This window comes from Alteromonas sp. BL110 (genome assembly GCF_003443615.1).
Lineage (GTDB): Bacteria > Pseudomonadota > Gammaproteobacteria > Enterobacterales > Alteromonadaceae > Alteromonas.
Genome location: NZ_CP031967.1, coordinates 3,575,361 through 3,633,031, shown reverse-complemented (window position 1 = coordinate 3,633,031; position 57,671 = coordinate 3,575,361). Strand labels below are relative to the sequence as shown.

Annotated in this window: 49 protein-coding genes and 1 pseudogene (2 of these 50 cut by a window edge); 23 read left to right on the top strand and 27 right to left on the bottom strand. The window is 43.7% G+C overall.

Features of this window, described 5'->3' with window-relative positions:
- From D1814_RS15695 to D1814_RS15670, 6 genes are all read left to right on the top strand, one after another.
- Nucleotides 1–35: the final stretch of a response regulator gene (locus D1814_RS15695; RefSeq protein ID WP_025255558.1), read on the top strand. 418 nt of this gene lie to the left of the window's left edge; the window shows 35 of its 453 coding nt (coding positions 419–453); its start codon lies beyond the left edge, outside the window; the stop codon is at nucleotides 33–35.
- A 12-nt stretch (nucleotides 36–47) separates the two neighbouring features.
- Complete coding sequence (locus tag D1814_RS15690; protein WP_118494069.1) at nucleotides 48–2,141, top strand: response regulator; 2,094 nt, start codon at nucleotides 48–50, stop codon at nucleotides 2,139–2,141.
- Nucleotides 2,142–2,321: 180 nt separating this feature from the next.
- A complete protein-coding gene (locus D1814_RS15685; protein WP_118494066.1) occupies nucleotides 2,322–2,651 on the top strand; it encodes a DUF883 domain-containing protein in 330 nt (109 codons plus the stop codon).
- 4 nt (nucleotides 2,652–2,655) lie between these two features.
- On the top strand, nucleotides 2,656–3,180 hold the full coding sequence (locus tag D1814_RS15680) for a hypothetical protein (RefSeq protein WP_118494063.1): 525 nt from the start codon (nucleotides 2,656–2,658) through the stop codon (nucleotides 3,178–3,180).
- Between the two features lie 69 nt (nucleotides 3,181–3,249).
- Nucleotides 3,250–3,507, top strand: a complete 258-nt coding sequence (locus D1814_RS15675) for a hypothetical protein (protein WP_118494060.1) — start codon at nucleotides 3,250–3,252, stop codon at nucleotides 3,505–3,507.
- A gap of 24 nt (nucleotides 3,508–3,531) precedes the next feature.
- On the top strand, nucleotides 3,532–4,110 hold the full coding sequence (locus D1814_RS15670; RefSeq protein ID WP_118494057.1) for a CC0125/CC1285 family lipoprotein: 579 nt from the start codon (nucleotides 3,532–3,534) through the stop codon (nucleotides 4,108–4,110).
- Nucleotides 4,111–4,145: 35 nt separating this feature from the next.
- On the opposite strand, the gene D1814_RS19815 is transcribed toward D1814_RS15670, so the two are convergent.
- Nucleotides 4,146–4,307 (bottom strand): hypothetical protein, encoded by a 162-nt coding sequence (locus D1814_RS19815; RefSeq protein ID WP_442857717.1) that lies wholly within the window; start codon nucleotides 4,305–4,307, stop codon nucleotides 4,146–4,148.
- 329 nt (nucleotides 4,308–4,636) lie between these two features.
- On the opposite strand from D1814_RS19815, the gene D1814_RS15660 reads away from it, so the two are divergent.
- Together D1814_RS15660 and D1814_RS15655 are read left to right on the top strand one after the other, a co-directional pair.
- Nucleotides 4,637–4,813, top strand: a complete 177-nt coding sequence (locus tag D1814_RS15660; RefSeq protein ID WP_118494051.1) for a DUF1328 domain-containing protein — start codon at nucleotides 4,637–4,639, stop codon at nucleotides 4,811–4,813.
- A 31-nt stretch (nucleotides 4,814–4,844) separates the two neighbouring features.
- Nucleotides 4,845–5,039: a hypothetical protein gene (locus D1814_RS15655; protein ID WP_118494048.1), complete on the top strand. Its 195-nt coding sequence runs from the start codon at nucleotides 4,845–4,847 to the stop codon at nucleotides 5,037–5,039.
- Nucleotides 5,040–5,123: 84 nt separating this feature from the next.
- On the opposite strand, the gene D1814_RS15650 is transcribed toward D1814_RS15655, so the two are convergent.
- From D1814_RS15650 to D1814_RS15635, 4 genes are read right to left on the bottom strand one after another with little or no spacing between them, the layout of a single operon-like run.
- Nucleotides 5,124–5,342, bottom strand: a complete 219-nt coding sequence (locus tag D1814_RS15650) for a hypothetical protein (protein WP_118494045.1) — start codon at nucleotides 5,340–5,342, stop codon at nucleotides 5,124–5,126.
- 12 nt (nucleotides 5,343–5,354) lie between these two features.
- Nucleotides 5,355–8,225 carry a DUF349 domain-containing protein gene (locus D1814_RS15645; protein WP_232368902.1) on the bottom strand — a complete coding sequence of 957 codons (2,871 nt, stop codon included), beginning with the start codon at nucleotides 8,223–8,225 and terminating at the stop codon, nucleotides 5,355–5,357.
- Nucleotides 8,226–8,271: 46 nt separating this feature from the next.
- Nucleotides 8,272–8,565, bottom strand: coding sequence for a YeaC family protein (locus tag D1814_RS15640; protein ID WP_118494038.1), 294 nt, complete (start codon nucleotides 8,563–8,565; stop codon nucleotides 8,272–8,274).
- Nucleotides 8,566–8,892, bottom strand: a complete 327-nt coding sequence (locus tag D1814_RS15635) for a zinc ribbon domain-containing protein (protein WP_118494035.1) — start codon at nucleotides 8,890–8,892, stop codon at nucleotides 8,566–8,568.
- On the opposite strand from D1814_RS15635, the gene D1814_RS19735 reads away from it, so the two are divergent.
- Nucleotides 8,886–9,017, top strand: a complete 132-nt coding sequence (locus tag D1814_RS19735) for a hypothetical protein (RefSeq protein WP_259462632.1) — start codon at nucleotides 8,886–8,888, stop codon at nucleotides 9,015–9,017. The two genes, D1814_RS15635 and D1814_RS19735, sit on opposite strands and share 7 nt — an antisense overlap.
- Nucleotides 9,018–9,156: 139 nt before the next feature.
- Here the strand turns inward: D1814_RS19735 and D1814_RS15625 are convergent, their stop codons facing one another.
- The 3 genes from D1814_RS15625 to D1814_RS15615 form a co-directional block, all read right to left on the bottom strand.
- Nucleotides 9,157–10,815, bottom strand: a complete 1,659-nt coding sequence (locus D1814_RS15625) for an alanine/glycine:cation symporter family protein (protein ID WP_118494032.1) — start codon at nucleotides 10,813–10,815, stop codon at nucleotides 9,157–9,159.
- Between the two features lie 109 nt (nucleotides 10,816–10,924).
- Nucleotides 10,925–12,064: a M14 family metallopeptidase gene (locus D1814_RS15620; RefSeq protein ID WP_118494029.1), complete on the bottom strand. Its 1,140-nt coding sequence runs from the start codon at nucleotides 12,062–12,064 to the stop codon at nucleotides 10,925–10,927.
- Between the two features lie 168 nt (nucleotides 12,065–12,232).
- The gene (locus tag D1814_RS15615; RefSeq protein ID WP_118494026.1) at nucleotides 12,233–13,678 is read right to left on the bottom strand and encodes a glyceraldehyde-3-phosphate dehydrogenase; all 1,446 of its coding nucleotides are present in this window, start codon (nucleotides 13,676–13,678) and stop codon (nucleotides 12,233–12,235) included.
- A 196-nt stretch (nucleotides 13,679–13,874) separates the two neighbouring features.
- Between D1814_RS15615 and D1814_RS15610 the strand changes: the two genes are divergently transcribed.
- Nucleotides 13,875–14,759 carry a DUF2989 domain-containing protein gene (locus D1814_RS15610; RefSeq protein ID WP_118494023.1) on the top strand — a complete coding sequence of 295 codons (885 nt, stop codon included), beginning with the start codon at nucleotides 13,875–13,877 and terminating at the stop codon, nucleotides 14,757–14,759.
- A gap of 171 nt (nucleotides 14,760–14,930) precedes the next feature.
- On the opposite strand, the gene msrB is transcribed toward D1814_RS15610, so the two are convergent.
- The 5 genes from msrB to malQ all read right to left on the bottom strand — a co-directional run bounded on the left by msrB (nucleotide 14,931) and on the right by malQ (nucleotide 24,133).
- On the bottom strand, nucleotides 14,931–15,359 hold the full coding sequence (msrB, locus tag D1814_RS15605) for a peptide-methionine (R)-S-oxide reductase MsrB (RefSeq protein WP_118494019.1): 429 nt from the start codon (nucleotides 15,357–15,359) through the stop codon (nucleotides 14,931–14,933).
- A gap of 97 nt (nucleotides 15,360–15,456) precedes the next feature.
- Nucleotides 15,457–17,010: an NADP-dependent phosphogluconate dehydrogenase gene (gene gndA, locus D1814_RS15600; protein WP_118494016.1), complete on the bottom strand. Its 1,554-nt coding sequence runs from the start codon at nucleotides 17,008–17,010 to the stop codon at nucleotides 15,457–15,459.
- A gap of 434 nt (nucleotides 17,011–17,444) precedes the next feature.
- Nucleotides 17,445–19,544: a glycogen debranching protein GlgX gene (gene glgX, locus D1814_RS15595; protein WP_118494013.1), complete on the bottom strand. Its 2,100-nt coding sequence runs from the start codon at nucleotides 19,542–19,544 to the stop codon at nucleotides 17,445–17,447.
- A 48-nt stretch (nucleotides 19,545–19,592) separates the two neighbouring features.
- A complete protein-coding gene (gene glgB / locus D1814_RS15590; RefSeq protein ID WP_118494010.1) occupies nucleotides 19,593–21,776 on the bottom strand; it encodes a 1,4-alpha-glucan branching protein GlgB in 2,184 nt (727 codons plus the stop codon).
- A 158-nt stretch (nucleotides 21,777–21,934) separates the two neighbouring features.
- Nucleotides 21,935–24,133: a 4-alpha-glucanotransferase gene (gene malQ, locus D1814_RS15585; RefSeq protein ID WP_118494006.1), complete on the bottom strand. Its 2,199-nt coding sequence runs from the start codon at nucleotides 24,131–24,133 to the stop codon at nucleotides 21,935–21,937.
- 236 nt (nucleotides 24,134–24,369) lie between these two features.
- Between malQ and gap the strand changes: the two genes are divergently transcribed.
- On the top strand, nucleotides 24,370–25,365 hold the full coding sequence (gene gap, locus D1814_RS15580) for a type I glyceraldehyde-3-phosphate dehydrogenase (protein ID WP_118494003.1): 996 nt from the start codon (nucleotides 24,370–24,372) through the stop codon (nucleotides 25,363–25,365).
- A gap of 176 nt (nucleotides 25,366–25,541) precedes the next feature.
- Nucleotides 25,542–26,393: a D-hexose-6-phosphate mutarotase gene (locus tag D1814_RS15575; RefSeq protein WP_118494000.1), complete on the top strand. Its 852-nt coding sequence runs from the start codon at nucleotides 25,542–25,544 to the stop codon at nucleotides 26,391–26,393.
- Between the two features lie 124 nt (nucleotides 26,394–26,517).
- Here the strand turns inward: D1814_RS15575 and D1814_RS15570 are convergent, their stop codons facing one another.
- Genes D1814_RS15570 through zwf form a run of 5 tightly spaced genes read right to left on the bottom strand, consistent with a single transcriptional unit; the run spans nucleotide 26,518 to nucleotide 32,141 of the window.
- Nucleotides 26,518–27,162 (bottom strand): bifunctional 4-hydroxy-2-oxoglutarate aldolase/2-dehydro-3-deoxy-phosphogluconate aldolase, encoded by a 645-nt coding sequence (locus D1814_RS15570; protein WP_118493997.1) that lies wholly within the window; start codon nucleotides 27,160–27,162, stop codon nucleotides 26,518–26,520.
- Nucleotides 27,163–27,165: 3 nt separating this feature from the next.
- Nucleotides 27,166–28,119, bottom strand: a complete 954-nt coding sequence (locus D1814_RS15565; RefSeq protein ID WP_118493994.1) for a glucokinase — start codon at nucleotides 28,117–28,119, stop codon at nucleotides 27,166–27,168.
- Entirely contained in the window at nucleotides 28,119–29,945 is a 1,827-nt protein-coding gene (gene edd, locus D1814_RS15560; RefSeq protein ID WP_118493991.1) for a phosphogluconate dehydratase, read from the bottom strand. Before edd ends, D1814_RS15565 begins: the two co-directional genes overlap by 1 nt.
- An 8-nt stretch (nucleotides 29,946–29,953) precedes the next feature.
- Nucleotides 29,954–30,646, bottom strand: coding sequence for a 6-phosphogluconolactonase (pgl, locus tag D1814_RS15555; protein ID WP_118493988.1), 693 nt, complete (start codon nucleotides 30,644–30,646; stop codon nucleotides 29,954–29,956).
- Between the two features lies 1 nt (nucleotide 30,647).
- Nucleotides 30,648–32,141: a glucose-6-phosphate dehydrogenase gene (gene zwf / locus D1814_RS15550; protein WP_118493985.1), complete on the bottom strand. Its 1,494-nt coding sequence runs from the start codon at nucleotides 32,139–32,141 to the stop codon at nucleotides 30,648–30,650.
- A gap of 284 nt (nucleotides 32,142–32,425) precedes the next feature.
- Between zwf and D1814_RS15545 the strand changes: the two genes are divergently transcribed.
- Nucleotides 32,426–33,277, top strand: a complete 852-nt coding sequence (locus tag D1814_RS15545) for a MurR/RpiR family transcriptional regulator (protein WP_025255586.1) — start codon at nucleotides 32,426–32,428, stop codon at nucleotides 33,275–33,277.
- A 238-nt stretch (nucleotides 33,278–33,515) separates the two neighbouring features.
- A complete protein-coding gene (gene pyk / locus D1814_RS15540) occupies nucleotides 33,516–34,952 on the top strand; it encodes a pyruvate kinase (RefSeq protein WP_118493982.1) in 1,437 nt (478 codons plus the stop codon).
- A gap of 130 nt (nucleotides 34,953–35,082) precedes the next feature.
- Here the strand turns inward: pyk and D1814_RS15535 are convergent, their stop codons facing one another.
- Complete coding sequence (locus D1814_RS15535) at nucleotides 35,083–35,460, bottom strand: hypothetical protein (protein ID WP_118493979.1); 378 nt, start codon at nucleotides 35,458–35,460, stop codon at nucleotides 35,083–35,085.
- A gap of 668 nt (nucleotides 35,461–36,128) precedes the next feature.
- On the opposite strand from D1814_RS15535, the pseudogene D1814_RS15530 reads away from it, so the two are divergent.
- A pseudogene (locus tag D1814_RS15530) lies at nucleotides 36,129–37,205 on the top strand (polysaccharide lyase family 7 protein); the annotation flags it as partial.
- Between the two features lie 605 nt (nucleotides 37,206–37,810).
- Here D1814_RS15530 and D1814_RS15525 read toward each other — a convergent pair.
- A complete protein-coding gene (locus D1814_RS15525; protein WP_118493973.1) occupies nucleotides 37,811–38,410 on the bottom strand; it encodes a BON domain-containing protein in 600 nt (199 codons plus the stop codon).
- Nucleotides 38,411–38,856: 446 nt separating this feature from the next.
- On the opposite strand from D1814_RS15525, the gene D1814_RS15520 reads away from it, so the two are divergent.
- Nucleotides 38,857–39,840, top strand: coding sequence for an endonuclease/exonuclease/phosphatase family protein (locus tag D1814_RS15520; RefSeq protein ID WP_118493970.1), 984 nt, complete (start codon nucleotides 38,857–38,859; stop codon nucleotides 39,838–39,840).
- Nucleotides 39,841–39,856: 16 nt separating this feature from the next.
- On the opposite strand, the gene D1814_RS15515 is transcribed toward D1814_RS15520, so the two are convergent.
- Entirely contained in the window at nucleotides 39,857–40,405 is a 549-nt protein-coding gene (locus D1814_RS15515; protein ID WP_118493967.1) for a hypothetical protein, read from the bottom strand.
- 299 nt (nucleotides 40,406–40,704) lie between these two features.
- Complete coding sequence (locus D1814_RS15510) at nucleotides 40,705–40,941, bottom strand: hypothetical protein (protein WP_118493964.1); 237 nt, start codon at nucleotides 40,939–40,941, stop codon at nucleotides 40,705–40,707.
- A 217-nt stretch (nucleotides 40,942–41,158) separates the two neighbouring features.
- On the opposite strand from D1814_RS15510, the gene D1814_RS15505 reads away from it, so the two are divergent.
- The 6 genes from D1814_RS15505 to D1814_RS15475 all read left to right on the top strand — a co-directional run bounded on the left by D1814_RS15505 (nucleotide 41,159) and on the right by D1814_RS15475 (nucleotide 47,294).
- Nucleotides 41,159–42,598: an ATP-binding protein gene (locus D1814_RS15505; RefSeq protein ID WP_118493961.1), complete on the top strand. Its 1,440-nt coding sequence runs from the start codon at nucleotides 41,159–41,161 to the stop codon at nucleotides 42,596–42,598.
- On the top strand, nucleotides 42,598–43,290 hold the full coding sequence (locus D1814_RS15500) for a response regulator (RefSeq protein WP_118493958.1): 693 nt from the start codon (nucleotides 42,598–42,600) through the stop codon (nucleotides 43,288–43,290). The genes D1814_RS15505 and D1814_RS15500 overlap by 1 nt, the downstream gene beginning before the upstream one ends.
- A 97-nt stretch (nucleotides 43,291–43,387) precedes the next feature.
- Nucleotides 43,388–44,410 carry a YHYH protein gene (locus D1814_RS15495; RefSeq protein ID WP_118493955.1) on the top strand — a complete coding sequence of 341 codons (1,023 nt, stop codon included), beginning with the start codon at nucleotides 43,388–43,390 and terminating at the stop codon, nucleotides 44,408–44,410.
- A 572-nt stretch (nucleotides 44,411–44,982) separates the two neighbouring features.
- Nucleotides 44,983–45,963, top strand: a complete 981-nt coding sequence (locus tag D1814_RS15485) for a glycosyltransferase family 2 protein (RefSeq protein WP_118493949.1) — start codon at nucleotides 44,983–44,985, stop codon at nucleotides 45,961–45,963.
- 47 nt (nucleotides 45,964–46,010) lie between these two features.
- Nucleotides 46,011–46,676, top strand: coding sequence for a guanitoxin biosynthesis heme-dependent pre-guanitoxin N-hydroxylase GntA (gene gntA, locus D1814_RS15480; RefSeq protein ID WP_118493946.1), 666 nt, complete (start codon nucleotides 46,011–46,013; stop codon nucleotides 46,674–46,676).
- Between the two features lie 24 nt (nucleotides 46,677–46,700).
- Nucleotides 46,701–47,294, top strand: coding sequence for a DUF1989 domain-containing protein (locus D1814_RS15475; protein ID WP_118493943.1), 594 nt, complete (start codon nucleotides 46,701–46,703; stop codon nucleotides 47,292–47,294).
- A 34-nt stretch (nucleotides 47,295–47,328) separates the two neighbouring features.
- Here the strand turns inward: D1814_RS15475 and D1814_RS15470 are convergent, their stop codons facing one another.
- Nucleotides 47,329–49,071, bottom strand: coding sequence for a hypothetical protein (locus D1814_RS15470; RefSeq protein WP_118493940.1), 1,743 nt, complete (start codon nucleotides 49,069–49,071; stop codon nucleotides 47,329–47,331).
- Between the two features lie 64 nt (nucleotides 49,072–49,135).
- A complete protein-coding gene (locus D1814_RS15465; protein ID WP_118493937.1) occupies nucleotides 49,136–50,992 on the bottom strand; it encodes an alkaline phosphatase PhoX in 1,857 nt (618 codons plus the stop codon).
- A 380-nt stretch (nucleotides 50,993–51,372) separates the two neighbouring features.
- Here D1814_RS15465 and D1814_RS15460 point away from each other — a divergent pair, with 380 nt between their 5' ends.
- A complete protein-coding gene (locus tag D1814_RS15460; RefSeq protein WP_118493934.1) occupies nucleotides 51,373–53,496 on the top strand; it encodes a response regulator in 2,124 nt (707 codons plus the stop codon).
- Between the two features lie 64 nt (nucleotides 53,497–53,560).
- Here the strand turns inward: D1814_RS15460 and D1814_RS15455 are convergent, their stop codons facing one another.
- From D1814_RS15455 to D1814_RS15445, 3 genes are all read right to left on the bottom strand, one after another.
- A complete protein-coding gene (locus D1814_RS15455) occupies nucleotides 53,561–54,448 on the bottom strand; it encodes a WYL domain-containing protein (RefSeq protein WP_118493931.1) in 888 nt (295 codons plus the stop codon).
- A gap of 118 nt (nucleotides 54,449–54,566) precedes the next feature.
- A complete protein-coding gene (locus tag D1814_RS15450; protein WP_118493928.1) occupies nucleotides 54,567–55,157 on the bottom strand; it encodes a PEP-CTERM sorting domain-containing protein in 591 nt (196 codons plus the stop codon).
- 16 nt (nucleotides 55,158–55,173) lie between these two features.
- A protein-coding gene (locus D1814_RS15445; protein WP_118493924.1) for an ExeM/NucH family extracellular endonuclease crosses the window boundary here: on the bottom strand, nucleotides 55,174–57,671 show its 3' portion. Its footprint extends 1,552 nt past the window's final position; the window shows 2,498 of its 4,050 coding nt (coding positions 1,553–4,050); its start codon lies off the right edge, out of view; it ends in the stop codon at nucleotides 55,174–55,176.

Genomic DNA, 57,671 nt, shown 5'->3' with positions numbered 1-57,671 from the left:
ATTGGATAGAGTTTGTAGAGTTACCACACGAATAAAAGAGGTACTAGATGTCAGAGGTTATTAAAATTCTATTGGTAGAAGATGATGAAGATGATTACTTCTTAACTTCTGACTATCTAGAACAGTGTGAGTCACCTAAATTTGAGCTAACGTGGGTGACAAACAGTCTCGACGCAATAGAGGCACTGAAAACCGAAAACTTTGATTTGTGCTTGCTTGACTACTTGTTAGGCGCTGAGAATGCCATAGACGTATTGGGCGTTCTAAAATCGAATCAATTTAGCCTGCCTGTGGTTATTTTAACGGGTCAATCAGACGTTACCGTAGATGAAATGGTAATGCGCGCGGGCGCCGCTGATTATCTGCAGAAGTCTGAGATCGAAACGCCGCGCTTTATGCGCACTATCCGCTACGCTATGGTTCGTCGCGATATAGAAAACGAGCGACTTGAACGTAACAAGGTTGAACAAAAGAATAAAGCGAAAGACAAATTCCTTGCCCACCTTGGTCATGAATTGCGCACTCCTCTCACCTCTATTTTAGGCTACACTGAGCTTCTCATTGATGACTCAAGAAATAGTCCGTTTCAACAAGAGCTATCGATAATTCATTCAAACGGAAAACATTTGTTGAGCCTCCTCAACGACTTACTCGACATGTCGCGCATAATGGCAGAGAAGCTTGAGCTAAACATTAAAGATGTGAATTTATCGGCATTTTTGACCGATATTCACTCGTTGATGCGACTGAACGCCAAAGATAAAGGGCTGAGTTTAAATGTGGTTTCTAATACCAAAATTCCTGAATTTATCCAGACAGACCCCACTCGACTTCGCCAGGTGCTCCTTAATCTTATTTCTAATGCGGTTAAGTTCACCGATAAGGGCAGTATCACACTCACTATAGCCCTTGACGATAATCCAATAGATAGTGAAAAGTCTCATTTACTTAGATTTTCCGTAGACGATACTGGCATTGGTATGCCTCCAGACAAATTGATCAATATCTTTCAGCCTTTCGAGCAAATTGAAGATGTAATGCGCGCTAATCACGGTGGCGCCGGCCTCGGTCTAGCTATTTGTAAAGAGCTTGTCACTAAGCTTGGCGGCGATATAGATGTGTCATCTCGACTTGGGGAAGGTAGTACATTCACATTTGATATTGATCCCGGCGATATATCTAAACAACCTCTCGTTGACTTAGAGCTTGGTCAGATACAAACCGTCGAAGCTAGCAGTATCGATTTGAATGTTACCGGCAGAGTACTGATTGTCGATGACTTAAGAGAAATTCGGCGCCTTACCGGACACCTAGTAAGCCAGTCTCAGGCAGATATAAGTTACGCCGAAAATGGTGTTAAAGCACTGGAAGCCGTTTTACAGGCCGATGAACACAATCAACCTTTTGACTTAGTTCTCATGGATATTCACATGCCTGTAATGAACGGTATTGAAGCATTACACGCTATCCGTCGCCATGGCAAAGATATTCCCGTTATTGCGGTTACCGCAGCCAGTCGCAAAGGACTAAGAGAGTCACTGATACGGGAAGGTTTTAACGACGTTATAGGTAAGCCAATAGATCGCTTTGCCTTAGCTCAACTTCTTTCTCAATACCTTCCTCCTGGCGATCACGTTACGTTTACCAATGTAGAAGCACAAGTTGCAGACATGCCGATACAAAAACCTTATGCACCAGAGGAAAACATGCCTTCAAACGAAGAGTTTGAATCCTATATGAGTACAGCTTCATCAGCGAAAAATACGCCTCAGCACAATAATGAAGATAGTCCCGGAAGCAAACGTATCTTGGTGATTGAGGATGATGAAGATGCTGCTGAACTACTGCAGCTATTTTTAACGCACTTAGGACATGAAGTTACTACCGAGTATTGCGGTGCTGATGCACTAAGTACCGCACAAAACGCTGACTTTGATCATGTATTAATGGATCTAACGTTACCAGATTACAATGGGTATGACCTTGCTGGTGAGCTCAAAGAAGAATTACCCGATGCACTGCTTACTATAGTCAGCGGACATGAAGCCGAACAAGAAGCAATGGACGCAATAGGAATAGATAGTGCGCTGCTTAAGCCGGTTTCAAAAGATGACCTCGCATCCGTCGTAGGTGGAAGCTAAGCTTTCGTTTTAACGACTAAGAAAATATTACAGGGGTTTGCAAGGATAACGCGTTTCTTTTGCAAACCTTTCACCCTCCCAGATAACCAACCTCTCTATCCCTTTGTAAATAAAGGATTTATTCTATTGGTACAGCCGTTGCAGTAGTTATTGTGAACCCAAAATATTAAGGAGAGTATTATGGCTACACAAGCTTCAGCAAAACCCCAAACTGTTAAAACCAATAGTACTAACAGTGTGGCTGAACCGAGTCACCCAGTAACGGACCAACTAAAAGACACCCTTCACGCATCAGTAGACAAGCTTGCAGATAGTGCGGGTGTTGCGGAAGAAAACATTCGCCGTACAGCCTCATCGTCTGCAGAAAACATGTCAGAAAGAAAGCGTTTAGCGGAGCAGAAGTGGCAAGCATCGAAGGTACGTAAATACGCAATTGAAAATCCTGTTACAACTGCAGGTATCGCTTTTGCGGCGGGTATGCTAGTAACATCGCTTCTGCGTAAGAAGTAATATTATGAGAACTCCAGATTTTCACAAAGCACGTTACAGCGCGTGCCATGAAAATCCATTTCGCCTGACGCCACCTTCGGCGCAGGCGAAGCTTTACGTAGACGCTACAGTAAAGAAAAACTCCTCGGCGTCAGCGGCTGACGAATCGTCAACCCAGCAACAATACCCCGACCCGTCATTCTCAGACGTATTCACCGCGTTCAAAGAAGCATTTTCTCAAAAGAAAGAACAGGGCTTTGCATTTCTTGAGCTCACTAATAGTGAACTCATGCTGGTTAAGAAGAGTTTTTTCGTCACTGTTTTTGCATGTCTCGCCGCGTTCGCCGTTGGTACGGTCTGCTGGCTTATTTTAAATATCGCTATTGGCGCTATTCTACATAATGCAGGCGTGCACTATGTGGTAGTACCGCTTGTGCTATTAGTATTAAATAGCCTTGCGGCATTTGGTTTCTTTAAACTTGCTCAAAATGCGTTTAACTATCTAAGTTTAGGCAGATTAATTCAGACATGGCGTAGAGTCTTTGAATAGAACGTACACTCAAGGGCATGTTGAGAACCCCTTTGTTTGAGTCCCTTTAATGTTTGTGAGGTGAGTACTATGAACATATTTTTAAAAGCAAATATACGAGATATTGCGCAAAAGGAACACGCCTATTTTTCTCAAAAACATCATGCAGATGTTGCACTTACACAAGCAAAAAGGCAATGTTCATTATTGATAGGTAAGCCAGAGACTTTACTTGGCATTGCCTCTGTTGGGGCGTACAAGGGCGCAGTAGACGCTAAACCTAAAGCAAAGCGCAATCGGGCGTTAATGGTTTTAGGTAGAACTGCATTATTCTCTTTGTTTCAGTAGTCACAGTATTAAGGAATTTGTGAGATGAACATCAAAAGAAAAATTAAAAGTAGCCGTATACTCCTTACCTCTGTAGGTGCGGCATTAAGCTTTGCGATAGTAGGGTGTTCATCAACACCAGTAGCAGCCCCTACCCCATACAAGTCAGCAAAATCTAAAGCCGCGTATGGCTATTCAAGCGAAAAAATTTCTGCAAATCAGTATCAAGTCCTATTTAAAGCGACCGATAAGACGCCTGCCGACAAGGTACAGCAGTACGCTCTATATCGCGCTGCCGAAGTCGCCCAGGAGCAGGAGTTTACCTATTTAGAAGTGGTTAAAACAAATATTGATAAAAAGCCTGTTATAGCGCGAGAAATTACAGCAGGCAAAGAGAAGCCGGCGGTTTTTCAAACAGACAGGCAATGCACAATGTCTGGTTGTGATGAAGTGGCACAGCCTATGGCCGTACCAAGCACAAACGATGTAGTGACAACTCAGATTAACGACATCTACTTTACTATTGATGTAAAGATGGCGAATGATAAAACTCGATTAGGTAAGAAAGTCTTCACTGTTTCAGAAATACTTTCGGAGCCTCTAGAGTCCAAAAACGCCAACTAACTGAACGTCATTGTATTTACCAATACATAGCAACTTCAGTTTTTTAATAGAAATGCTTTTCGGTACGTAGTTGGAGTTACTGAAAAGCATGGCTCAAATGCACGAGCAAAACCTTGATACCTTCTAAAACCAACAACTAATACAATAGTCTCTATTTCTTTTTCTTTCGTGGTTAACAGCTCGCAGACTAGCTGCATTCTATTGTTTTCTACAAATTGTGCCGGTGTCAGATTAGCCTCTTTTAAAAAGAGTCGATGACATTACCTTTCGCTCAGATTTACTAAATCAGATAACTGTTTAACAGTGATAACTCCATCAATTTTAAGCAAGCAGTAGAATAAGGACTTCTCACAATCATGTAAAAAATGCATTCGTTTGTGTAATCGTGTCCTTTATTACTAACCATTTTTCATTCTAAACTCTAAAAAAAATAGATTTAAACCATATTTTTCAATAACTTAAAAACTAGGCATAAAGCTAGCATTAGTTACTACGAAAGTAACGGAAGCAATACGAGGATTTAGTTATGCTAGGTTGGGCAATCACATTTTTTATCATCGCCATTATTGCAGCAGTTTTTGGTTTTGGAGGCATCGCAGGTGCAGCAACAGGTATCGCACAATTTCTTTTCTTTGTGTTTATCGCGTTGTTGGTAATTTCACTTATCGCTAATGCGCTACGTGGAAAATCACCAAGGGCCTAAAAATATTTTATTAGGAAAAAGGAGTAAGGATATGTTTACATTTAAAAATTTATCAAAGGTATTAGTAGCATCAGCATTTGCACTATCACTAGCGGCATGCGGTGACGGTGAAGCAGAAGACGCAGGCGAAGAATTAGACGAAATGGTTACCGATGCAGGTAACGCCGTTGAAGACGCTTGTGAAGATGTGAAAGAAGGCGCAAACGCTGAAGATAAAGACTGTTAATTTTATCTTTATGAAAGAAGGGTCAGACCGCTGTCTGGCCCTTCTTGTATGTATTGATTAAACCTATACTGTCTAACGGTCTCGTTAAGAGACTTCTTCACCACCTAATTCTCGAGCAAGATCATCCAGTGTAGATAGCGTAGAATCAAACTCCCCTATCCCATAACGATACCGTACACTTACATGATGGTCAGAACGTCCAAATTTTACTCTCAACCCTTCAGCATCAATATGCTTTACGGTATTTAAAAAACGATACGCAGACATTTCAGTTTCAAATTGAAACTCAACACTGTTTTCCATTTAGTTTTCCGATTAAGCCACTATTTCAGGGTTAGCACCAATTACTGCGACGACACGTTGAATCAGATTTTTGTCCGCCTTATCTATCGAATCATAAGATAGCCAATCAGCAAGAATGTCGGAAGCCGTAGCCGCCTCACCCTGTTCTAACTTAGATGTCATCATTTGTAGTTGTACGCTAGAGCGAATCGAAGCATCAGCGTCAGGACTAGGCACACCCGCCGCTACTTCTAGCGCTACCGTCAACCATTGCCTATCGTGTTGGCTCATTGCACTACCAGTAGACTGTCCAAGTAAACTTGACCACCGCTTGCCCATTGTTTCTGCCAATGATTGTTCATCACCACTGCCCTCACCAACGCTCAACTGAAGTAATGAGACAAGCGCTTCAGCTCGGGCTACGCGAGCTTGCGACTGTGCACTTTTCGCTAGCGTCTCTCGCTTTTTTTCAATAGATTCTAGTTTTCGTTCGATTTTACTTCTCTGCGCTTTAGGCAAGTCACTTAGCTGTGCTTGCACTGCGTCGACGGCTTGGGTAAACCCAGCATCATCACTGTTAATATCGATAGCTTCAACTTGACTCAGCAAAGAATCAACTAATGCATTTGATGCATTGTTCTGCAGTTTGCGCTGCGCTTTTAAACGTTCAAAAACCGAATCGTTTGCCGCTTTAAACTCTGCCCACAACTTACTCTCTTCGCGTTTGCCGGCGTGACCTATTTGCTTCCATTGCTTTTGCAATTGCTGGGCCTTATCGGCAGCATCTGCTATATCTTCTCCTGTGGAAAGCTGCTGAGCCTTAACAACCAAAGCGCGCTTTTGAGCTTTGTTATCACTTTGCCACTGGCTCACTTTATCTTGGATAGGCGAAGAAACCGTCTTCCACTCTTGTCTCAACTGCTCGTATACTTCACGCTCAACCTGGCCTGCGCTATGCCATTTTTTAGATGCTCTATCAAATGCCTTCACCAGCTCGGCTTCTGGCATATTAATATCCATTGCCTTAACTGTATTGATGATGGATTCGCGCTGCTCACGCGAGGCGATGCGTTGTTCGTCTAATTTGGCGTAATACGCTCTGCATGGCTCGAACGCTTTTTCAAGTGCATCATCAAACTGCTGCTGTAAACTGTTATCGCTGCTTTCGTCGTTATTTGATGAGGACGGCGTTAGCGATAACCATTGCTTACGCAGATATTTAATGGCCTCACTTCTCTGCTTAATGTCATCAGGCGCAGTATCTGCGAGTGCCTGGGCTTCTGCCACAAGAGCGGGCTTGCGTGGCGCTGCCAGGTAATCTTGCCATCCTTCTAGGCGCGACACATCGCCAGCTGTCTTTTCAAATCGTTTTTCAACACTCTTTTTCGCTGTGTTTGGCAGTGCATCATAACTTTCTTGGAGCTTTGAAAACTTCGAAATAGCAGCGCGAAACTTGCCTTGAGAAATCAAGTTATCAATAACGCTAATGTGCTTTCTAACGTGCTTCACTTGCTCATTTTCTTTAGATTTCTGAGCACGCTCTTTGGCATTCACACTGCTAGTCGCTGCGTTAAAGCGCTTAGAAAGTGCTTTAGGAACGGCACGGATTTCGCCACTTAGCGCTTTATACGCTTGACGCGCTTCGTCGAACTCCGCTTTAAGCGTCGCTTTGACTTCGTCGCCACCATTCAGTTGGCTCAAGTCCTCAGCCGAAGCGCTAGCTTCTCCGGCGCTCAAATCGCGAGTACTTTTTTCCGAAACGCTATCACTTAACGCAACGATCTTTGCGGCGATATCCTCGAGAGACTGAAGTTTTATCAGTAGCTTTTGACCGTATTGCTGCTGCATAGAGAAGCGATCAAGCTGCTCGTTTAGCTCGTCAACAGAGTGTTTAATCTGTGTAATGCGCTTATCAGTTGTAGACTCACCATCCAAGCGCGCTAGCTGTTCGAGTGTTGCTTCAACTCCGCGTACGCTTTCATTAACTGTAGCCACATCAGCAAGCGTAGCGTCACAAAGCCTGCTGTTGTAGAGCCAGGAAACCTGCTCTTTGGCGTAAGTCAGCTGCTGCTCGCACAAGGCTTTAGTATTAGCCCGTTGTGACGCTCGTTGCTTTTCTTCCCACGCAGGGCGAATACGGCTTAAGTATCGCTCGAGTTGCTCACTTATACGTGCGCGCTTTTCTTCGTAATCAGCGCGCTCGTCCTGAGTGAGTAAGTCAATTTGAGCAAACAGGCCTGTCAACCCGCTTTCAAGCTCATTACGCTTTTCATCAATGGTTTCTACATCTGACTTGTCGAGCAGAGCCTGATATTTAGAAAGCCCCAAAGTAAGTTGTTTTTTAAGCTCTACAGGGCGCTTTGCAGCCTCTTTGATAGCTTCAATACGCGCATTAATTTGCGCTGTAAGCGCATCACAAGACACTTTTCTAGCAAGCTTCTGCAAATCTGAAACGTCTGAATGGGCGTTGATTAACTGGGTTCGCAGCTGGCTACTAGCCCCCTCTAAAAAGACAAACTGAGTAAACGAAGGCTTGCCCACTTTTTCAATAAGCGCCCTAGCTAAATTGTCGTCTTCCAAGACCGTGGGCTCTTTTTTCAACATTTGCGGTATCAACTGCACCACTAAGTCGGCGTTGGCCGTTTCAGTTAAAAACGAAAAAACCTCTTGGCGGGAAAGCGTGACATCACCATCACCTAACAAAGCGGCGTTTACCTTTTTCTCAGCCACTTTTTTCACCCGGGACTGCTTGGCAATTTGCGACATTTTAAGCCACAGTACAAAGCTGTTTAGCTTTTCGAGTGCCGCTAGACTGACATTTGCATCTTCGTCATTAAATGCCAGTTCGTGAAGAATTGTTTTTTCCTGTGCCTTATCGGGAGAAAGATTCTCGATTGCCTGCATCCTTTTTTCAGGCTTTGGGCTTTGGTGCGAAGGCGCAAATATACGACTAAATATCATCCTGTTTAAACCGCGCTATTGTATTTTTATCATTCTGCTCATCGCGTAACGAGCGTTTAAAGTCGGCTTTGCTTTTATGCACAATTTCGCCGCTTTCGCCTACAGTCATGTGTTCAGAGGACTTTTCTATTTTTGCTTGATAGAGCATTACAGCCTGCATGCTGCTTGCTCTTTGTTCTTCGTTCAGAGCCGTACCGTCAGGCCATTTACCTGTTTCAACTGCCTGACGCAGACGCTCGTAAATCTCCGGCGTCATACTGGCTAATAGTGCTTCTATATTCATTTAGGAAAAACGCTTTATGTAAACAATTCGCGCGCGGTTTACTAAGTACCATACAAAGCCAACCACAGCGCCCAAAATAGCTAAATTATGTTGCAAATCGCCCGGGCGGGTTCCGCCCCAATACATGAAGCCAAAACTCGCAACAAATATCAGCATAGCAATAAGCGACTGGTTCTGGATACTCGCTAATTTTTTAAATCTTTGTAAGCTTTGTTTGCGCTCTATATCTTCTGAGGTAGCGTCTCCGATTTTAAAATCGCAGTGAGGGCACGTCTTTGCTTTATCAGACGTTTTTTTATTACATGAAGGACAGTCAACTAATGCCATATGTTGCTCCTGTTTACTGGGTGCGGATTAGAAATGCTTCAGCGCAATCAAATACGCCAACATTCTACGCGGACGGGTATCATACTGAAGTTCACCACAACAATGAAGTCGATTCTATGGATTAGCTTCTTCGTTACAAAACAAAAATGCGCAGGGTGTTAACTTTTGTACAAAGTTCACCACTGCGCATTTTTACTGGCTAGCTTTCTGTACTCTCCTTCTTCTAAATACCTGAAAAGAGCAGTACTAAAGGTAGCTTACATACTATTTTTTGTGTCGAGACCAGTAGTCGTTGACCGTTTCTTTCATTTCCTTACATAGCAGCATGATGCCAAACAAGTTCGGAAGCGTCATTACTACAATTGCCACGGCAGAAAGCGCCCAAACAAGCGTGGTATCAGAGAATGCCGCCCAAACAAAGCCTGCCACGTAAATAACGCGATACGGCATTACAGAGCGAGGACCAAACAGGTAGGTCATTGCGCGATCGCCATAATAAGACCAAGCGATAGCGGTTGAGAAAGCAAATAACATTAAGCCAATTGAGACAATATACTGCCCCGCATCGCCAAAGAAACCACGCGTAAAAGCAATAGTGGTGAGCGCTGCTGAGTGAACTAGCGACTTACCGCTCACTTCAAGATTATCTTTAACTGGTTTTCCGTCGACAATTTTTAATGTACCGGTAAACAAGTCTTCACTACCTACTGCGTACTTCACGTCTTCTGCGATAGAACGCGCGTTAAGTAGGGTAAATCCATCGCTTACGGCAGTACCATTTACTACGGTGATAGACCCTGTGTACGGCTCTACGCTGTTTCCATCAATCTCATTCAGATATCCGTAAAGTTTATCTACATCAGCTTGGTTTGAATCATCATATTGCCCGGCTACAAAGTACATGTCTGAACGGTCGAATACGTTTTCGTGTTTTTCTTTCCAAACGCCTGATGAAAGAATAACTAAACCAGTAACAGTACATATTAGAATGGTGTCGATGAAAGGCTCAAGTAGCGAGACCATACCTTCTGACGCAGGCTCTTTTGTTTTTGCTGCTGCATGCGCAATAGGCGCAGAGCCCTGGCCCGCTTCGTTTGAAAACAGACCTCGGTTAACGCCTCGGTTAAACGCATAAGCTAACGAAGACCCCAAGAAACCACCTGCTGCAGCTGAACCGGTGAACGCATCACCGATAACTGCGGCAAACGAAGGCCCGATATTTTCTAGATTAGCGAAAATAACGGCAAGTGCACCAATAAGGTAAATAACTGCCATAACCGGAACAACACGCGCTGTAAACGCTGCAATTCGTTGGATACCACCAAGAATGACCAAGGCAAGAAGAATACCCAGTACACTACCTACCAACCAAGGTTCGAAGCCAAAGGTAGCTTCAATACTTTGCGCTATACCATTACTTTGCGGAAGATTACCCGTACCAAATGAACTTACTACTGTGGCAATAGCAAAGGCTACCGCTAACCACTTCATGTTAAGGCGACGATCCATATAATACATAGGGCCACCAGCCATGGTGCCATCTTCTGTTTTTACGCGGTATTTATGTGACAGAGTTACTTCAACAAACTTCGTCGTCATACCCAAAAAGGCGGTCACCCACATCCAAAATAGTGCAGCAGGACCACCAAGGAAAATAGCGAATGCAACACCTGAGATATTACCTGTACCCACAGTGCCAGACAGTGCGGTAGTTAGTGCGCGAAAATGCGTGGTGTCGCCTGGATCGCTTTCTTTATCAAACTTACCGGTAACAACCTGCCAAGCATGTTTAAAGAAACGAATTTGCGGAAACTTAAGATAAACCGTAAAGAAAAGACCTACGCCTAACAGTACATAAGGAAACCAGAACGCGCCCCCTAAGAAACCATCGAGCATAGTTAGAAAACCATATAACCCTTCCAACGTTATTCCCCTTTTTTATTATGTTTAATTGTTGTTTTATTTTGATAATTAAAAGGCCTCTTTTTGTCGAGGCCTTTTTTGCGGAAGCTTTTACTTCCTTATTTTTATTTTATTGCTCTGATGCTTTTAGCTTTTTAACAACTGCGTTTACACCAATTAGCAAATCTTCACCTAATTGACGGCTGCGCTGTACTGACCAACCGTATATGTCGTCTGGTACATCTGCGTTGTCTTTAAATGGCATTTCTACCGTGTAGGCCATACATTTGAACTTCTCGCCCACTGCATTCGAAGCCACGGTTAAGTTAGCCTTACCTGGCTCATCTTTATCGTAGCCAAACTCATCTTGAAACTCTGGCGTTGCGTTTAAAAGCGCGCCTTTAAACGTATCTTCAAGCATTTTAATGGTGTCATTGTAGCTAGGGTTACCTTCACTTCCTGCAACAAAGTTGTACGGCAATGCCTCATCACCGTGCAAATCAAGATACATATCTACACCAATTTCGCTCATTGCGTTAAGTACGTAAAGTACTTCCGGGCTTTTTTCCTGCGTAGGTGTCGCCCACTCGCGATTAAGATTGGTACCTACAGCATTGGTGCGCAGGTGACCGCGTGCACTGCCGTCTGGGTTCATGTTTGGTACTATGTAAAAGACAGCGTTATCAAGCAACTGTCGCGCCAAACCATCTTGCCCATCAAGCAAACGGTAGATGATACCTTCTGCACACCACTCGGCCATGGTTTCACCAGGGTGTTGACGAGCCGTAATCCATACTTTTTTCTTTTCCGGCGTTTCTTCACCGATAACCAGCATAGACATATCACGGCCATCTAGGGTAAGGCCTAAGAATTTATGCTCGCACAGTAATGACATTTGCGCGTCGTGAACAAGATCGAGATGGCGTTCGTAGCTGTAAGGAATAAAATACGCAAAATAGACGCTCGGTTGTTCTAGCGTTAGCGAGAACGTAAGGTTGTCGCCGTCAAATTCACTAGGAATTCTAAACCATGTTTGACGGTCGTAAGACGCTAGAACGTTATATCCCTTCCAACCCTCTGGATACGCTGATTTTGTCAGGTTACCGATGGTCATGGTGTGCGTAACAAAAGTTTCGCCGACTAAACGGAAATGGAACCACTGTGCAAATTCAGATTGGTTGTCGTTGGGAATGGTTAGACGGATATCGTCTGGTGATTGTGCGCTAACAACTTCAATGTTACCGCTGTCGAATTGACTGGAAATATGCATAGACTGTCGTTTTCCTCATTATTTGAGCGCTAATTTAGCATAGACGTAAACAGAAATTCCACGCACACAGCGGGTTTTGTACTATCAATAGTATACAAAATGTTTACACCATCAAAAAACCGACCACTTAGGTCGGTTTTTTGTACAGTTTCTTGTAATGCGTGTTACTTACAGCGGCAACGTAGGGAAACTTAGCCCTGCCATGTCACGCACTACGCGCAATACCTGACAGCTGTAACCAAACTCATTGTCGTACCATACGTAAAGCGTTAGACGGTTGTCTGCGGCGATAGTTGCCTGAGAGTCAACCACAGACGCAGCGCGAGAGCCTACTAAGTCTGTAGATACAATCTCTTTACTTGCCGTGTAGTCAATTTGGTGTTGAAGCTTTGAGAATAACGCGGTATCGCGCAAGAACTCATTAACTGTAATGCGGTCCACTGACGTTTTAAGGTTTAGATTCAAAATCGCTAGCGATACATTAGGTGTAGGTACGCGGATAGCGTTACCGGTTAGTTTACCTGCTAATTTCGGGTAAGCTTTGGCAACTGCTTTCGCTGCGCCCGTTTCGGTAATAACCATGTTAAGTGGCGCACTACGTCCACGACGGTCACCCTTATGATAATTATCGATAAGATTTTGGTCATTAGTGTAAGAGTGAACGGTTTCAACATGACCATTCTCAATGCCGTATTCTTCGTCTAGCGCTTTAAGTACTGGCGTAATGGCGTTAGTTGTGCAGCTAGCAGCAGAAACAATAGTGTCTTCTGGCGTTACCTCTTCATCGTTCACACCGTGTACGATATTTTTGATGTCACCTTTGCCTGGTGCGGTAAGAATTGCTTTAGCCGCGCCTTTCGCCTTAAGGTGAAGACCAAGACCATCGCGGTCGCGCCAAATACCCGTGTTATCTACGATGATAGCGTTATCGATACCATACTGGGTGTAATCCACTTCATCAGGGCTATTGGCATAAATCACTTGAATGTACGAACCATTTGCTTTCAATGCATTGCGTTCGTGATCAACTGTGATACTCCCATTGAATGGGCCATGTACGGAATCGCGACGAAGTAAGCTTGCGCGTTTTTCTAAATCGCCATCACGCCCGCCACGTACCACAATGGCACGCAAGCGAAGCTTGTTGTTTTTACCTTGACGCTCTATGAGTAAGCGAGCAAGTAAACGACCTATACGGCCAAAACCATAAAGTACAACATCCTGAGGCTTCTGAGCGTCCTCTTTGTCGGCAACGTCGTTTAGTTTTTCGTTGAGGTAGGCCGTAAGGTCGCTGTTGTCGACCGCAGAACCGTAATGAAAATCAAAAGCCAATTTACCAATATCAATTTGGGCGGGAGCAAGTTTCATATTGCTCAAAGCTTCTAAAATGGGATAGCTTTCGCGTAGGCGTAGCTTAATGCCTTCATGCAGACGCACTTTGCGGTGCGCTTTAATAACATCAATAGCACTAGCGTTCAGTAGCGAGCGTCCATAAACTGAAATTTCAACTGCCTTATTGCGGTACAACTTACCAATAAGGGGCAACATCATTTCTGCGTATTCCTGACGCTCTTGCCAGCTGCTTTGTAATTCCTGCTCAAACTGTTGATTCATGCTTCTGCCTTCATCCATCGATATTAATTTAACGGTGTTGTCATTGTTAAAAGCCCGGCCAATTATTTATTGGCATAGTCGCTTTCAAACAATCCTAATTACGCGTCAGCTTTTTATTATTTTTAGGGTACACTAGGTGAGTTTTCGCCTGACGGTGACGAGCAGTATCTTAAATAAACAAGCAAGGAAGACCAAATTGTTGATAAGTTTCAAAACCTCTATGAAAACCACTACAACGACGAGTTTATTTAGTAAGTTTCCAACAAAAGGTCGCGTGGCTGCTCTTTGGCTAGCGGCAGCGTCGGCTCTCACGGGGTGTGGCGATATCTTTGAGCCTACTATCAGTGAAATATGTGAATCTCATAGTGAGATTTGCTTAGATTTGAGTTTAGACGCACGCTGTCGCGCTGAGCGTGCCGAGATCATCCGTCTTCGTTATTACAACCAAGACTCAATAGACGAGGCATATAAATACCCTCTCCTTTTACACTTCGAGGAATATCTAGTTTGCGTCGAAGAAGCGCAACATATCGAACATGTAAAACGCAAAGGTAAAGAGGCGACGAGACTTAAAGGCGTTATTACTGCTCAGCGTGAAATTAAACGCCTCAGCCGAGAGACGAAAAACTCCCTTGACCCCTACCTTTCTTACTACCATTGGACACGCTATAACGACAAAGATGCTTTTCATCGCTTCGAGCGCTATGCGGCGAGCAACCGAGTTAGCGACCCTAAATTATTGGTTGAACTCGCCTCTGTGCAAATAAAAACGGACCAGGAACGTACCGTCAATACCCTGTATCGCGCGCTGAGTTTGTACACAGATAGTGACAATATTGATGTCAGTATCTTTTACTCACTCGCTTCGATGGGAATGGACAAAGATAATTTTCGCCTCGCCTATGTATGGTATGGCGTTGCTGAATATTATGACGAACGACTTAACGAGACTCAACGCATGCAACTTGGCAAGAAATACGCATTACCGGTTGAAATATTGGACAATATAGTCGATGAAATAGTCAGTAGCTTGAACAGCGCGACTTTTGATGCCGACTCGTTAAAACTGCACAAAATTTGATTTTTTGAAATTCAATTACATAATTTCGTTAGTAAATAATTAAAAAAACCGCCGTTTATCGGCGGTTTTTTTCATCTGTGTCTTAAGGTATTTCGTTTGAGGTTAAAATTTAATCAGATGTTTACCTTAACCGATGCTCACAGAAGATAAAGCGAAATTCATCTTGGCTGTTTATCCTTTGATCTTTATATCGTCTTCACCTTTGAACGTCATAGATAGCGAGTTCACACAGTAGCGTTGTCCAGTTGGCGCGGGGCCATCTGGAAACACGTGGCCTAAATGTGAGCCACACTTCTTACAGAAAATTTCAACTCGACGCATACCATGCGTTAAATCTTCCCTATAATCTACGTTGCCGTCTTCAAGCTGTTTATAAAATGAAGGCCAGCCACAGCCCGCATCAAATTTGGTATCTGAAGGAAAAAGTGGCGCTTCGCAGCACTTACAGACGTATAAACCATCTCGCTGTTCATCTAGCAGTACCCCTGTGAAAGGTCTTTCAGTACCGGCTTCGCGACATACATAATATTCTTCGTCGCTAAGTTCAGCTTTCCAGTCATTTTCAGCCAATGATGCGTTTGGTTTTTTACCTGTCGACATAAATTACCTCTTAAACAAAAAAGGTGTATTTGAAACAAATACACCTTTTCATAGTTTACGCTCAATAATGAACGTTTGTACCACTATTTAGTTCATGCTATCTCTTGATAGCAGTTTGGGGTCGTGCCGGATCACTCCATTCGATGTGATACTTCTTGCCCACTGGTTTATCTACACGCTGGTAAGTATGCGCGCCAAAGTAATCGCGCTGCCCCTGCAACAAGTTAGCTGGCAGCACTGCAGTGCGATATGAATCGTAGTAGCTAAGCGCCGACATCATCGCAGGGCATGGAACACCTGCCAGTGTCGCCTGAGCGATAGACTCGCGCCAGTCAGCCTGATACTGCGTAATCTGCTCTGCAAAGAACGGGTCCAATAACAGGTTCGCTAAATCTTCATTATTTTCATAGGCCTGAGAAATAGACTGTAGGAATACGGCGCGAATTATACAGCCTGCACGCCATATTTTAGCTATTTCACCGAACTCTAGCGTCCAACCGTGCTCCTTGCCCGCCATCGCCATAAGCTGGAAGCCTTGTGCATAGGCGCAGATTTTAGAGCAGTAAAGCGCTTGTTCCAGCTTATTGATGATAGAAACTTTTTGATCATCGCTAAACGCGGGCGTATCTGGACCTGCAAGCACTTCACTCGCAGCGACACGTTCGTCTTTCAAACTCGAAATACTTCGGGCAAATACTGCAGATGTAATGGTTTGTGCAGGACTACCTACTTGAAGCGCACTTACTGCTGTCCAAAGACCCGTACCTTTTTGGCCCGCTCTATCTAAGATAACATCAACCAATGGCTGTTGAGTTTCAGGGTCCATTTGCTCAAGAACTTCAGCGCTGATTTCCATCAGATAGCTATTTAGCTTACCGTCGTTCCAACCACGAAATACTTGTGCAATTTCAGTAGGCGTCATTTTAAGCGCTTCGCGCATTACATGGTAGGTTTCGCAAATAAGTTGCATGTCGGCGTATTCAATACCGTTATGCACCATTTTTACATAGTGGCCCGCCCCTACGGGACCAATGTAAGTGGCACATGGTTCGCCTTCTACCACTGGCTGACCTGGCGTATGGCTTTCAAGTGGTTTACCTGTTACAGGGTCAACCTTTGCCGCAATAGCTTTAAGAACAGGCTCAATGCGTGTCCACGCATAAGGATTACCTGAAGGCATCAGTGACGGCCCGAAACGCGCGCCCACTTCACCACCCGACACAGCGGTAGAGAAGAAGATAAATTTGCCTTTATACTGTTCTTCGCGGGCCACTGAGTCGGTCCACAAACTATTACCAGTATCAACCACGATATCGTCAGCGTGTATTCCCGCGTCGATAAGGTGATTACATACGTGGTCAACGGGGGCGCCTGCCGGCACAGAGATAATGATAAGATGCGGGGCTTTTAACTTGCTTAAAAGCTCGGTGTAGGAGCTGCAGCCTTCAACGCGAGGCTCAGTATTTGTGGCTCTTTCGCTTGCGTCTTTAGCCAAAATTGACTCAACTTTGTTTTGATCTAAATCGAAACACGCAACACGATAGCCGTGGTCTACTAGGTTCATGGTTAGGTTACTACCCATTACCCCTAAACCGATAAAACCAATATCACACGCTTTGTCTTCGTGCGAATTACCACCTTTCTTTTGCATAGGAACACCCTCACATTTCAGATGGCTGCGCATGATACCACCAGAAAGAATAAAGAACAGCTTAAGCTAACAATTTAGTGCGCGCTGGTGTAAATGTCACCAGCGGTAAACATTAGCAGCTTTTCGAGGCCAGTTTGAATGATAATTTAGTATTTATTTAATGCCAGCTAACATACGCATTACGCCGCCGAACAAAATTTATACAACTGTAAAGACTCAGTGGCATGTTTCTACTGCGCGCGTTGCTCGCTATTGCGAAGCGCTGCGTTTATTTAATTGGGCTTATCTACTAGGATGTGTTCGCTGAGCGCTAATGATTTAGACTCGCGCTCGCTAATTGACGCCGCTAGTCTTGATAGGACAAGCGGCATTATCCAGCGAATCAAGACCCACAAGCTCGGTTACCACGTCTTGCCTCTCTAGGCACTCAACTTTTATTCCGAAAATTGGGAAAAACTAAACAGCGTGAGAGATTTACCGGCTTGTAAAAACACTTTTTGAATACAAATAGAGGGTTGCTCTTCTAGTGAACTATAGCGCGTGTCTAAATACATGGTCCACCCGCCTTTCGGCATCACAGTTGGCAGGTGAAAACGCACGTCGCTATCGCTAGCATTCACACACAAGAACCAGTGCTCGGGCTTTTGGTCGGGCTCTCTCTGGCTCATGACACAGCCCTTTATTTCAACACCAAACGCTTTGTTGTGATGTGCATTCCAATCTTCAGACGCTTTATCCGAACCGTCCGGTTTGTACCAATTAATCTCTTTAACGTTTCTCGATAACGTAAAAGCGTCATCATGAAGCTTTAATTCACTCAACAGCGATGATGATTGACGCAAGCGCACCACATACTGACAGAAGCTTAAAAAGTCCTGTTTACGCTTGTTTAGCTCCCAATTTATCCAGCTAATCGGATTATCCTGGCAGTAGGCATTATTGTTGCCGTTTTGGGTACGACTTAGCTCATCACCACCGAGAATATGGGGCGTGCCCTGAGAAAAAATGAGGGTTGCGAAAAGGTTGCGTTTTTGGCGCTCTCGCATAGCGAGAACTCGCTCATCATTCGTTTCCCCCTCCACACCGTAGTTTGCAGAAAGGTTATGTCCATGACCGTCCCGATTCTCTTCTAAATTGTCGAGATTGTGGCGCTCAGCGTAGGTCACCATATCATGTAGGGTAAAACCATCGTGATAAGTCACGTTATTCACTGACGTACTGATATGCCGCCGTCCTTTGTGAAAAATATCTCGTGAGCCCATTAGCCGAGTAGCAAAGTCTGCTGTTACACCACCATCTCCCCGCCAAAACGCGCGCACTGTATCGCGGTATTTGTCGTTTACCTCTAACCATGGTGACGGAAAGTTGCCCACTTGGTAACCGTTTGGACCAATATCCCAAGGCTCAGCGAGCAGCACCTTACCTTTTAAAACAGGATCGCTACTGATGGCTCTTAGTAACCCAGACTTTTTATTATATTGTTGGGGCTCTCTCCCCAAACAAACTGCCAAATCGAAGCGAAAACCATCTACACCAATAACGGACACCCAATGACGCATAGCATCTAAAATAAGCCCCATCATAAATGGCTGCGCAGTGTTTACTGTGTTACCGCAGCCAGAGTGATTAGAGTAAACCAATTCACCGTTTTTCGTTTGTTCCAACAAATAAGCTTGGTTTGGACAAAACCCTTTATAGGATAAAATAGGGCCACCGCCGCCCGCCTCTGCTGTGTGGTTAAATACCACATCAACTATCACCTCTAAGCCTGCACTATGGTAAGCGTCAATCATAGACTTAAGTTCAGCGAGCGCATCTGAAACGCCATAGCGTGGTTCAGGCGCAAAGAAGTTAACGGGGTTATACCCCCAATAGTTTGTTAAGCCCTTATCGGTGATAAAAGGCTCTGGCATAAACGAACACAAAGGCATAAATTGAACTGTTGTTACGCCTAATGCCTTAATGTGTTTGATGACGCTAGGATGAGCTGCGCCAATGAATTTACCACGGTGTGCTTTTGGCACATCAGGATGAAGCTTTGTTAAGCCTTTTACGTGTGCCTCATAAACCACTCGCTTATGTTTAGGTATAACGGGCGAACGAACATGATTAGTTGCATAGTCATTGTGATCTATCACTATGCATTTAGGGATCATAAACTGAGAGTCGTGCTTGTATTGCCTTGCATCCCACTTAATTGCCCGGCTGATTTTTTTGGCGTACGGATCAATAAGTAATTTGTCAGTAGGGACAGCATGTAAACCACCTTGCCCACGCTCTACACGGTACCCATAGTATTGACCAACCCTTACGCCGCTAAAATGACCGTGCCAAACATCGCCAGTTTTTTCTGGCAGAGGATGTTCACTTATTGCCTCTTCAGTATCGCAGTTGAAAAAGCACAATACGACCGCTTTAGCATCAGGAGCATAAACGGCAAAATTACATCCATCGTGAGTCAGTGTGGCGCCAAGTGGATGTGCATTACCCACCCCACTTTCAACAAATTGCACTATCTCTGAAATTTCGTTCACTGCGTTCTCAATCTACTTATACGCTAAGGCTATAACACCTAAGACGGATTAACCTACATTAGCAACGTAAAAAACGGTGGCTAGCGGTGGTAAAGTTATCTCTACCGAGTGGGCGCGGTTATGGAAAGGCGTGTTTTGAGTGGAAACTTCACGCACGACCTCATAGTTGCTCCCCCAATACGCGCTATCATCGGTGTTAAGTGCTAGCGATAACGTACATGCATCATCTACGCCTATTCTGAAGTTTTCTCGAGGCACGGGCGTAAAATTAGTCACCACATATACTTTCTGCTTTGCATCTTTTGACTTACGCACAAATGACACTACGCTTTGGTCTGCGTTACTGTGATCTAGCCACGCGAAGCCACTGGGTTCGTGGTCTTGCTCGTATAGCGCTGGTGTTGATGTATAAAGGTTATTGAGCGCTTTATAAAGTGTTTGGACACCTTTGTGTTTATCGTAATCGAGCAAGTACCAGTCTAGGCTGCTGTCATGGTTCCACTCACGGGCCTGTGCAAGCTCATTGCCCATAAAGTTGAGTTTTTTACCGGGGTGGCCATACATAAATCCAGCATAGCAACGAAGATTAGCGGCTTGCTGCCATTCATCGCCCGGCATTTTGTGCAGCATACTGCCTTTACCGTGCACAACTTCATCATGCGAAATTGGTAGAACAAAGTTTTCATCAAATGCGTAAACCATACTAAATGTGATATCACCATGATGATAGTTACGGTACGAAGGGTCTTTAGCAATGTAATGCAATGAGTCGTGCATCCACCCCATGTTCCACTTAAAGCCAAAGCCCAAACCACCGTCAAAAACAGGTCGAGAAACCTTAGGAAATGAGGTCGACTCTTCCGCAATGGTCATGGCGTCAGGGAAGTGTTTATAAACTTCTTCATTCATCCATTTTAGTAAGCTGATGGCTTCATAGTTTTCGTTGCCGCCATCCACGTTCGGGATCCACTCACCGTCGTTACGTGAATAATCGAGATAAAGCATGGATGCCACAGCATCGACACGCAATCCGTCCACGTGGAATTTATCTAACCAAAACAGTGCATTTGCTACCAAAAATTGACGTACAGTATCTTTGCCAAAATCATAAATGCATGAATTCCAATCTGGATGCCAACCTTTTCTCGGATCTTCATATTCATAAACACAAGAACCATCAAATCGCGCCAAGCCATGGCCGTCTTCCGGGAAATGGGCAGGTACCCAGTCGATAATTACGCCTATACCTGCTTGGTGAGCCTTATCAACAAAGTATTTAAATTCATCTGGGTTTCCAAATCTACTCGTTGGTGCGAACATTCCCACGGGCTGATAGCCCCATGACCCATCGAAAGGAAACTCGGAAATAGGCAGCAATTCAACGTGAGTGTAACCCATATCGCTGACGTAGCTTATTAAGTCATCGGCCAGCGCTTTATAAGTAAGATAGCGCGCATCAGTTTCAATACCCGGGCGCTTCCAAGAGCCAAGGTGCACTTCATAAATGCTCATTGGGCTGTTGTATTTGTTCACCTTTCGCTTTTCCATCCATGCACTATCATTCCACTCATAGTTATTGTGGTTGTAAATTTTCGAAGCATGAGAAGGATACTGCTCTGCACTGAAGCCAAGTGGGTCAGCCTTGTGCGGTAGGTCGTGGCCGTGTGAATCTTTAATGTGATACTTGTAGCGCTCTCCCTCTGCGAGTTCTGGCACAAACAGTACCCAGTATCCCATAGAGGTTTTTTCCATAGGATGCGTGCGGCCATCCCACTGATTGAAATCGCCAATGAGCGACACCGTACTCGCATTGGGCGCGAAAACGCAGAACCTGACACCTTTTATCGCATCGCCTTTTGAAGAAGTGAGTGTTAAAAGTTGCGCGCCCGCTTGCTCGTACAAATTAGCTGGCGTGCTATCGATGTAATGTACAGCATGATAAGCCTGGTCGGTAAACTGATAAGGGTCGATAAAGCCTTTTTTGTCTTCACCGCCTTTGGCGACAATGCGATAAATTTCACCCTGATAGTTTTCCGGCAGTGGTGTTTCGAACAAACCATTGTTGGAAGTAACAGTTGTGTCCTTTAGCGCAGGATTGCCCCATTTAATCGTTATCTCACTTACGTTTGGGTACCAAACACGAAGTATAGAACTTTGCTCTTTCGAAACTATACCTAAATGAGAAAACGGCTGAGAACATAATACCTGTTCGAACTGCTGCGCTAATTGCATTCGCTACTCCTAGTAAAAACCCGCATGACAGCGGGTTGAATTGAGAGCTTAAATGCGTTGTTCACATTTAAGCTCTATCAAGTACCGTCTTGGTACTTTATCTTACTCGTTAAAGTTGCCTAAGCAACTGCCTCTTGTCGATTCTTTGGCAACGGCAGTTAGTCCCGGCTTGCTTTTTTCCTAGCATGAGTAAGTTTAGACGCTAACTCATTTATATCATGTCTATCAAACATCGACTCAATATTTTCAGTCAGCTTTCTGCGCCAGTTTGGGTACTCATTGAATGTACCCGGAATGTTCACTGGCTTATCCATTTCTAGCCAGTCTTCTAACTGAAGGCTTAACAGCGCACTTGACCCCCCTGCCATATGCACCTGCATACCGTTATTTAAATCGCGATTCATGCCCGTGTGATTCACATCGCGACCAACACTCTCGTTCACTGACCCGTGTCCGTGCAAAGTATCAAGAATCGCTTGTTTATTTTCATGGCGATCTGCATAAAGCGTCTGAAGAATTTCTTCTGTTGGGTATAGCCCTATTTCTTTACCCAACTCTAAATCCAGACAGTGCCAGTAACCAATCAACGTCGGCATATCGTGAGTAGTCAAGGTTGACATCGACTGAACAGGATAATGACTAGGCGAGAAGAAACCGCCGTCTTCTGCTTGTTCGAAGAAAAATACGCGGTATGAATACACGCCATTATCAGCAAGCTTACTGCGAATTTCTTCGGGTACGGTGCCCAAGTCTTCACCTATAACCAAACTTTCATTGCGATGACTTTCTAGTGCCAGAATACCCAGCAAGTCATCGACAGGGTAATAAACATAGCCACCGTCTTTCGCGTGGTCGCCTTTTACTACCCACCACAAGCGGAGTAACGCCATAACGTGGTCGATACGCAACGAACCAGAAGACGCCATGTTAGACGCAAACAAGTCAATAATTGGCTGATAAGCTTGCTCGTACAACTTGCGAGGGTCCATTGGTGGCAATCCCCAGTTCTGACCAAGCGGGCCTAAAATATCTGGTGGAGCACCTACACTTGCTCCTGTGCAGTACAAATCCTTATTACCCCAAATCTCGGCACTGCCTTCACTTACGCCCACAGCGAGGTCGCGATAAAGACCAATAGTCATGCCAGCATCGGTTGCTTTATTACTCGCAATGTCTAGCTGCTGGGCTGCAATCCATTGAAGGAACAGGTAAAATTTAACTTCATGCTGGTTAGCATTTTTGAACTTAGCCACTGCAGGGTTGTGGTAGTCTTTGTATTCCTGCGGAAATACCGGCCAACCCCAGCTTTCTTTGCCATCGGCTTTAAGGTGTGACTGCAGTGCATCGTACACCGCTAACATGTCTAGGCTTTCTCCGCCCGCTTCAACAAAAGCGTTAAACGCTTTATTTTGTTTGGTATTATTACGAAGGTACTTAGCCTCGTAAACATCAAACACCGCTTTAAGCGCTGCTAGTTTCACATGGGCTACTGCTTCGTAGTCTACATGCTCAACGTTACGGGCATGGTCAAGGGTAGCTTTGAAGTCATCACTGTTAACTACCGTTTGCACCGATGCATCATCGAAGCCATCAATAGCGGTTACATCGATATATAAATAGTTTAGCCAGCGACGTGAACTCGGCCCATAAGGAGAGCACGCGTTAGGGTTAGCTGGGTAAAGCGCATGAATTGGGTTAAGCCCGATAAAATCAGCCCCAACGCCCGCGGCTTTTTCGATAAGTAGTGCAAGGTCTGAGAAATCACCAATACCCCAGTTCTTTTCGCTGCGAACGCAGTAAAGCTGAACACTCAGGCCCCAGATTTTTTTGCCTTCTTTAATCTCTTTCGGTGTATAGCATGCCTCTGGTGCCACAATTAAGCGAGAACGTGCGAATTCATCGTCATCTGCACTTAATGCAACATCGTGATATCCAAGTGGTAAATCCAAAGGTAGGGTTACTACGTATTCATGAAATTCAACATCGTCAATGTGGGCCATTGTCGTCATTTCTTGATCGACAGGCGTAAATTGATGGGTGTGTACGTCACCGTTTTCACACGTAACAGTAAGTGTATGGTCATCGTTAACCAACTCGATGGGTAAACGAACGGCTACATTTATTTCTTGGGTGTTTCGTACAACTTGAACAGGATTTAAAGGCGACAACCATACCGATTTAATATCTTGTGTAATTTGTGACTGAATTTTTTCATCACTGCTGGTGTCATAGCCAAGCGTGTTTAGCAATTTCGCTTTGCTTGATTCTGCGATGGTTGCTGGTTTTCCCCATGCGTCGACGTACTGGGTTTCAATTCCCCGCATTTCAACCAGTTGTTGCAGAAGTTGTTGTGTCATGGTGTGTCATTCCTGTTATTCGGTGAAAGACGCATAGGCCAAAGATGCAAAGTGCGTCTGCAAACAAATTTTTAACATTATTCTAGAAACAAGGGCTTCGCGATATGTGAATACGATTGCAATAGCACTTATTCGTAATTTTGCAACACTTTAGCTTTTTATTTTGCTAATTATGGCATTTTGATCCATACTTTACGTAATTTATTTTCATTTTATTTGAACAATCGGGGTACGTTATGACAATCCGCATCGGTATCAATGGTTTTGGCCGTATTGGTCGCCTAGTAATGCGTGCAGCAGCTGAGCGCAACGACATTGAAGTTGTAGCTATTAACGACTTGCTTGACACAGACTACATTGCTTATCTTTTGAAATACGACTCGACGCACGGTTTATTCGACGGGGAAGTTTCAGTTGATAACAACAGTCTAGTTGTAAACGGCAAAACTATCCGTATTACTTCTGAAAGAGATCCTGCAGCACTTAAGTGGGATGAAGTAGACGTAGACGTTGTTGTTGAATCAACAGGTCTATTCCTAACTAAAGAAACTGCCGCGAAGCACATTGAAGCTGGCGCGAAGAAAGTTGTTATGTCTGCGCCGTCTAAAGACGACACGCCAATGTTCGTAATGGGCGTCAACCAAGAGAGCTATGCTGGCGAAACTATCGTTTCAAATGCGTCTTGTACCACTAACTGTCTTGCTCCACTTGCCAAAGTACTTAACGACAAGTTTGGTATTGTAGACGGTCTAATGACAACAGTTCACGCAACGACTGCTACACAGAAAACCGTAGATGGTCCTTCAATGAAAGACTGGCGTGGCGGACGCGGCGCGGGTCAAAACATCATCCCATCATCAACGGGTGCTGCCAAAGCGGTAGGTAAAGTGATTCCTGAACTAAACGGTAAACTAACAGGTATGGCTTTCCGTGTACCTACACCTAACGTTTCAGTTGTTGATCTTACGGTTAACTTAGCGAAGGCTGCTAGCTACGACGAAATCTGTGCTGCAATGAAAGAAGCCTCAGAAGGCGAGCTTAAAGGTATCATGGGTTACACTGAAGATGCAGTTGTATCAAACGATTTCTTAGGTGACGCACGCACTTCTGTATTCGACGCTACTGCAGGTATCGCGCTTACTGACACATTCGTTAAGCTTGTATCTTGGTACGACAACGAATGGGGTTACTCAAATAAGGTTCTAGACCTAGTAGCTCATATTTCTAAGTAATAAACAAAATATAGAACAAATAGTTAAACTATTTGTTCTAAAGTTGAGTTAATCTAAAGGTGCAAGCATTGTGTTTGCACCTTTTTTTGTTGTCTCAAAAATAAAGACGGTTTTTCAGCGACACACATTTTTCCGTCGCCTATTTGTAAGTTTAGTATTCAGTCCAAGGGGGACGTATGCCATCTGTGTATTCAGTTACCGTTAGCGAGTCTAATGGTCTTACATTTTTAGACGTGGATAACGCTTTCGCCACAGCGCGCATAAGCTTATTTGGCGGCCATATTTTATCTTTTGTTCCAAAGAGCGATAACAAAGAGCGACTTTGGGTAAGTCCACATGCCTATCTAAACGGCGAGCGTCCAATTCGCGGGGGTATTCCAGTGTGTTGGCCGTGGTTTAGTGACGACCATGGTCGCGAAAAAGGTGCCCTTCCCGCTCACGGCTTTTTAAGAACCCAGGTGTGGAAGCTGGTTGATTCAGAAGAATCAGCAAGCGGAACCACCATAACACTCTCGCCAAGTTTCACCCGGGCTGAAGGGTTTGAAAATGACTGTACCGTAACCATGGTGATCGCAATTGGTGAATCTATGGACGTATCTCTGGTTACTGAAAATATAGGAGTGGCTGCATTTGACTTTAACTGTGCTCTGCATACTTATTTTCATGTTAATGATATTCAGCAAACACTTCTAAAAGGCATTGATGGACAATATAAAGATAAACTCGACGAATGGGCTGTAAAGCCTACGCCATCGCCTTACGCCATTACCGGCGAAACCGACCGAATACATCTTGCGCCGATTGAAACGACTGAGATTGAAGTTGGCGGCGATGCATTTACCGAAGTTATCTCACAGGGCAATGACTCGCTTGTAGTATGGAACCCATGGCAAGGTGCTGCGTCCATTTCAGACATGGACCCATTTGGCTATAAGCATATGCTGTGCGTTGAGACGTCGTTAACTCAAGGCAGAATGTTAGCACCTGGTGAAAGTCATACACTTAGACAAACTGTCGTACCTAAGTAGAAGCATAACTGGATAAGTATCGTTTGCTAAGACGCTAGCCTGCGAACATTATCCATTTGCGTAAATGCATTACAAAAAAACCTGCCAATCGGCAGGTTTTTTTAACTATAAAGCGAGATGACTTCTACTGCTTAGCACCCGCAACGGCTTCTTTAGCCAGTTGGGTAATACGCGCCCAGTCACCTGACTCAATTGCATCATCTGGCGCTAACCACGAACCACCTACGCACTTTACATTCTTAAGCGCTAAGTAATCGTTGTAGTTGTTTGGACCAATACCGCCTGTTGGGCAGAAGGTTACATCAGGGAAAGGACCGCTGATAGATTTGATAGCCTTAACGCCACCTGACGCTTCTGCAGGGAAGAATTTCATGTGGGTATAACCCGCATCTTTACCCTTCATTAGGTCAGACGTTGAAGAAATACCTGGAATAAGTGGGATATCAGCATCCATACCCGCTTTCAACAAGTCCGCCGTCATGCCTGGGCTAATAGCAAACTTAGCGCCCGCTTCAACAACCGCTTTAAGCTGTTGTGCGTTGGTTACTGTACCCGCACCGATTAGAGAGTCTGGCACTTCTTGTGCAATTCGCTTAATGACGTCTATTGCTGCAGGTGTACGTAAAGTTACTTCTAAAACTTTAATTCCACCTTCCATTAGCGCTTTTGCCAGAGGTACCGCTTTTTCTACGTCGTTGATAACCAACACAGGTACAACTGGGCCGGCCGCAAAAATTTCCTCTGGAGAGGTTTTCCATTTTGATGTCATAATTTAGCTCGCTGTATTTTGATTCAGATATGCAGCCGCACCCAATAAACCGTGATCAGGTTCTGCAATAAGATAGGTGGGAATGTCTTTAACGTAATGCTTCATTTGCCCTTTCGCTTCAAAACGCGCTCTGAAATCGCTGTTTTGAATAAACTCAGGGAAACGATTTGCAATACCTCCACCAATAAAGATGCCGCCAGTAGTCGCCATATTCAGCGCTATATTACCCGCGAAGCTTCCCATGATTCGACAGAACTGAGTCAGCGTTGCTTCAGCTAACTCACAAGTTCCATTTAACGCCGCTTCTGTAATTTGCGCTGGCTCAGTAAAAGCTATAGGGGCAGACGCATCGTTAGCTAAAGCAGTGTAGATATTGTGCAAGCCTCGTCCAGACATCACTTCTTCAGCAGAAGCACGTCCCAATGTTGATTGCAAATGACGCCAAACCACAACATCGGTTTCATCAACGGGAGCGAAGTCAACATGACCACCCTCACCGTCTAATGTTTGCCAGCCTGTTGAAGTCATAGTGATATGCTCAACGCCAAGGCCGGTACCTGGGCCAAATACAGCAATATTGCCATTCTCTTTTGGTGTGCCCTCACCAATTTGAACAACTTGGTTTTTACTTAGCACAGGTAATGAATGTGCTACTGCAGTGAAGTCGTTTATAACGAACAGCGCGTCTAGCTTAAGCTGTGAACGCAAAGCGTTTTGAGAAAAAGCCCAGCTGTGATTAGTCATTACGACTTGATCGCCTAACACTGGGCAGGCAATTGCAATACAACCTTGGGTAAAGTTGTGCTCTGGTGTGTCTTCAAAATACTGTGAAATGGCTAAATCGATACTAGCAAAGTCATTACACATGTATTTTTTAATGTCAGTGACGCCCGACTCGGTTACTCTCGCAACGCGAATATTGGTACCGCCGACATCAGCCACAAACTTTTGGCTCATTATGCTTGCTCCTGCGTGTAAAACAGTGAACACGCTCCTTCCTCTGCACCAGTAAGGATGGCACGCATACCAGCAAACATTTCACGTCCCATACCAACATGATGCTTCGCCAAGCTTGCTGGAGCTGCTTCGCGAGCGGCTAGTGTTTCTTCATCAACATGCAAGGTAAGCGCACCCGTTTCGGTATTAAGCTCGATAATGTCGCCTTCCTGCACTTTAGCCAGCAAACCACCTTTATAAGCTTCTGGTGTTACGTGGATAGCAGCAGGCACCTTTCCTGACGCGCCCGACATACGACCATCTGTAACAAGGGCTACTTTGAATCCTCGGTCTTGAATTACACCAAGCGGCGGCGTTAGGCGATGAAGTTCTGGCATACCAATGGCCGATGGACCTTGGAAGCGAACAACTACGATGCAGTCTTTATCTAACTTGCCAGATTTAAATGCGTCATCTAGTTCAAACTGATCTTCAAACACAACCGCTGGCGCTTTGATGTTGCAATGAGGCGTACGAAGCGCTGAGGTTTTGATAACCCCACGACCCAAGTTGCCGTCTAGAACACTCAAGCCACCATCCGGCTTAAATGGTGCTTCTACAGTTGCAAGTACTTTTTTGTCTAGTGACTCCGTGGGGCCATCGCGCCACTCTAGCTCGCCGTCTTTTAGGACAGGCTCTTTGGTGTATAGGTCTAAACCATCACCAACAATAGTTTTCACATCGTTGTGCAGTAGCCCTGCGTCAAGCAGTTGCTTGATAAGCAACGACATACCGCCAGCGGCAACAAAGTGGTTAATATCTGCTGAACCGTTAGGGTAAATGCGAGTAAGTAATGGAACCGCATTTGAGATATCAGAAAAATCGTCCCAGTTAACAATGTAACCAGCAGCTCGCGCAACGGCGATAAGGTGCATGGTGTGGTTAGTAGAACCACCCGTTGCAAGTAGACCTACAAGACCATTTACGATGGCTTTAGCATCTACAATGTGACCAATTGGCGTGTAGTTGTCGCCAAGGTCGGTTAGGCGAGTTGCTTGAACCGCCGCTGCTTTTGTCAGCGCATCGCGCAGTGGCGTACCTGGGTTAACAAACGAAGAACCCGGTAAGTGTAAGCCCATCATCTCAACCACAAGCTGGTTTGAGTTCGCTGTACCGTAGAATGTACAGGTACCCGCAGAATGATAAGACTGAGATTCGGCTTCAAGTAGCGCGTCACGGCCTACCTTACCTTCAGCAAACTCCTGTCGAACGCGTGCTTTTTCTTTGTTTGGTAAGCCTGATGGCATAGGACCAGCTGGAACAAACACCGTCGGCAGATGACCAAACGTAAGTGCGCCCATTAGCAGTCCGGGTACGATTTTATCGCAAATACCCAGCATTAGCGCGCTATCAAACATGTTATGTGAAAGCGCGATAGCTGCACCCTGAGCGATGTTGTCACGGCTCATAAGGCTTAAGTCCATACCAGACTGGCCTTGCGTCACACCATCACACATTGCAGGTACACCACCAGCAAACTGCGCTACACTGCCCACTTCTTTTACCGCTTCGCGAATAAGCGCTGGGTAAGTTTCATAAGGCTGGTGAGCAGAAAGCATGTCATTGTACGCAGACACAATAGCCACGTTGGCTTTGGTCATTGAACGAAGGTCTGCTTTTTCACTTGTACCACACGCAGCAAAGCCGTGGGCCAAGTTTCCGCACGATAGTACACCGCGGTGTGGACCTTGACGGCGTGCGTCCTCAATCTTTTCTAAATACGCTTTACGCGTTTCTTTACTACGCTCGATAATTCGTTGCGTAACTTCAGCAATTTTTGGATTCATATAGTCTCCTATGGCGCCCACATCAGAGTTACCGGTGCTCTATTTACAACGGCAGTGATGGGCTTTTGCGCTTCGGTAGCATTTTCAATAGCGTCTAAAAGCACTTGCTTTTTCTTTTCACCCGTTAGGTGTAAAAAGATGTTTCGGCTATTGAGTAACGCAGGTAGCGTTAATGAAATACGTTGATGAGGTGCTGTTGTAGGTTGAACAGCGATGCAGGTTCTGCCGCTGCTCATATCTAAGCCGTCAAGTACTTGCTCAGAACAAGGGAAAAGCGATGCAGTGTGCCCGTCTTCCCCCATACCAAGAATTAATGCGTCAAAAGGCTGTGACATGCTAGCTAAATTAGACTCAGCTGCATTTACGCCTTTATTTGCATCGTCAACATCGCTTTTCAATTCGATAAAACGTGCTGCTGCGGCTTTATTTTGAATTAGGTTATTTTTAACTAGGCTAGTGTTGCTGGCTTCGTGGCCTTCTTCAACCCAGCGCTCGTCAGCAAGGGTAATATCAACCTTATCCCACTCAAGGTCGGTCTCGCTTAACTGCTTGAAAAGCGCTAGAGGAGTACGCCCACCACTAACTACAAGAGATGCACGGCCACGAGTTTTAATACCTGTTTTAAGAATGCTTACTAAATCTTGTGCAAATGCATCGGTAAGCGCGTCAGGTGTTTCAAATGATAGAGTTGTTAACGCCATATTACTTTTTCTTTCCTGTTTTGCTTTCGTACCAACTGCGATTTTCACGCGCTAGTAGACCTATAGAGTCTACCGGACCCCATGTACCCGCTTGGTACGGCTCAGGCGGCTCACTAGATTGCTTCCACGCTTCAAGAATTGAATCTACCCATGTCCAAGCTTGTTCAATTTCGTCACGACGAACAAATAGCGCCTGGTTTCCAAGCATCACTTCAAGCAGCAGTTTTTCGTAAGCGTCAGGAATACGCTCGTCAGCAAACGCTTCCGAGAAGCTTAGGTTAAGCTTAGATTTTTGTAGGTCCATCGAGCCGGAGCTAGTTAAACCTGGAACTTTATTCATTACCGTGATTTCTACACCTTCATCAGGCTGTAGACGTATAACGAGTTTGTTAGGCGGAAGATTCTTAAAGCTATCGCCAAATAAATTGTGCGGCTGGCGCTTGAAGTAAATAACAACTTCACTCACTTTAGTTGGCATGCGTTTACCTGTGCGCAGGTAGAATGGCACACCAGCCCAACGCCAGTTATCAATTTCCGCTTTTATTGCAATAAAGGTCTCAGTTTTACTCTGCGTATTTGCACCTTCTTCTTCAAGGTACCCAGGTACTTCTTCACCTTTAACAAAACCAGACGTGTACTGACCGCGTACCGTGCTTTCATTAATATTAAACGAGTTGATAGGGCGAAGCGCTTTAAGCACTTTAAGCTTTTCATCACGAATGCTATCGGCATCTAGCGTTGTTGGCGGTTCCATCGCGACCAAGCTTAAAATTTGTAGCAGGTGGTTTTGCACCATGTCACGCATTTGTCCCGCATCGTCGAAATAGCCCCAACGCCCTTCAATACCTACTGATTCAGCCACTGAAATTTGAACGTGGTCAATACAGTTGTGATCCCAGTTTGTAGCAAAAATAGAGTTGGCAAAACGAAGCGACACTAAGTTAAGAACGGTTTCTTTACCTAGGTAATGGTCAATACGGTATATTTGTTTTTCGTCGAAATATTCAGCAACCTGTTCGTTGATAACTTTGGACGACTCCAAATCATGACCGATTGGCTTTTCAAGCACTACGCGAACGCTTGAATCGATAATTTTGCAGCTATGCAGGCCGCGACAAATGTCGCCATAAATAGCAGGCGGTGTAGCTAAGTAACACACCATTGTGCGAGTTGGGTCAACGTGGTCGTCTAGTACGCAATAGCTTTCGACATCTTTCATGTCTACGCATGCGTAATGCAAACGCGCTTTCATTTTTTCCCATGTAGCTTCACATAAGTCCTTTTCACCAAACTTTATAAGATTAGCGTGAACTTCTTCTATGTAAGCGTCTAGTTCCATTTCCTGACGCGCCACACCAACAATTGTGGTTTCAGGGTGCATCAAGTTGGCTTTTTCTAGCTGGTATAAAGAAGGCAATAACTTGCGTCGTGAAAGATCTCCCAGCGTACCAAAAAGTACAAAATCACAGGGCTCGTAGGAATTATCCAATACCATATTCGTCGACCTTTTAAATGTATGTGTGCGCAGCGTATTGTACAGTTATTTACAACACTAACGACTATTTTTACCGTATAGTTAACACCAAATGTAGTAAAATTACAACTTGAACCAACTATAGGATCTGAATCTTTACTATTTCCCTCAGTTTACCCTGATTTAACCTGTTTGAAACAACAAATTTTGTCAAAAAATTACATTTTTCTTGTCACGGTCGTCACATTGGGTACTATTACAGGTGTACCTTACAATAATTTATGCTAATCAATTGCTATATCTGTATGAACATTTTAGAAAAAATCACACAAAATCAAGCGGCATTCAGTAAATCTGAAAAAAAGGTAGCTGAAGTAATTTTAGCTAACCCACAGACAGCCATTCATTCGAGTATAGCAACCCTCGCTAAAATGTCGGATGTTAGTGAGCCCACTGTTAACCGATTCTGTCGAAGACTCGACACGAAAGGCTTTCCAGACTTCAAGCTTCATTTGGCGCAAAGTCTAGCTAACGGCACGCCGTACGTTAATCGCCACGTAGATGAAAATGACAGTCCGGATGAATACACGAATAAGATTTTTGAGTCGACTATGGCATCTCTTGAAGTTGCTCGTCAGTCGGTCAACGTTAATGTAGTTAATCGCGTAGTTGACCTACTCACTCAGGCTCAGAAAATTTCATTTTTCGGTTTAGGCGCCTCGGCATCAGTGGCTCACGATGCACTCAACAAGTTCTTCCGATTCAACGTACCTGTTGTGTACTTTGAAGATATACTTATGCAGCGCATGAGCTGTATGAATTGTTCAGCCGGTGATGTTGTGGTTTTAATAAGCCATACTGGTCGTACTAAGAGTCTTGTTGAAATAGCGCAGATCGCTCGAATGAACGATGCAACCGTTGTGGGCATTACGTCAGCAGAAAGCCCTCTTGCCCAAGAGTGCAGCTATGTACTGTCGTTAGAAGTACCAGAAGATACCGATATGTACATGCCGATGGCTTCTAGGATAGCGCAGCTTACGCTTATTGATGTTCTCGCTACTGGATTCACATTGCGCCGCGGTAATAAGTTCAGAGAAAACCTTAAGCGTGTTAAAGACACACTGCGTGGTTCACGATATGAAAAACGTGGCGATTAAATTACCACTAATTTGATCATAGTAGGATTTGCCGCCGTAGCTATTAACGGCTAATAAATCCAGAAATCCGCCTAACTGGTCGAGCCAGTTGGGCGTTTTTGTTTATTTCATTCACATTATTGTCAAATTCAACTATTATTCTGTAATAAAATTACGTAAAGCGATTACAGGCGTTTATATAATAATCAACGCTTATCACTCTTTGTCTTTTCTAACTTAGAAACAGCGACGGAATCACATGACCAGAAGAACTAAAATTCTTGCCACCCTAGGACCTTCAACAGACTCACTTGAGAAAATTCAGGCGCTAATAGCCGCTGGCGCAAATACAGTGCGAATGAACTTTTCACACGGGCAGGCTGAAGACCACATCGAACGAGCTAAGCGCGTTCGCCAGGCTGCAAAGAACTTAGGCAAATATGTAGCTATTTTAGGTGACCTTCAAGGACCTAAAATTCGTGTTGCCCGTTTTGCCGAGGGTGCTGTTCATCTAGATATCGGTGCTAAGTTCATCTTAGACGCTGAGTTAGGTCGTGACGAAGGCGATATCAACCAAGTAGGCATTGATTACAAAGCGCTTCCTGACGATGTATCTGCTGGCGATATCCTTCTTCTTGACGATGGTCGTATTCAGCTTCGTGTAACGGGTGTTGAAGGACGCAAAGTTGTTACTGAAGTTACCGTTGGTGGTAAACTTTCAAACAATAAGGGTATTAACCGTCAAGGCGGTGGCCTTTCGGCAGATGCGCTTACTGACAAAGACAAAGAAGACATCAAAACTGCGGCAAAAATCGGTGTTGACTACCTTGCGGTTTCATTCCCAAGAAGCGGCGCAGATTTAAATTACGCGCGAGAACTTGCTGAAGCAGCAGGCTGCTACGCCAAGATTTGTGCAAAAGTTGAACGTGCTGAAACCGTAGCGTCTGACGAAGCCATGGATGATATTATCGTAGCTTCTGATGCTGTGATGGTAGCTCGCGGTGATTTGGGTGTTGAGATTGGTGATGCAGAGCTTGTTGGCGTTCAGAAAAAGCTTATCGCCCGCTCTCGCCAACTGAACAAGGTTGTTATTACCGCGACCCAAATGATGGAGTCGATGATCGATAGCCCAATGCCAACTCGTGCTGAAGTTATGGACGTAGCAAACGCTGTTCTAGATGGTACTGATGCGGTTATGCTTTCAGCGGAAACCGCTGCGGGTAACTTCCCTATCGAAACAGTTGCGGCCATGGCCCGTGTCTGTGAAGGTGCGGAAACTCATCCAAGCGTAAAAATCTCTAAACACCGCATGGACCAGAAGTTTTCATCAACAAGTGAGTCAATTGCACTTTCTGCCGTGTATGCAGCGAACCACCTACCAAGTGTTAAGGCGATTGTAGGTTTAACTGAAAGTGGAACTACGCCAACGTTGATGTCTCGTATTACTACGTCACTTCCAATAATTGCTATGTCTCGTCACGAATCTACGCTTAATACGATGGCACTGTGCCGTGGTGTGAAGCCGGTTTACTTTGACTCATCTAACAGCGAACCTGGTAAATTGAAGTACGATGTTATTGCTTCGCTAAAAGATAAAGGCTTAGTGAAAAGCGGTGACAGCATCATCCTCACCTATGGCGATGAAATGGAAAAGGTAGGCGCAACTAACACTTTAAAAATTGTAGAAGTTGAATAGCCTAAAATGAATATTGAAAGCGAAGCTTAAACTTCGCTTTTTTTTGCCTGAAATTTAAATGGGTACTAAAACCAAAAACGCCCTTTACACCTTTATGATGTAAGGGGCGTTTTCGTTAATACTGTTTAGACTAGATTGCCTGTGCAGTGTAGGTCTCTGTCTCTTGAGCTATATCGTTCGCATATTGCGTAAGGTGGTGGCTTATGATGTTTTCAGCCCGTTCAACGAACTCGTCACGTTTAAACTTCCAGCCTCTTAAATCGGCTTGTTTTGCCTGCTTAACATAAAATTCTAATCGTGTTTTTCTAAGCAGATGCGCCTTTTTAGATAAATCAAACTCTACCAGTGATAAAGTCTGTTCAACTTTAACAATATCGGCGTGAACAGTACGTTCTGCGTCATCGGCCGTTGCTTGGCTAACTGAAAGCTTACCCTGCCCGAACATGCCGATTAGTGCTATGACCACTGAAACAACAATAGCTGAATAAACCCACTTTAAAATGTTCATGCCTCACTCCTTGACCAACTGTGAACTGCTCATAATTTGGATAACAATTATATGGTTAACGACTTCTATTTGGTTAACGACTTCTTCGGCGCTGAAAAGGTAATGTATGCAAAACAGCACGCTAATATTAATTGCTAAATGTAATTTATAATTTGGGATTGCAGCTTCTATACCACAATATATTTCTTTGAATATCAGAAAGATATGAAACAAGACTGTTACTACAAAATGTATATAAAGAATTTTCTACACACTTTAAGAGAATTTTTCCGTTTCTTTCCTTCGGGTTTAATTTAAGCGCTTCTAAACTTAAGTTTGTGAAACAGGCTCAAACAAACACTGGGTAAAGAATATAGTGTCTATTGCATATTTGGTATTACCAAAAAGTTTATTTCTCGCGCTGAATATCGAGATGCGCATAGACATAAGTATGAAAAAGCCTCGAAATTAACGGTAGAAGCAACGGTTATACACTCACAAACCCTGCTGGACGCCTCTTGATTTAACGACTTGATAACATTTTGCAATTGGTTTACAAGAATGATAAATTGGCATTACAAATATAAAGCTTTACCCACAACCGGACTTACCAATATTATTGACTTAAGTATGAGTTGTATTCGTAAGCGATTGTCTACCAAGAGGTTTAAATGTCTAAAATAAAAACAATGCCTACTGCCTTCTCGTTATTCGCCGTCTCTGTTACCCCATGGACAAAGCACCTGTCGACGTGCCTTCCATTGCTCTTCGCTTCAGGTCTTGCTAATGCTGAGGCACTTCCAGCTGAGCAGTTTGATTTAAGCGAATGGAAAATTACAATCCCTACAGATAAAGACAACAATGGGAAAGTTGACGAAATATCCGTAAAGGATATCCAGAGCTTTGAGCACAGAGACTTTTTCTATGTGGACGATGAAGGAAATATGGTGTTTGCAGCGCCCAATAAAGCACTAACCACTCAAAACTCATCCAATACCCGTAGCGAACTGCGACACATGCTTCGCGGTTCTAACACACGTATTAAAACTCACTCACCCAAGAATAACTTTACCGTTGCCAGTAACCCTATTTCAGACCGCTTTGCTCAAGTAGGCGGAAAATTAAATGCCACGCTTAAAGTGCAGCATGTCGCTACGAGAGCTAAATACCCAGATAAAGCGCCAGCTTTTTCGGTGGTAGTAGGTCAGATACACGCTAGTAAATGGAAGAAAAAGGTTAAAGGGTTTGGTTGGGGTAATGAGCCACTCAAGATTTATTACAAAAAGTGGCCTCAGCATGAAACGGGCTCTGTGTTTTGGACTTACGAGCGTAACTTGCCCAAAAATGATAAAAACCGTACTGACATTGCTTATCCAGTTTGGGGAAATTTATGGACCAATCCTGAAAATCCGGGTAGCGAAGGTATTAAACTTAACGAGAGCTTTAGTTATGAAGTGAACGTTCACGGTGATGTAATGTACCTGAGCTTTAAATCAGACGGACACAAAACCGTTAATTATGCTATTAATCTTGCCAATGGGGTAAATGCTTATGGTGAGTTGGACCAGCACGATCATCCTTACGGCTATACGCTAGATTGGAATTATTTTAAAGCGGGCGCTTATAACCAGTGCAGCACTAAAGATGATGACGGCTTTTGGTACGCGGCATGTATGGGTACAGGAAACTGGGAAGAAGATAAGAAAAATGGTGACTATGTACAGGTCGCGTTTTCCAACTTAACGGTAGGTGAAAGCAGCGAACCGACTGAAACCTTCAAAGCGAACCTAATTACGCAAAGACCTGTGGCGGAAAGCGACAATGTTAAGATTGGCGCTACGCTAAACAAAAAAGAAGCGATATCCACAGATGCTATTCCTACTTCCGCGTTAACAGCAATAAAAAGTGTTGCTCCTAACTTTGCGATACAAGAAGTTGAGAAAGAATACAAACACGGTAATGTATATCTTGATGTTGAAGGTGAAGACGCTAACGGAAATGAAATAGAATTCGATATGCTGCAAGACGGAGAGCAGTGGAAAATTGTTGAAGTACAGCGGGATTTAACTATGGAAGATTTACCTTCCGCTGTAAAAACACTTATCAAGAAGCAGGAAAACTCTGACCAAGTTAGGCGTATCATTGAAAGTAAGCAATACGGAACTGATATTACGATTTATGAATTTTATCTTGTGGCAGAAAATGGCACTGAGTCCCGTAAAGAAATTAAATCTGAAAACGATGAAGTTGTCTTATTGGATGAAGAGTGGAAACATTAGTTAAGTCGATGTGCTGACCGGTATACCTAATTTACGTTAGGCAAGAAAAAAGGGGCGCATGCCCCTTTTTTGTAATGTCGGATACAGAAACTTTAGTTCATTGCAGTTTCAGTAACAACACGTAGGTCACTCTCTACGTCTTTGACATCAGAAGCATTTTTAGCAATTTCTACTGCTAGGTCACGCTCAGCGTCAGAATCAACTTCGCCAGTCAGTGTTACCACACCGTTTTCTACGTCAACATCAATGTCAAATCCTGAAATATCAGTGTCCATGAGTAGACGAGTTTTAATTACCGTTGCAATTTTTGCGTCAGTCAATTCACTTGTGCCCTCATCTACAGTGTCTTCCATATCGTCAGACATCTCTTTGTGCATATCGTTATCAGCAACAACAGTAAGCTTGTTGTCTACCGAAGTAACACCGTCGATGTTAGTTACCAACTCTTCAGCTAATTTTTTATCGACAGAATTTTCAACCTTACCTGTAAGAACGACATTGCCATCTTTCACATCGGTGTTAATGTCGAATGAATCTAGATTGCCATTGAACAACAGCGTAGCTTCTGCTTTACCGTCAATCCATGCGTCCTTAGCACCTTTTTCCCACTTATTGTCTGTGTCCATATCACCAGCATAAGCAGCTGTAGTTAATGTTGTAGCAACAATCATAGAAATAATTGAACGTTTCATAACATTTCTCCTTTGTCGAAACTCACAACTTCAGGTGCTAAAACCTTGCCAACCTAATATCCTATTGTTTTATATGGATTAATTATTGACTTCGATTATATCGGTCTTCTGAAGTTTGCAAACTTTGCCTGATTTCGAGAATTTTTTACTTAACACAAGCAAATTGTGTATGCCCCTTGGAAATTACGCTATTTATAAGTTGCCACTTAATGTTCCTATGGAAATAACACAGTGGAAACAACATGGTGGAATTAACATTAAAAAGATACATAGAACTATGCACAGATACTGACGCTCAATAGAAAGGTAAGGTTAAACTTATTTTAGGAAACCGCCGTAATTATAACTATTGTTTTATCATCATCCACATAACCTTTACAAAGCCAACTAACTTTTTGGTTTAGGTAAGATGTGTTTTGTCAGTTTTATTCAAGGACCTTCTAGACATGGATACTGCGCTCACTGCTGCTTCGGTTTTATTTATCGCCGTAAGCTGGGCTCCACTTCTCCCCTCTTCCCACTGGTTGGTAAGAGTGTGGGAGTTTCCAAGGCTTCAAATAGCTGCAATTATCTCCCTATTACTTATTGGGCACGCATTTAAAGTAACGTACTACGCCCCAATAAATAGCCTTTCGCTAATCGAAATAGCGGGCCTAGTTGTTAGCTTAATTTACCAAGTTGTCTGGATAATCCCCTACACTCCCCTTTACAAGCGTGAAGTGCAACGCCTAGGCAGTGATGATTCAAGCCAAAAGCTAAGTGTGCTTTCTAGCAATGTATATATGCCAAACAATGATTTTCGCAAACTCATTGAGCATGTGCGCAATAAACATCCCGATTTTCTGGTCACCCTTGAATCTAACGAAAAGTGGCAGAAAGGCATAAGCGAAATCGAGTCAGAATATCCTTATCGTAAATTTTGCCCCCTAGAGAATCTTTACGGTATGCACCTGTACAGTAAAATTCCATTTAAAGAGGCTACACTACGTTTTATGATTGAAGACGATGTGCCATCTATGAGGGTAAAAATCAACCTCTATGGTAAAGATATACTGCTTTATTTTCTTCATCCAAAACCGCCAAGCCCAACGGAAAATACCTATGCTAAGCCTAGGGATATCGAGCTAACCGTAGTCGGGGAAGAAATTGCCAAAACAGAAGGACCTATAATTGTCGCTGGCGATTTGAATGACGTTGCATGGTCACCTACTACCAGAAAATTTAAGAAAATAAGCGGACTGTTAGATCCTAGAGAAGGTCGAGGATTTTTCAATACTTTCCATGCAAAGTACCCATTAGTGAAGTGGCCACTGGACCACGTTTTCCACTCTGAACACTTTGGGTTGGTAAACATTGAGAAATTAGAGGGTGTAGGCTCTGATCACTACCCTCTTTACACAGAACTTGCGTTAATTACTGACAAGAATTAGCGTACTTTAAAGATGCTCAACGAGCACCACGATGCTTTACACACCACATGAGGCTGTCGCAAGCCTCTTCACGCTTTTTGAAATGTGCTAAGCCAATCAAGCTGTGCTCTCTAGGCCATACAGCTTGATTAAGTACCCCATGGTCCTTTTCAAGAAGTTTCTCGCTATCCAGCACTATCTCAATGGCTTTTTTATTGGGTTTTATTAGCGTAGGCTTAGCGTCTTTAACTAAAGCAGAACGTACACAAATATACTCTCGTTTTGCAGGGTCGCGTATTACGCCGATATAGTCATCGTCGCAAATTATAGCAGGCCAGCCCTCCGTGATTCTACTTTGCCCGAACATAATAAGTGTAAAAGCAACTAGCACAAAGAGCGTTAAACCAATAAACTGCGCGCTTAAATCAGGGGCCACGCTGACGATAACCCCGACAACAGCCGCGAAAAATATCCAGCCACCAAAAACTCTACGCATAGCATTCGGTGAGATACCTGTTATAACATCAACCGTTTTTAAAGATTGCTTGTCATAGTTTCGAATAATTACAGACGATTGTGATTCCACAGCCTTTGTCCACCAAAGAAAAAATACGAAATACAGAAATTAATACGTTACAAGTAAGGCTGAAGATTTACCTACACTTTGAATGAGTAAACACCAATTTAAAGGGACCAATTTCACTCGAAGGGAAACGTGTTAAGTAATATTTGTAGGAATATGCAAACTATTGAAATTTAATGTTTAACCTACCAGTTAAGCATATCAAAATTTGTATCGGGGGCAAAGCTATTACGTGCTAAATACGCGGTGAAAATCGACATAACAAACATCGAACAACACCGCGATATGTGAAGTGTATAAAATTATCTTTGAGGGCGACGCTCTGGCATTGCAACAAGCGTCTCATCTTTTAGCGTGCACGTTCCTTCAACTGTTTCACCTCTTGGCGTTTCAAAGGACACTGTTTCACCCTCAGCTTTTCCTTCACAAGCTTCTATAGCCTCAGGAGGCGGTTGTCTTGGGTGCTCTCTATCGCCTTTCGCAAAACAACCTGTGGTACTTAAACTAAGTAGACCAATTAAAATTGCCGTCTTATTCATATTGCTACTACTCCTTACTTTTGTATTCATAATACTTTCAACATTTACCGTAATTAGTGCCACTTGCAGTTACCGTAGATGGCGCCGACTCTATAATTCTAATCATAAAGTTAAAATGTGCAGAAATAGCGCAGAACATGAGTATTACTCCGTGATTTGCATGCTAATCACGTTGTCAATATTGTAGAGATGCGCCGTACATCGCTATACTCGAAATATGAAGTTATCTCATAAACTTACTATCATTTTACTCGCATTTTCTTGCATGTCTCTAATGCTTGCGCTTGCGACTGCCCGTTGGAGCTTTGAACAAGGCTTTAATAAATTTATTGTCGCGCAAGAAAAAGAGCGGCTTAGTCAGCTAGGAGAAATGCTTGCGTTAGAATACGAACTGAATGACCTAAGCTGGGAAGGAATATCACCCTATGCATTTTCTCACCAAGGTAATCGTCCCCCGCCCCGCGGCCCAAAGCGCAGAGACCAAGAGCTTATGGGTATAAATCAGCCTCCTCCAGAAAGGAATACCTATCGGCTACCTGATCGTGAAGAACAACATATAGGCCCACCTACCACATTACTTGACTCACAAAACAATGTGATAGCAGGTAGCGTGCTTAGCGATGCTGTGCGTAAACAAGACATTAAAGTATCTGTTCCTATTATTAGCGAAGGCCGCACGATTGGCGCATTGGAAAGCTACCTTCCGCCCTCCCCAAGTTCTACAATGGCGCAAGAATTTATGCGACAACAGCGCACTTCGTTTATCGCTATAGGCGCATTAGCATTAGTAGTTTCATTAATTACTGCCGTCATCATCGTTCCTAAACTTCTGTCGCCCTTTAAAAAGATAGTAAAAGCCGTCGAACAGCTAGCAAGGCGCGAGTACGATGTGAAATTCAAGCAGCCCCCCAACGATGAATTTGGCGAGCTAATGAAAGACGTCAATGCACTTGCCGAAGCTCTAAACGTACACGAGGCTACCCAAAAGCAGTGGCTAGCAGATATTTCTCACGAATTGCGTACTCCGCTATCAATACTCGCTGGTGAGATGGAATTGGTCGAAGCAGGTGTTAGACAATTCGATAAAGTGCAGCTCGCTTCATTCCAGGATGAGGTCAGCCGTTTAACGCGCTTGGTTGATGACCTATATCAGTTGTCCTTATCAGATATAGGAGGTATGCACTTCGTTTTCGAACCGGTTGATATCAGCGATTTGTTGAAAGATATTTTGGCGCAATTTAATCTAGCTTTTGGGTCTAAATGCATTACCGTTAGTACTTACATTCCTAGCAATATTAAGGTAACAGCCGATGCCCAACGCTTACACCAGGTGTTTTCGAATATTTTGAGCAATAGTGTTGAATACACAGATGCGCCAGGTCAACTGCGGATAACATTAGTTGATGCAGGAGATAAAGCCCTCATCGACATAGAGGACAGTGCACCGGGTGTATCTATTGGAAACGAAAAGCACATGTTTGACCCGCTTTATCGAGAAGATTCATCTCGAAAACGGCGAGCTGAAGGCGCTGGCTTAGGTTTATCGATAAGCCAATCCATTATTCATGCGCATAAAGGTACGATAGACGCTTCGAGTTCCGACCTTGGAGGCGTTAAAATATCAGTCGCTCTACCAATTGAGGGAAATGTCACTTAATGTCCACTGAACATCCTGTCTTAATTGTTGAAGACGAAGAAAAAATTGCCCAAATCCTTGTAGATTTTTTTGCTCTAGAGGGTTTCAATACAAAAGTACTGCATAGCGGTGAACACGTAATCTCCTCAATTAAAGAAAGCACCTTTAGCGCAATAATTCTAGATCGTATGTTGCCTGCGATAGATGGGCTCACGTTATGCAAACAGATTAGGCAATTTTCAAATGTGCCTATCTTGATGCTAACGGCTCGGATAGATGAAATAGATAGGCTTATTGGATTAGGCGCAGGTGCTGATGATTATATTTGCAAACCGTTTTCACCACGTGAGGTCGTAGCGCGAGTGCAGGCGATTTTAAGACGAACTCAATCACAAAATAGCTCTTTAGAACAATCTCAAAGAAAATTAGTGCATAAGGATATAATACTTGATTTAGACACCTATGTCTGTGAGCGAAGGAACGAAACAATAGAACTCACACCGGTTGAATTCAGGTTACTTAAAACATTTATAGAAAAGCCGGGGCACGTATTTTCTAGAGAACAGCTTATGGACAAGGGCTATGTTGACGGGCGTATAGTAAGTAATCGCACCATCGATAGTCACATGAAAAATTTGCGTCACAAGCTAATGCAAGATGACCACACTTCACCGCTTCAGGCTGTTTACGGTATAGGCTATAAGCTGAGTTAGATTAAACTTCTTTTGTTATACGGAGAACTTGCTGATTATCTGCACATTTCTCTCTTATCATGATGGCTATTAACCGAAGCTATGTCGAAGAGGCTACATGATTCAGTCAGATAATACGCGATTTCCTGTATACCTATGTCTTTACGCTGCCTGCACTATAGGTATAAGCGGGTGCTCTGGGGATGATTCAGCAGACAACTCAACGTCAATAGCTGACGATACACCTTCTAGCGAAACTATCGACAATGAAGCAATACAGGCAAATTTAGACCCCGACTTATTCCTAGCGGCAGGCCTTTCTGACAGCATTTCTACCACCGATTGTACACTTACAGATGGCACGCAGACCGAATGTTTCAAAATAGTAATTAGTGGTACACCAGCTAACGCCGATATTGGACCATTCTGTCCTCGCAATATTACCGACGATGCAACGCAAGGTGGTGTGTGGTTTGATGGGAGCGGAGAACTTTACCAGGTTGACGGTAGCTTTATTCTAAGTCTTTCTGATTTATACGGAAGTGACTGGCAGCTCTATGATGAAGCAACAGGAGAAGTATTTGTTACTGATTCGCAGATTGCATGTGAAGCTGCCGCCCGTCCAGATGTAGACCCAGAATATCAAAACCACTGTGTAGAGTGTTCCATTGACTATTATGGGGGTGGAGTTGCCCAGACACTACTTATTCCTGTTAAACCCGTTGCGCTTTCGAACCCAAATTCACTATCAGCAGATGTGGGGGTGACTCTCAATGGAGTAGTCATTGCTGGCCCTGCCCCTTTAAACGCTATTTTAAGCGCTAATACCATAGCCGCTTTCGATGACTGTGGCGGTCACGTTAATCCAGTAGAAGGATACCACTATCACGCGGCGCTAGGCTGCAGTGACATAATATCTTCACTAGATGGTCACGCTAATATAATAGGTTACGCGTTGGATGGGTATGGTATTTACGCCATGTTAAATAGCGAAGGTGAAGAAGATTTTGACCTTGACGAATGCAGAGGTCACAGCGATGAAAACCGTGGCTATCACTACCACGCAGCGAGCGCCGCAGAAAACATGTTCATTGGGTGCTTTAAAGGGGCACAAGGTAGTATTACCGTTGATAGCAATTAATCAAGGCAAATAAATGGGAGATAATAGTGATAATTAATATAAAAAGGTCAGTAGCATTTAGCTTGTCGTTTTGTTTTGCAACACTAAGCTTGGCGCACAGCGGGCATGTACACAAAGCCCCACTTGTAGCCTGTGATTCACTGAATAGAGGCGAGCTATGTAGCTACACGGTAGGCAAAAATAAAGTGTATAAAGGAACATGTCAGCGATTCGAAAAAACACTTATGTGTGTTAGGAATCAACCCATTGAATACCTAAATCCCCTTAATAATTCAAAGCTTGAAAACATTCAAAGCAAGACCCTTCAGAAGCCGTAAAAGTAGCCAATCTAGTAGAACTATTTTGCGGATAAAACACCTTACATTTCTAATTTGTAAATTTTTCTCTTTCTTTGCAGCTCTTGCGCGCTTTTGATCGCAACCTTTATCAAAATAGCACCGAAAAACAATAAAAAACTTTTATTTTCAACCACATAAAAACATGGAGCACTCTTTGCTTTATACGAAAGTATAACGTGCAAGGTGCACTGTTTTAGCCAAAGGCTTTAGAAAGGTTAGCAAAGGAGGTTGAGTATGCGTTCACCAGTAAGTGCAGTAACTATTGTTAAAAGTAGAACTGAGAAGCTTTGCAATTTAATTTCGCAGTTGGAGCAATGCTCACCAACACCAGATGAACTTGTCATCGTATGGATGGCACCGCCTTCTGACCTCTCCCTTATTCAGAGCGAAAAATTCGATATTGTGCACAAATTCACCACCCAAGGAGAACTGCCAATAGCGAAAGCGCGCAATAAGGGAATGCTAGCCGCTAAGCATGAAAACCTTGTTTACCTAAATGTTGATGCGGTAATAGCACCTACGCTTTGTAGAGACGGGCTCTTAGCGCTAAAAGACAACACAGTAGTATTTACTTCGGTCGTCTTTTTACCTAACGAACGCTGCAACAAGCCGTATTCAGACATTTCAAAAAATGAAAAGCAAATCGGTTATCTAGCGAGTAACGATGAAACGTTACCGAAAGAAGATAACAACGAAATACCATCAAGAGATCAGGGAAATAATCATGGAAAGTTTAGTGACGATAGTATTTGTTCTACAGTGTTTTTTATTCGTAAGACAGACTTTCAGAAAACCGGCGGCTTCGATGAAGGCTACGCGGGTTTCGGACTAAATGACGAAGATTTTTTCACCAATTGCCGAGCGCTAGGCTATTCATTAGAGCAGTTGCCTACCCGTACATTTGCACCAACTCGCCCCAACTATCAATGCCCTGTCAATCACTTATTAGACTTTGTGCATAATGCCCAGCGCTTTCACTCTAAATGGGGCTTCTACCCTTGCTCAGAAGTGCTAACAGCCTATGCAGACAAAGGTTTTATCGATCCGAACTTTCACGAAAATGGTTTGAAAGTTATACAACTACCAGAACAGGAAGACGGTTCGAGCAACCCGAACGAAAACTCGTTTATACCTAATACGACTACATCAGGGATTGAATTTACATCTTTCCATTCACCGGTTAAAAATCAAGAACGCTTAAGCAGTACCGCGTAATTTCTCTCATAGAAGTAAGCGGAAATGTTTAAGTAGGGAGATATGGAATGTCCTTAATAAAACCTGATCTAACACATCGTTTTCTATCATTTGTGGGGGAAGATGACTTCCCCTGTGTAGGTGCTAAAACGGCCTTTAATAAAAAGCAAATTCACGTTCTACAGTTTGACGATATTCGTTGTGAAAGCAATGAAACTGATATTTTGGCTTCAATTCACAAATTCGTGGAAACATTTACGTTAAAGCGTGATATGTACTCCTCACTTGTGGTGACCTTCGAACAACCCGATAGCATAACTGAAACTGAGTTTGATAAGGTACTTTGGGGAAAGCTTCAACGTCTTCATGAAGTAGACGCTTGCTTAAAAAGTTGGGATAGTAAAGTGTCAAGCGACCCTCACAGTGCGCAGTTTAGCTTAAGTCTTGGCGGTAAAGGCTTTTTCGTTATCGGGTTGCATCCAAATGCCTCTAGAAAAAGCCGACGTTTTTCTCATCCCGCCATTGTATTTAATTTACACGAACAATTTGAACTGCTTCGTAAACAGCAGAAGTTTGAAGCATTTAGAGATCATATTAGAAAACGTGATACCGCCTACTGCGGTAGTAAAAACCCACTGCTTGCGAATCATGGTGAAAGTTCGGAAGTTTATCAATACAGTGGTAAAAAGCATTCAGAAAATTGGGAATGTCCCTTTAAGCAAGTAAAAAACTAACTCTTAAAATATAAAAGGCACAGTATGAGACAAACTATACAGCCAAGAAGTGGTACTGCATTTACTATCAAAAAAGGTGAACGTCTTAAGGTAATTGACCCTGAAGGTGAGCAAGTAGCAGACCTTTATGCGTTTAATGAGCATGATAAAGATGAGTTTATCTCTTCTGGCAGAAGCCTAGACTACAATGAAAGCCTACAGTTTAAAAAAGGCAGCCTGCTTTATTCTAATCAAAGTAACGTTATGTTCGAGATCATCGAGGACAAAGTAGAAGATCACGATTTTTTACTAACGCCCTGTAGTGTAGATACCTTCAAACATTTTTACCCTAATGAGGAACCGGTCCCAGGCTGCCATGGTAACTTAGTGGCCGCTTTTGCGGAGTTTGATATCCCGGAGCATCACGTATGTACAACCTTCAATACATTTATGAATGTTGAGGTAGACAGTACGGGTAAAATTGCTGTTTTGCCGCCAAAGTCAAAAGCCGGCGATTACACGATATTTGAAGCTAAAATGGATATGATTGTAGGGTTAACTGCATGTTCTGCCGGTGAATCTAACAACTTTAGATACAAGCCAATTCAATTCGAAATAATGCCTGCGAACCCGTTGTAGTTCGCAAGCATCATTCTAGCAAATTAAGCCAACGCTATTGCGCCTGTGCGATAGCGTTCGGGCTTGCTTGGCGCCAGTTAAGCCGCATATCCCACTTAAAGCGATGTTCAGGTTTCAGCGGCGGCTGATCGGCATCAATAGTACTTAATACGTTATTTGCTTTGGTAAGCGTAGCATCGCGACCAAACAGATAGCTTTGCTCTCTAACTATGGTTAAGTAAGCTTTGTTTAATGCATAAGCGCGCTCCGATGAAGGCGTGATGATGTCGTATACTGACTTAGCACGCTGTACCTTTTCTCTGTTTACCATGCCTTTTTCATCGAACCACTTTGCCAACATTTCACCGTTTTGACGGAATTCATCACCGCCTCCTACACGTTCCATGTAGGTCAGGTATTCACCTTTTTCTTCATTAATGTTTGGCACATCTTCGATGGCACGCAAATCAATATAGCCCCACCCCGCCTCGCCAGGTACTTTACGAGCGAATGAAAATGTCTGGTCAAATGTTGACCCTACTGTTTTATGACAGCCGTTACAAAACGCTAGCTCTTGATCGTGCTGCGCACGCAGCTCCCCTTGCTCATCTTCGATAAAACCATTAATTGTCCAGCCAAAGCCGTTGTCTATCCCCTTTTCACCCAAGTAGCGAGTTTGAGGCAGCTTTTCGAAATGCTTATCTTTTGCCTCGGCATAATAGGCCGATGCTAAGCTTTCTCTGCTTCTAAACATATGCTTTTTCATGTAGCGCACTTCTTTCATCCGCGGCGCATTATAAATATTCCCGTTATCGTCCACACCGATGTAGCGAACAGTATGCAAAAACTCAGTGCCTTCAGGGTAAAGCATATGGGCCAGAGGAACCTCTCTCGCATCACCAACATAATGTGAAGTACGAACAATTTCTGTTACAGACGCTGTCAGTTCGCCGTCTTGGTTAACATCTACATTAATGGCTGTCTCATCTACTGGCGCTACACTTAGTTTATTAAGTTCTTTAAGCGTCATTTCAACCAGGCTAAGGTTTAAGGTATAAACTGTTTTATTAAACTTGCCATCTAGGGTTTGAAAGTTATTTGGGAGCCTAATCATAGCATCGCCCGTTGACCCGTTGGTCGGCCAGAAGGTACTAGGAAACGGTTTGTAATTATAAGACACCCACCCACTGCCATCTTTAGCGAAACCATCTTTGTCAAAAGCCTTCTCAGCTTCACTTAAACTCTCGATACGCATATATTCTGGCATCGCATCTTTTTGAATTGATGCAGTGTAGTTGTCTTGTTCTACATATTTTCTAATTGTAACATCGTCAATGCCCGCTATAAGCGAGGTACGGTCAATAAACAGGTTCTTCCAGCTATTTGTTAACCCAACATCTGAAAATTCATAGTTGCCCTGCAGGGTACCATCACCCATTTGGTTAGGCCGCTTTTCTATCGAATCGTAGCTTTGGTGGCATGCGTAACAAGGGTTATTTACGCCTTCTGTTTTTGTATAGCACTGGGGAGGAATAACCGATTCGGGGTTATACACTTCATTATGTTCTATATACGCGAGTGCGGGAATATCGTCCCCTTCTTGGTATGGATAAGCGTGTGCACTGTCTGCGTTTATTTGCGCTGATAAAGGTTCTTTCCCATTAGCAGAATAAGAAATTGCGCTTACGCCACTATTTAATTGATTGCTTACATCAGCACTTGCGCTTTCAGTGCACCCTGCACTGACAAGTAGTGAAAGCAGAAAGCCTGCACTTGAAGTTATTTTTAGTATTTTCATAATCGTCACAACGGAAAAAGCCGGATGTGTAAACACCCGGCATATCTTAAATTAAAAAGAAAACTTATTTATCTGCTGGTTCATACATCCACAGCGTGTTGTTTTCTTGGAAACCATCTTCACCGATAAGGATACGGCCGTCGTTCATTACCACAACGTTATCTGGCTGAGATAGCTGCTCAACGTCACAACGCTCTGCACCGGTCAGGCTTGAACGGTAGGTACCGCCCATCACAACGGGTTCGATACGAGAAATGTTGTAGCCTTCTTCGAGTTTGGCGCGATAAACACCACCACAATCTTTAACGCGGGCAGATAATTGCATATCGCCTTCATCATCAATCATGGTGTTATCGATATCCGCAATGCCGATATAAAGGTATGCATTTTCTACTACTTCACCTTCAATAGTATCGACACCCTCAACGGCTTCTTGTGCGCGTTTCTGATTAATAGAGATACCTTCCAGTTTTCTCCACTCTGCCGTTGCGCCTTTAAGACGAGCCGCCGCACGACTTTCTAAAAATGCAACACGGTCATCCATTGGCTCACCGGCTGTAACGCTTGAACCGCCCTCTTCTACCGTTGGGTAAGTTGCATCGCCATCTGCCCACGCCTGAACGTCTGCCATTGTGATGTAAGAGCTTTGGCCATCTACGTAATCGTCGGTACCAATACCGTTGTACTCGTCAATCCATGCGCGAATAGTCATATTGTCGCCACTAGCTAGCTCAACCCACTCAACAGCAAAGCCCGTTGTTGCTGGGTCATTTTGACCTGCATCTTGAGTTAGTTTAGCCCCGTAAAGCGTACCTGCAGATAAGTCTTCTGCAGTATCAGCAACAAATTTAAACAGCACGCCGCCCGTATCATCTTGAGAAAGATAAACGGTTTTTCCATCAGGCATTACCGTAGAGTTTTCGTGCTCATAACGCCCCATCGTGAAGTGCTTAACAATCACCGGCTCATCAGCCAATGGCTCTGTTACTTCTGCAATGTAGCCATAGTTATAAGGGTTTGGCGCATCCGGCGCCGTCATTTGCCACATTCGACCTAAGCGTGCATCTGTAGATACGGCTTCAGGGTTATTCCAGTTAGGAGACGTTGTTGTGTCTACGGCTGAATCAACCACCCACTCTTCAGATGTAAGTGGCGTACCCCATGGTGACATTGAACCGAAACAGTTAGCCGCCGTGCCCCATACTGGGGAGAAATCTAGCATCATTGCTTCTGTGACTTCCCACATACCGAATTCATCTTTTTCTACTTTCATGCGGCTCATACCGCCGGGTAGTTCTTCCCAGTTCGAGAAAAGATACCCTTCGCCTTCAGCAGTTGAAATAAAGCCGTTAAAGTCAGGCATATCATTTTCCAAAACTAGCTCTTCGCCATCGAGGGTGTAGATATGCCCTAAGCCTTCTGGCAGGTCAGTACCAAAGGTATCACCCGTTTGACCTAGTACTTGATATTGACCAATAGCAGAAACAACCAGCTCTTTTTCTTCGTCAGAGCTAGGTACTGGAGAATTTGGTAAAGTAACAGGCAAGTTATTAAAGTTAGCGCCTGCCAGTACACCCACAGTACCTGTGTTAATCGGCATATCATTAACGCTTGTAGTGGCAGCGTTAGTGCCTGAAGGATGCTGAACGTTAAAGAAGAGGTCACCTTCATCAGTCAAGAAAATACCGGTAACTTCTGCGCCAAGAGGAACCGTTGCAATACGTGTTAGCGTGCCCGCCGTATCACCTTGCGGACCTTGCTCACCTACTGGACCTTGTTCACCTGCCGGGCCTTGCTCTCCTACTGGACCTTGTACACCATCTTCGCCGTCATCACCTTCTAGTGAACAGGCTGTCATTCCAAGTGTTACAGCTAGAGCTATCGCTGAATATTTAATTCCACGAAGAGTTTCGCTTTTCATTGTGGTTCCTTGCTTATAGTTGTTTTCTATATTGAAGAGAGGCAAGCAGAAATCTCACCTCAGTAAACGGTCTTAGCGGGCGAAAATTCTGGAGGACATTTGTGACATTCTAGTGACAGTGAATTGACGCCAAAATGAAGCTTTATTGACACAAGAGTTTAAAAAGTCGATTAAAACTATTAGAGAAAACAACCTAGCCTAGGTAAAACCTAAGTTTATTGAATGTGTGATTAATAAAAGTTGGGCTACTTGGTCAGTTTATGAATTTTTTGTTGCAGGGCGCTCAGCACAGCAAGATACCCTAACTATTTCTCCTATCAGTTTGCGTAACTAGTTGGCATCTATTATCTTTTAGTTACCACTGTGCATCTCTTTACCTTATGTCCATACGTTTTCGATATATTGTTGCTTTAGCGCTAACAGCATCGCTGATTACCCTGTCTTTTTTCATTCTTTCTGGCTTAATTAAAGAGCAAAAGCAGGATGGGGAAATTATTAATATTGCGGGCCAGCAGCGTATGCTATCGCAACGCATAGCTATGTTGGCAGCTTCATCGACACTATGTGAAGACAATCAAGAATCAGCCTACTTAAAACAAGACCTTGCTAAATTCAAACAAAACCATGAGTATCTTGTTTCGTTGGAACATCTGCCTATTCAAACTTTTAACACTTATTTTCAGCAAGGACAGCTTGATTCAAAGGTCAAAAATTTCGTTGATAAAACTGAGATATTGTTAACGAACGCACGTTGCGAAACCTCCTCCCTCATGCCGATTGAAGAGCTTACGTCGCTCCTTCAACAGCTAGACAATGTGGTAAATCAATTTGAACAGGACGCAACATCACGTGTAGATACCGTTCTTACTATTGAAATGTACCTGTGGCTAGCAGCACTTGTTCTATTGAGCATTGAAGCCGCGTTCATCTTTTTTCCTATGGAGCGACAAGTTAAACGCTCTATTAACTCGTTAGAACACTCGAAAGAACTGGCACAAGATGCCGCAGAAAAAGCAGAGAAAGCGAGTAAAGCAAAGTCAGAGTTTCTTTCAAGCATGAGCCATGAATTACGTACGCCTATGAATGGCTTATTTGGCATGATTGAACTGGCGATCGATAACCCGGAAAAAAGTAACTTGTATTTAAAAAAGGCTAAAACAGCCGGCCGGCAGTTATTGGTTTTGATTAATGACATACTCGACATATCAAAGATTGAGGCGGGCAAAATAAAAATAGAGCAGGCCCCTGTTGATTTATTGCAAGTACTAGATGATGTGGTGTCGTTACAGCGGGTTTATTGCCAGCGCAAAGGTCTTGAATTTCACTATTTGAAAGATGCTGACCTTCCCCATGTTATTGAAGGTGATCTAACGCGTATAGCACAGATTTTACACAACCTGCTTAGCAACGCGATTAAGTTTACGTCCGAAGGTTCGGTAACACTAAAAGTTACACACACTAAATATAAAAATGGCAATCGTCTGGTTTTCGACGTTATCGATACAGGCATTGGTATACCCGCTTCTAAACTGGAAAATATATTCAAAAAATTTGAACAAGCTGACCAATCTACAACGCGAGAATTTGGTGGTACGGGGTTAGGACTCAGCATAGCAAAGCAGCTAGCTAACTTAATGGGTGGCGACATAAATGTGGTTTCATTCACAGGTCAAGGCAGTACGTTTAGCTTCACAATGCCCGCTAAAGAAGCGCAGCTACCAGACATTGACATTGTGCCCAATGTCAACTTGCGCTGTGCAATCATCGACGACTTGCAAACCAGTCGCGAATACTTTGAGCACATCGTGGCGTCTATGTCGATTGAGCCTTGTAGCTATGAAAGTGCAAAAGCATTTTTAGATGACAAACCTTTTAGTTTTGATGTCATTATTCTTGATCTTTCTATGCCAGTAATGAGCGGCGTAGACTTACTGCACCAGCTTAAGAGGTTAACACCGCCTAAGTTTCCTAAAGTGATATTGATTTCGGCTGAACTAGAAAGACTGGAAGACGAACACGAAATACTTAAAAGTATTTGGAAAACTCACGCCAAACCAATCAACCGACGTGAACTGGAAAATGATTTGAGTAAGTTAATTGAATCTAAACCTGTTAGCCGCCAAGAGATTCAAGAACTTAATAAAAAGAAACGGATACTATTGGCCGAAGATAACGAAATTAACGCTGAGATTGTTAAAGCTATATTGCAAACAGAAGGCTATAAATTTTTGCATGTTAAAAATGGTCGCGATGCCGTTGAAGTAAGCAAACGGCATAATTTCGATCTTATTCTTATGGATTGCAATATGCCAATTATGGGCGGTATCCAAGCTTCAATAATTTTAAGAAAAACACTGGAAACTAACACTCCTATAATCGCACTGACTGCAAATGCATTTGCAGAAGATAAAGAAGAGTGCTTGGCCGCAGGCATGGATGATTTCTTGCCCAAACCCTTAGACAAAGACACTCTACTCGCTACGATTAAAAGATACATCAGTTAGTAAAGACGCTTGGACTTATGGGCTAGGTTTACCAAACGTCAATTATAAGGCATGTAAACGGTATCTAAGCGGTATAAGCCTCTTGCTCGCCCACATAGCCTGGGGCTATAGCAAGGTTATCCGTGTCTGCTAGGCTCTGCTGATTTCTAAGCCAAAGCTGGTATTCACCGGTGCGTAAACTGGCATGCTTCGTACAGTCAACGTTCCAACGCCTTAACAAATATCCTGCCATGGCTGCACGTACTTCCAGAGTTAACACGCCCTCTTCCATGGCGTAGTCGAGCTCTATTGCCGTAGAATATTTGATATTCTTTGGGTGAGGCACAATTTCAAGGGAAATAAGCCTTCCCCACTCTTCATCGTGTTCAATACATTCGTGGGCTTCAGGCTCAGTTTTAACCGTTACCTTACTAATTCTTGTCAGAACAAAATCGCGAAAACTTTGTGATTTTCTGTCGAAGGCACGCACATGCCATCGCTGACCGTTGTCAACAATACTATGAGGCACTAATTCTCTTGCGCCACTGCCACTTGACAGCGATGTGTAAATAACGCTCATCGCCTTTTTGTTTACTATGGCTTGTACTACTTTCGCTACCACAAAAATATCGGGTACGTTCAGCGAAGAGGCACTTTCCACCGGAAAGTGAACGTCGCCAATAGCATCGAATCCGTCTGATATGTCGTTGGCAAGCTTTACCAGGGTGCGTTTAGCATCATGCTCAAAAACAGGAACGAAGTTTTCTGTTTGAAAGTAACGTTTTTCCCTTGGATCGTAAATTAAGTTATCAGGAGCAAGTTCTTTGTATAGCGTAAAGTCGCGAGAGCCCGCCGATAAACCTACTTCAAAACGGTTTATTAAATCTTGGCGATGAATGGCCCCTTTAAATAAAAGGCAGAAATCGATATACGCCAGTCGTTGGCGTTGAGAAAAAGAAATAGTCTCTAGCATGGTGCGCACTTATTGTATTTTTATTCAGTGTGGTTTATTTAAAGCCGCATGTAAATAGCAAAAGGAATAAAAAAGCCCAGCGCTTGGCTGGGCTTAAATGTTTAGCATTTAAGGTTAATTATTTCGCACGCTTACGAGCGAAAAGCATACCAGCTAAAGCCAGAAGCGATAGCGCAAAGGTACCAGGCGCAGGTACTTGAGCGATTTCGAAGCTCGTGCCTTCAATAGTATTACTTTGAGGGTTTCCTCCTTGAGCCAAGACAACACTAGTTGGAGTTAAATCAATGATACCAGCGTTCAGTGCTAGCAAGCTGAACGAAAAGAGTTCCACGACATCTTTACCTTCTTGTGCAAATACAGCCCCTGGAAAAAAAGGGGTAGACGACGCAAAGATAAATTCAATTGCATCTATACTTAACGTATTACCATCACTTCCAAATGTACCCACCATTGGCTGTGCACCTAATGCTCCTAAGTCCACGATAGACGAAATATTAAGACTTAAAAGTAAGCTATCGAAGTCAAAGAGTGCATTATAGCCGTTGAAGTAAGTCTGAACTGCGTTATCGTCGATTAACTCAGTTGCACTTACTGTGGCGATTATTGTTTCGCCAACGTTATAAACATCTTTATTAGTTGTAATCGAAATGAGTGCTGCGTTTGCATTGAAAGTAGCAGCAGCCAATAATAGTAAAAAGAATTTTTTCATTGTTATTATCCTTAAATTAAATTGCACAGTTTGCGCGTGTACACATCGCCATTAATGCTTGAATATCGAAGAAGCTAATTTGGCCGTCGCCGTTAAAATCGTAGTTTTCACCCGTCGCTTGCCCTTGTAAAAACAGCTGATAGAAGGCCATGATATCGTTGTAATCTACATCGTTATCACCATCAAAATCTCCAACTGTGACCTCTTCCGGGAAGTTAAGTACTACCACTACCGGGTCGTGATCTGAAGAGCGATACGCATCGGCGCTGTAGTAACTAGAAAGCTGAGTTTCAGTTTTAAATTCAACGTTATAGTCAAATACGCGAGGTTCATCAGCATTGATGTGCCATACCGTTGCGTCTACCACATATTCAGTTAATGATGGGCTTGATAGGGCGTGGTCTAGGTAACCTATTTCGCCACCGAAGCTATACGAATAAGCACTATCGCCATCAAAGAAGTTAACCAAATTGCTGTAGCCAGCCTCTTCAAGCGCAAGGATAGGCTCTTCTTTCGCATAGGCATTCAAATCACCCATTACGATAACGCGATCGGACAAGACGTCGCTATTTTGTTCAACAAGAGCAATTAGGCCTTGTGCTGCTTGGGTACGCAGTTCGTTCCAACACCCTTGACCGTCTCCTGAGTCTGCGTTGTTGCCTGTCGCGTCACCACAACTTTTCGACTTAAAGTGGTTTATCGCTAAGGTAAAGTCTTCACCATTACTGTTTACACTAAAGCTTTGTAGTAGAGGTTGACGGTTACCATAGTCAAATGGTGCGTCAGATGAAGTCACAGGGTTACCCTGTAGCGAAACTACAGCAGGCTTATAGATTATACCAACAGCAATTTCATCACCGCCTAGCTGAGATTCTAATGCAACATAGCTATACTCATCACTGCCTAGTTCAGCGTTGACACTATCAACTAATGTAGCAATTGCAGAATCACTGCTATAACCATCGTTTTCAATTTCAACAAGGCCAAGTACATCGGCATTCATCGCTACAATAGCAGCAATGGTCTTCGCTTTCTGTCGTTCAAATTCAGCAACTGAATCTGCGCCTCGCGAGGTCGGGAATTCCGGGCCATTGAAGTAATTGAGCACGTTAAAGCTAGCCACTTTCACGTCACCGATAGCATTTAGCTGTGGTGCAGCAATTCGTGGGTTCGTGCTCACGGTTTGTATATCACCAACAGGGATGAGGTTGTAAGCACCAAAAGCGTAATGTAAAACACCTTCCAAAGCTTCGATACTGTTACCCAAACGCAGTGGATTGTTGTGCGATAAACCACCTACAGGGAAAGGAATATCATCTAAATTCTGTGATGTTTCTCCGTCATCAACCAATAAAGTGTTGCGTGCATTGATTTCCGCCAGCGCTAACGCTTCTTGCGAGCCCGCTACAAACTGATTGGTAGGAATAAATAAGCGCTCTGAAGACACGTTAAACTGCCCGTAGCGCCCTAGATTGTAGATATCAGAGACTTTAAGCGTTTGCTCAAAACTAACATGCATGCCCTCTAGTGCTTCTAAATCAGCGTCAAGGCTGAATGGCATAGCAACAGGTGTGTAAAGCACATTACTACCTACACCCGTAACCTCGAGTTCTGCAGACAGAGTTAATTGAGTTACACCAAAGCGCTCGCCTACTGTACCTAGCAAACGCACCGCATCCCCTGCTTCCGGCAGGTTAAATGACCCTGCGTAAACAAACACACCTTCAGACGTTGCTGGGTTATTGTCTGAATCACTTGCTTCTTCCTGAACAAAGAAACCGCTCATGGCTGGTACAACTTTAGTTACTACTGCTTCTACAATAACATCCGTGCCGACAAGCGTTGATTCTTCACCATCACCTTGAATTGCGCTGATAAGAACTATTTCAGCAATTGGATCTGTCGGGTCAGTAGGATCCGTCGGGTCGGTTGGGTCTGTTGGCTCACTTACTGAACCGTTGTGAGAACCAAAATTACTTAGCGTATCTTTTGCAAAGCTATCCCATTCATCAGTGGTAAAAGCAGGGTTGCGGTTAGGGTTTCCGCCTGTCACTGAACTCTTACGTACTAACGTGACGTCTTTCCCCCAATTAGTCTTAACGCCAAAAGTACCTAATGCATCAACAACTTGACCGTTATATACCAACTCAACGTAATCATCGCCGTTGAAGTTCATTACGAAACTGCTGATTGTAGAGCCAGTTGTTAGTAAGGCATCAGCGTCGGCGTGAGCGAATGTTGCTACGCCACCTGCAGGAATTTCGCCCTCAAGCGCTAGTACTTTACGGTCGGCGTCGGCAGTATCACCATTTGAAAGTAAAACTAACTCATAGCCAGACAAGCTCACAGGCTGAGTCGAGCTATTAAAAAGCTCTATCGCTTTGTTAAAGCTACCACCCTCAATATATTCTGATATGTAAACGCTATTGGTTGACGGCCCAGTATCACCACCGGTATCACCGCCGGTATCGCCACCTGTATCGCCACCTGTATCGCCACCTGTGTCACCACCGG

Excerpts from the sequence above, each read along its gene's own strand:
- D1814_RS15690 (WP_118494069.1), top strand. The coding sequence starts at position 48 with ATGTCAGAGGTTATTAAAATTCTATTGGTAGAAGATGATGAAGATGAT.
- D1814_RS15685 (WP_118494066.1), top strand. The coding sequence starts at position 2,322 with ATGGCTACACAAGCTTCAGCAAAACCCCAAACTGTTAAAACCAATAGT.
- D1814_RS15680 (WP_118494063.1), top strand. The coding sequence starts at position 2,656 with ATGAGAACTCCAGATTTTCACAAAGCACGTTACAGCGCGTGCCATGAA.
- D1814_RS15675 (WP_118494060.1), top strand. The coding sequence starts at position 3,250 with ATGAACATATTTTTAAAAGCAAATATACGAGATATTGCGCAAAAGGAA.
- D1814_RS15670 (WP_118494057.1), top strand. The coding sequence starts at position 3,532 with ATGAACATCAAAAGAAAAATTAAAAGTAGCCGTATACTCCTTACCTCT.
- D1814_RS19815 (WP_442857717.1), bottom strand. The coding sequence starts at position 4,307 with ATGCAGCTAGTCTGCGAGCTGTTAACCACGAAAGAAAAAGAAATAGAG.
- D1814_RS15660 (WP_118494051.1), top strand. The coding sequence starts at position 4,637 with ATGCTAGGTTGGGCAATCACATTTTTTATCATCGCCATTATTGCAGCA.
- D1814_RS15655 (WP_118494048.1), top strand. The coding sequence starts at position 4,845 with ATGTTTACATTTAAAAATTTATCAAAGGTATTAGTAGCATCAGCATTT.
- D1814_RS15650 (WP_118494045.1), bottom strand. The coding sequence starts at position 5,342 with ATGGAAAACAGTGTTGAGTTTCAATTTGAAACTGAAATGTCTGCGTAT.
- D1814_RS15645 (WP_232368902.1), bottom strand. The coding sequence starts at position 8,225 with ATGCAGGCAATCGAGAATCTTTCTCCCGATAAGGCACAGGAAAAAACA.
- D1814_RS15640 (WP_118494038.1), bottom strand. The coding sequence starts at position 8,565 with ATGAATATAGAAGCACTATTAGCCAGTATGACGCCGGAGATTTACGAG.
- D1814_RS19735 (WP_259462632.1), top strand. The coding sequence starts at position 8,886 with ATGCCATATGTTGCTCCTGTTTACTGGGTGCGGATTAGAAATGCTTCA.
- D1814_RS15635 (WP_118494035.1), bottom strand. The coding sequence starts at position 8,892 with ATGGCATTAGTTGACTGTCCTTCATGTAATAAAAAAACGTCTGATAAA.
- D1814_RS15620 (WP_118494029.1), bottom strand. The coding sequence starts at position 12,064 with ATGCATATTTCCAGTCAATTCGACAGCGGTAACATTGAAGTTGTTAGC.
- D1814_RS15615 (WP_118494026.1), bottom strand. The coding sequence starts at position 13,678 with ATGAATCAACAGTTTGAGCAGGAATTACAAAGCAGCTGGCAAGAGCGT.
- msrB (WP_118494019.1), bottom strand. The coding sequence starts at position 15,359 with ATGTCGACAGGTAAAAAACCAAACGCATCATTGGCTGAAAATGACTGG.
- gndA (WP_118494016.1), bottom strand. The coding sequence starts at position 17,010 with ATGCAAAAGAAAGGTGGTAATTCGCACGAAGACAAAGCGTGTGATATT.
- glgB (WP_118494010.1), bottom strand. The coding sequence starts at position 21,776 with ATGCAATTAGCGCAGCAGTTCGAACAGGTATTATGTTCTCAGCCGTTT.
- malQ (WP_118494006.1), bottom strand. The coding sequence starts at position 24,133 with ATGACACAACAACTTCTGCAACAACTGGTTGAAATGCGGGGAATTGAA.
- gap (WP_118494003.1), top strand. The coding sequence starts at position 24,370 with ATGACAATCCGCATCGGTATCAATGGTTTTGGCCGTATTGGTCGCCTA.
- D1814_RS15575 (WP_118494000.1), top strand. The coding sequence starts at position 25,542 with ATGCCATCTGTGTATTCAGTTACCGTTAGCGAGTCTAATGGTCTTACA.
- D1814_RS15570 (WP_118493997.1), bottom strand. The coding sequence starts at position 27,162 with ATGACATCAAAATGGAAAACCTCTCCAGAGGAAATTTTTGCGGCCGGC.
- D1814_RS15565 (WP_118493994.1), bottom strand. The coding sequence starts at position 28,119 with ATGAGCCAAAAGTTTGTGGCTGATGTCGGCGGTACCAATATTCGCGTT.
- edd (WP_118493991.1), bottom strand. The coding sequence starts at position 29,945 with ATGAATCCAAAAATTGCTGAAGTTACGCAACGAATTATCGAGCGTAGT.
- pgl (WP_118493988.1), bottom strand. The coding sequence starts at position 30,646 with ATGGCGTTAACAACTCTATCATTTGAAACACCTGACGCGCTTACCGAT.
- zwf (WP_118493985.1), bottom strand. The coding sequence starts at position 32,141 with ATGGTATTGGATAATTCCTACGAGCCCTGTGATTTTGTACTTTTTGGT.
- D1814_RS15545 (WP_025255586.1), top strand. The coding sequence starts at position 32,426 with ATGAACATTTTAGAAAAAATCACACAAAATCAAGCGGCATTCAGTAAA.
- pyk (WP_118493982.1), top strand. The coding sequence starts at position 33,516 with ATGACCAGAAGAACTAAAATTCTTGCCACCCTAGGACCTTCAACAGAC.
- D1814_RS15535 (WP_118493979.1), bottom strand. The coding sequence starts at position 35,460 with ATGAACATTTTAAAGTGGGTTTATTCAGCTATTGTTGTTTCAGTGGTC.
- D1814_RS15525 (WP_118493973.1), bottom strand. The coding sequence starts at position 38,410 with ATGAAACGTTCAATTATTTCTATGATTGTTGCTACAACATTAACTACA.
- D1814_RS15520 (WP_118493970.1), top strand. The coding sequence starts at position 38,857 with ATGGATACTGCGCTCACTGCTGCTTCGGTTTTATTTATCGCCGTAAGC.
- D1814_RS15510 (WP_118493964.1), bottom strand. The coding sequence starts at position 40,941 with ATGAATAAGACGGCAATTTTAATTGGTCTACTTAGTTTAAGTACCACA.
- D1814_RS15505 (WP_118493961.1), top strand. The coding sequence starts at position 41,159 with ATGAAGTTATCTCATAAACTTACTATCATTTTACTCGCATTTTCTTGC.
- D1814_RS15500 (WP_118493958.1), top strand. The coding sequence starts at position 42,598 with ATGTCCACTGAACATCCTGTCTTAATTGTTGAAGACGAAGAAAAAATT.
- D1814_RS15495 (WP_118493955.1), top strand. The coding sequence starts at position 43,388 with ATGATTCAGTCAGATAATACGCGATTTCCTGTATACCTATGTCTTTAC.
- D1814_RS15485 (WP_118493949.1), top strand. The coding sequence starts at position 44,983 with ATGCGTTCACCAGTAAGTGCAGTAACTATTGTTAAAAGTAGAACTGAG.
- gntA (WP_118493946.1), top strand. The coding sequence starts at position 46,011 with ATGTCCTTAATAAAACCTGATCTAACACATCGTTTTCTATCATTTGTG.
- D1814_RS15475 (WP_118493943.1), top strand. The coding sequence starts at position 46,701 with ATGAGACAAACTATACAGCCAAGAAGTGGTACTGCATTTACTATCAAA.
- D1814_RS15470 (WP_118493940.1), bottom strand. The coding sequence starts at position 49,071 with ATGAAAATACTAAAAATAACTTCAAGTGCAGGCTTTCTGCTTTCACTA.
- D1814_RS15465 (WP_118493937.1), bottom strand. The coding sequence starts at position 50,992 with ATGAAAAGCGAAACTCTTCGTGGAATTAAATATTCAGCGATAGCTCTA.
- D1814_RS15460 (WP_118493934.1), top strand. The coding sequence starts at position 51,373 with ATGTCCATACGTTTTCGATATATTGTTGCTTTAGCGCTAACAGCATCG.
- D1814_RS15455 (WP_118493931.1), bottom strand. The coding sequence starts at position 54,448 with ATGCTAGAGACTATTTCTTTTTCTCAACGCCAACGACTGGCGTATATC.
- D1814_RS15450 (WP_118493928.1), bottom strand. The coding sequence starts at position 55,157 with ATGAAAAAATTCTTTTTACTATTATTGGCTGCTGCTACTTTCAATGCA.